The organism is Myxococcus sp. AM009 (genome assembly GCF_013372605.1).
GTDB lineage: Bacteria > Myxococcota > Myxococcia > Myxococcales > Myxococcaceae > Myxococcus > Myxococcus vastator.
The window spans coordinates 1-57,671 of sequence record NZ_JABXEP010000035.1 but is presented as its reverse complement, the minus strand read 5'-3'; the positions used below and the strand labels follow the sequence as shown (position 1 = coordinate 57,671).

General features: G+C 65.5%; 13 protein-coding genes (1 of these 13 running past the window's edge). 2 read left to right on the top strand and 11 right to left on the bottom strand.

Annotated features, from left to right (window positions below):
• From apbC to HV824_RS11625, 8 genes are all read right to left on the bottom strand, one after another.
• On the bottom strand, positions 1 to 785 hold the 5' portion of the coding sequence (gene apbC / locus HV824_RS11660) for an iron-sulfur cluster carrier protein ApbC (RefSeq protein ID WP_176421407.1). Its footprint begins 301 nt before the window's first position; 785 of the gene's 1,086 nt are visible here — the first part of the coding sequence; its start codon is at positions 783 to 785; its stop codon lies beyond the left edge, outside the window.
• A 377-nt stretch (positions 786 to 1,162) separates the two neighbouring features.
• Positions 1,163 to 1,621 carry a SitI3 family protein gene (locus HV824_RS11655; protein WP_176423294.1) on the bottom strand — a complete coding sequence of 153 codons (459 nt, stop codon included), beginning with the start codon at positions 1,619 to 1,621 and terminating at the stop codon, positions 1,163 to 1,165.
• Between the two features lie 8 nt (positions 1,622 to 1,629).
• A complete protein-coding gene (locus tag HV824_RS11650; protein WP_176423293.1) occupies positions 1,630 to 15,528 on the bottom strand; it encodes an RHS repeat-associated core domain-containing protein in 13,899 nt (4,632 codons plus the stop codon).
• 112 nt (positions 15,529 to 15,640) lie between these two features.
• Positions 15,641 to 19,774 (bottom strand): RHS repeat-associated core domain-containing protein, encoded by a 4,134-nt coding sequence (locus HV824_RS38205; RefSeq protein ID WP_176423292.1) that lies wholly within the window; start codon positions 19,772 to 19,774, stop codon positions 15,641 to 15,643.
• Positions 19,775 to 19,782: 8 nt separating this feature from the next.
• Positions 19,783 to 20,244, bottom strand: coding sequence for a hypothetical protein (locus HV824_RS11640; protein ID WP_176423291.1), 462 nt, complete (start codon positions 20,242 to 20,244; stop codon positions 19,783 to 19,785).
• On the bottom strand, positions 20,241 to 20,945 hold the full coding sequence (locus HV824_RS11635; RefSeq protein ID WP_176423290.1) for a peptidylprolyl isomerase: 705 nt from the start codon (positions 20,943 to 20,945) through the stop codon (positions 20,241 to 20,243). The genes HV824_RS11640 and HV824_RS11635 overlap by 4 nt, the downstream gene beginning before the upstream one ends.
• A 203-nt stretch (positions 20,946 to 21,148) precedes the next feature.
• Entirely contained in the window at positions 21,149 to 51,877 is a 30,729-nt protein-coding gene (locus HV824_RS11630; protein ID WP_176423289.1) for an Ig-like domain-containing protein, read from the bottom strand.
• 76 nt (positions 51,878 to 51,953) lie between these two features.
• On the bottom strand, positions 51,954 to 52,880 hold the full coding sequence (locus HV824_RS11625; protein WP_176423288.1) for a peptidylprolyl isomerase: 927 nt from the start codon (positions 52,878 to 52,880) through the stop codon (positions 51,954 to 51,956).
• A 154-nt stretch (positions 52,881 to 53,034) separates the two neighbouring features.
• On the opposite strand from HV824_RS11625, the gene HV824_RS11620 reads away from it, so the two are divergent.
• The gene (locus HV824_RS11620; RefSeq protein WP_176423287.1) at positions 53,035 to 54,021 is read left to right on the top strand and encodes a peptidylprolyl isomerase; all 987 of its coding nucleotides are present in this window, start codon (positions 53,035 to 53,037) and stop codon (positions 54,019 to 54,021) included.
• Positions 54,022 to 54,092: 71 nt separating this feature from the next.
• Here HV824_RS11620 and HV824_RS11615 read toward each other — a convergent pair whose 3' ends face one another.
• Positions 54,093 to 55,142, bottom strand: coding sequence for a lipid A deacylase LpxR family protein (locus tag HV824_RS11615; RefSeq protein ID WP_176423286.1), 1,050 nt, complete (start codon positions 55,140 to 55,142; stop codon positions 54,093 to 54,095).
• Positions 55,143 to 55,167: 25 nt separating this feature from the next.
• Entirely contained in the window at positions 55,168 to 56,985 is a 1,818-nt protein-coding gene (sppA, locus tag HV824_RS11610; RefSeq protein WP_176421405.1) for a signal peptide peptidase SppA, read from the bottom strand.
• Positions 56,986 to 57,063: 78 nt separating this feature from the next.
• On the opposite strand from sppA, the gene HV824_RS11605 reads away from it, so the two are divergent.
• Entirely contained in the window at positions 57,064 to 57,387 is a 324-nt protein-coding gene (locus HV824_RS11605; RefSeq protein ID WP_176421411.1) for a hypothetical protein, read from the top strand.
• A 19-nt stretch (positions 57,388 to 57,406) separates the two neighbouring features.
• Here HV824_RS11605 and HV824_RS11600 read toward each other — a convergent pair.
• A partial coding sequence (locus HV824_RS11600; protein WP_303623418.1) for an RNA 3'-terminal phosphate cyclase occupies positions 57,407 to 57,671 on the bottom strand: 265 nt, incomplete at its 5' end.

Here is a 57,671-nt window from a genome sequence, read left to right as displayed (position 1 = left end):
GGGATGTGGACCTTGTCGAACATCTGCTTGGCGCGGACCACGTCCGCGAGCGCCACGTCCTGCGGCGTGGTGACGAGCACGGCGCCCGCGGCCCGGATGGACTGGGACAGCGTGAGCGCGACGTCACCGGTGCCGGGGGGCAGGTCGAGGACGAGGTAGTCGAGCTCGCCCCAGTTCACGTCCCGGACGAGCTGCATCAGCGCGCCGTGGAGCATGGGGCCGCGCCAGATGAGCGCCTGGTCGGCCTCCACGAGGAAGCCGATGGACATGACCTTGAGGCCGTGGGCCTCCAGCGGGTTGAGCGACTTGCCGTCCGGGCTGACGGGGCGCTTGTCGCCCAGGCCGGTCATCAGGGGGACGGAGGGGCCGTAGAAGTCCGCGTCGAGCAGGCCCACCTTGGCGCCGTGCTGGGCCAGGGCGGTGGCGAGGTTGACGGCGACGGTGGACTTGCCCACCCCGCCCTTCCCCGCGCCGACGAGGATGATGTTCTTCACCTGGGGGAGGAGCGCGCCCGCGGGCATGCCTCCGCCAGCCGCGCGGACCTGGGCGCCCCACTCGATGTCGAAGGACTTGAGGCCGGGGACGGCCTTGAGGGCGGCCTCGGCGTCGGCCTGGATCTTCCCCTTCATGGGACAGGCAGGCGTGGTGAGCTCGATCTTGAGTTTCGCGGTGTCCCCGGAGACGCGGACGTCCTTCACCATTCCCGCCTTCACGAGGTCGATGTGAAGCTCGGGATCCATCACCTTCGACATCGCAGCGAGGATGTCGGCCTGGGTAACGCTCATCAGGACACCTGAAACCTTTTGGAAAACGGGCGGTTGTAAGCCGCCAGCGGGCGCGGAATCTGCCAGTCCAGGGGGGGCTGTCAACGTCGTTTAACGGGGCTGTACGCCCTGCGCACCCTGTAGGTGTCAGGCACGGCGGCCGATTGTCGGCCTGCTGAACGGGCCCATCAGGAGGGCTGGTGCGGGCACTGGCCAGAGGGATGATGGCTCGGTGCGCCGCTCGATTTCATCGTCGACGGAACGTCCTTCAAGCGCACTCTGCTGTGCCAGCACCCTCTCAATCAGCGTTGTGCTCGGTTGCACCGCGCATTCAACGCCGCTCAGCAGGTCAGTGGCCAGACGGCCCAACTGGCCATTTCTATGCGCGGTCTCTTACCCTACAAGGAAGGAAGCGTGCATATGGAAGGCTTGCGGCCAAACGATGACAGTACCCCATACTGCACAAATCCAGAAGAGGAGTTGACGCGCAACTCTCCTTCATTAACGACAAGCAGAACAGTATCGCCATTTGCAATCATTGCAACCCCACAAGAGAACACATCCGCTACGGCAACCGAGGCGACAGCCATCCCATTATACACTCTAGCCATGTCGGCTCCCTTGCCAATCCAGAATGAGACGTCAGTGTTTGCGACAATCCCAGTTGCCTCGCGCGACAACTCACGATCAAAGTCGCTCGCCGGAGCTGCCCAAATCTCAAACAACTCCCCGGAAATGCCCCAGGCGCCCTTGTTTTGAATGATATTGGGCGCCCCCCATCCGAGTGCATTGGCTACGACGCCAAGCACTTCCTGTGGGCTTGCTGAACCGCCAACGAGTAGCACATATCGCGCCATGGGAGTATCTACCTTTTTCCAGCAGAATAAACGTGATGGACAGTTCCAGATCGATCGATCACTATTACCTCCTTGAGGTTTGGCATTGGGTAGTCATTGAATTGCTTCCTTACTGCCCCTACGGAGGCTTTGCTGTTTTTGAGATTTAGCACAATTCGATTCGCCTGTTGCTGTTTGCCCTTTGGGTTGACCTTGCTCTCGTCAATCCAGCTCCACATGTTCCTAGGCTTATCCCCAAGCGGCGCGTAGTTGTCCCAGTGGAAGCCGTTGATCTTATAGTCAGGCCGCCTTTCGCTCGGTGATGTCGAGGGCTGGGCAAGCTGCTCAACCTGATATCCCTCGCGCGCAAGTACGTCGGCGCTTTCGTTCTCGGCAATGTCGGATAGGGAGTTCTCACGGCCCGTTCGGATTGTGGCGCGAGGGCCTGTCGGTTTGGCACTGCTATCCGGAGCTTGTGTCGGGAGCGTGCGATGGAGTTCCGGACCTTGCGTAAGCGTTAGCGGCTGACCGTGGGACTCGCCCATGCGTGCGTAAGACATCCAACGGTCTTGCGCCGCCTCCAGTCCCAATCGCGTAGTGCGAGCTCTCAGTTCCAAAGAGGCAGTTGCCCGGCTCCATGCTCCTTTGGCAGCTCGCCCTATGCCCTTTAGTAGGGCCTTTTCGCCCTGGAGGCCTATGCCTGCCTTGTCGGACCCAATCTCAGCGACATCTCTACATGCCTCCATGTCGCCCTGTGTGCATTGTGCGACGCTCAGTCCAAGGCCTGCCATGTCAACTGTCGTTTCAATGGCATATGCCTTCTCGGGATTGGCGGCAGCCCACGCAGCAAATCTGAGCGCTCCGGCACGAGCCACCCCTACGACGGGGCCCGAAGCCGCGATGAGACCACCATTCACCGTCAGATCATGCACTTCGCAAGCTTGCGACCCAGCGCCATCCTCTGCACACTTAAATGCGTTGTCCGAAATCGCCTGATACGCGTCATTTATCAGGCCGTCTGGCTCTCGGCCATCCGGGTCAGTGTATTTAAGCGGATTCCCATTGGCATACAGCCAAGGCTGCATCCCCGTGGGCATTCCAAGGTAGGCCCCCGCCCCTACGGGGTCCTCAGACAAGAACCGCCCTGTGTCCGCATCATACCAGCGCTGCTGGGCGTAGGTGAGCCCGGCCTCGGCGTCCCATGCGTGGCCCGTGTAGCCAATACTGGCTTGCGCAAACGTCGGACCCGTACCATTCCGGTACCCGCCCCAGGCGTTGAATTGGGAAGTGGTGAGGTCTCCGTCGGACTTAAGTCTACCTACCGCGCTCCCGAGCCCATCGTGCAAAATACGATCGCTGCCGGTAGCTACCACCAAGCCAGCCGCGCGCTGGTATAGCAGTGGCTCCATATCTGGCAGATGCTCCTCAATCAACGCACCTCCGCTCCATAAGTATCTTGTGACGTTGCCGTCACTTGAGCGAGAGCGCCTTAATCCTGCGTAATCATATGAATACGTGAGCGTTTGCTGCCAATCGCCATCCGTCAAATCCATTTCAACAAGTCTGCCAGCCGCATCAAAATACATCCAGCGAGAGAGCGCTCCTTTCACTTCGCGCACCACGCGTCCTGCGCGGTTTGCAAAATAACTCGTAACGACGATGTCCGTAGGTCCATCGCCAGGCAGTGGACCTAAGGCTTTTCTCCGAATCTCACGTAAAGAGCCGGGCGAATCAGAGGCGTCGTAGTGATATGTTAGGTGATTCTGTGGCTGAGTTGCCGCATCGAACGCCCCTTTCCCAAGGGGGCCTGTATATGCAGAGTCAGTCTTCTCCGCAAGTCTCGAACCATCGCTCGACAGACTATAGACAATGGCTTGTCCGTCTGGGTAGCGCACCCCTGTCAAGCGGTCAGCAGCATCGTACCCGTATTGCGTCGTCTCGACATTGACGGTCCCTTGTCTGACTGCAATTTCAGACAGTCTATTGTCGCGCTCGTCGTACTCATAGCTGAAGCGGAGTTGCGGCGAAGCTATTGGGCTGATGCAGTTCTCTGGAAGAGGTGCGTGCGTCACTGATTTGACTCTGCCGCGAGCGTCATAGCAGTATGATTGCTTGGATTCTGAGTTCCCCAGGGACAATAGGCGCTCGCCGCCAATCTCCCAGTCAACATCAAGAGTCCGCCCATCAGCCAAGACTACCGAATTCAGGCGCTGGAGGGCGTCAACTGTATATCGCGTGGTTCCCGCGTGGGATTGAAGTGATTTCAGTGCGCCGCTGTCGTGATACTCATAGACAACCGAGCTTGCGCTGTCGCCATCTGTCCAGAGGCGGTCGCGCAAGTCGTAGTCTAGCTTGCGTACGACTGAGTTACTGCCGCGGCGCTCAGTTATCTGGCGCAACTGATCAAGGCCATTAAAAAAATAATCAACTGATTCGATATCTTTAAATGTTCGCAGTGATCCTGAAGCGGTGCTTTGAGGAGGACCTGGCTTGAATATTTCGCGAACAGTTCGGCCGCGCCCATCGAAAAACCGTTCGAATCGCTCTCCCAGCGGATTCAGTACTTCAGCATTCCCGTTCAGCCAAAAGGTGCTCCAAGTAGACGTTCCGCGAGTTCGCGACCGCTCACGTCCGAGTGAGTCATACTTGAAGGATGAAGAAGGCGTGACGGATCCAGCCGGAGGCTGGATGCCTGCGAGGCGCCCGAAGGCGTCATAGGTGTACTCGAACGAGCCTATGTCAGCATTTGAAACCTGGAGCAATTCTCCGTTTGGCCCATGACTATAGTCCCATATGCTTGTTTCGGATTGCGAGTCGGCTGCGTGCCAGACCTGGGTGACATTTCCGGCATTGTCGTGTGCGGCATAACGGGTGCTCCGAAAGTCGTCGTCACGCCCATATTTCTCTGTTTCCAGCAGCCCTCGGGCATTGAAGGCCAGCATCCGGACACGCTGATCTGGAGTCGTAACGGACTTGGGCAGGCCATCCGCATAGTAGGTGTATGAGGTGAGTTCTGGGCCAAAGAGCTTGTCCTTGACCCGCCCGCTTGCCTCGTACGTCCACGTTCGTGCGGCAACATTGGCATCAAAGCCGAAGGGGACCTCCCACATTGATTTCCCGTCGGCATAGAAGTCCCATTGGTCCGTGCCGCCGCCCTGGGTGCGCTGAACAGCGTTACCGAGGCTGTCAAACTGTGTTGTTACAGTCCTGCCTCCTAGATTCGTCGTTCCCCAAACCCACGAATCAACGACAGTAGACTGTCGGGGGAGCCACTGTGTACTCGTCTCGTACCGGTATTCGCGACCCTGTGAAGACCACGCTTCAACTTCATTCCGTGTGCGGCCACGGTCATCAACGCCACTTGCCCCTTCCCGAGACACCTCAAACAGGGACTGGCCTTCCGCTGATTCGTGTCGCTTTACCCAGGTTCCGTCGTACCACGTACGAACAGTACGCGGCTCGTAATCCCCTTGCGCCCAAAGCTCCTCTTCCACCAGCCCGCGGGCGTTTCGAGTTTGGGTGACGATGGTGTCATGAGGGGCACGCTCCCTCTCTAGTCCACCACCGAGGTACTCATAGTTCCACTCAGCCAGCGCGCCAGCGGGGCTGCTTGGGGCCAACGCTTGGGTGCGACGCTCCAGCCGCCCCAGCGCGTCATAGTACATCTGCAACTCAGCGTTGCTCTGCGGCCCGACTTGCCTGCGAATACGGCCTTGCTCGTCATGGTAAAACTCAACCGTGCCAGTGGAGGGGACACTGGCCTTCAGGAGGTTGCCAGCCGCGTCATACTCCCACGTTGACTCTCGGCTGAACGTCGACGGATCGATGTACTTGACCTGCCTACCGAGCGTGTCATGGCTCCAGGAATGAACGGCCAGTTGCCCGTCCACGGTCTCCTGCATTGTTCGAACACGTCCGAGCGTGTCGAGAGTGTACGTCCTGACCTCCTGCCTATTCGAATCCTCGTCCCTGCCGTTCAGGTTCCTGGTCACGACAAGCGTCGTCGTCCCCGCGGACGAGTCGCTGTAGGCGCGCGTCTCAACCAGGGTTCTTGTTCCATGAACGGACTGAACTGTACGCTCGTGCCGCGTCATTCGTCCCATGACGTCGGCATATTCATACGTGTCTCGGAGGCCTGTCTCGTGGTCTTCCCGGAGCGTTACCCTCCCCGCCGCGTCGTACTCCGTTTGTGAATTGATGCCGCCATGGCTGTCCGCATGGCTGGCAACCCTTCGTTCGCGGCCAAGCGCGTCCACGGTCGACTCAAGAATATGGGGCCTTGGGATGGACCCGTCCTTGAGTGAGCCAAATGTCCGCTCGACTACGGCGCCTGATGCGTTCAAGACGACTGTTTCGACATCAGAGAATGAGCAATAGCCTGAACAGCCAGGGTCATTGAGCTTCGACTCATACTCCCAACGGACCGCGCGCCCCAGTGCGTCGTAACCGATACGCGTCCGCAGCCCGTTGCTATCGGTTTTCTCAACAACCTTGCCGTCTTCATCGAGCGAGTAGGTATAGGCAGAGACCGTTTCGACCTTCTCTCCGGTCAACCGTCCTGCTGAGTCATAGACGAGCTCATGGAGCTTCCCGCGTTCGTCCCGGAACGAGCGTAACTGGGTCCCCACGTATCCCGTGTAGTGAACCGTCGCCGGCTGGTTGTCCCGCCCGTAGCGAACGGTTTCTTCGCGCTTGAGCCCTTCCTGGGTCACTGTCTTCCGAATCTGTGTACGGCCCCAATGTCCAAGGGGAAGCGACTCCGTGACGGTCAGTTCATCGTCACCAAGCTCGTAGGCGTAACTCCACTCCTGAGGCGGCTGCCCTGGAACGGTTCGCGTAAGCGCTCGCCCGACCGCGTCATAGACCACATCCACCTGGGCCCCGGTGGTCTCATTGAACTCTGAGATCCGGTTACCCAGTCCGTCGTAGGTGTAGGCGACGGTGTACTGGAGCAATCCCCCAGTAGGCGTCTCGGTACCGTGAGCAGGGTGCGTCACGGTCACGAGCGTGGGGAGTCCAAGCGGCTGGGTGTCGTGCCCCGAGTAGGTCACCGTGTTCCCCGCCGAGTCCGTTCCTTCGACGACAACGCCGTCTGGGTCAGGGAACTGGGACGCAGTGAAAGCGATCCCAAAGGGCGTATCACTGATGGTGACGCCCATCGGATCACCCGCCTCCGACAGTGGCGTGGCTACAGCGGCTTGTTGAGTGCCACCCTTGAGCACAGACATGCTCGTTACGCGTCCAGTGACCTCGTGCCGGGATTGGACGGACCAAAGTTCGGTCGAGCTGCCTACACCTGGCACTGGGATGCTGTTCGGAGGCGACTGTTCGAGCAGCTTGCGATCGAGCTGCATCCGGCTGTTGTGGTCGTTCCGGATGCTCCGCCCGGAGGGAGACACCGAGACGTCCATCTGCACAGGGCCGCCCCGAGCATCACTGCCCCATGCCATCGTGCTGGGCCCCAAATCAGGGACGCGCACTGCGTTCGTGTTCCCATAGGCATTGAGCTGGAGTGTGACTTCGACACCATCCGGCCGGTGGATCTTTCGCATCGAGGAATCAGGCGCCACGATGCGCCAGCCCGGGCTGGGCATCCCCGTCCCATGGACCGATGTCACGACTTCGTGCAAATCCACATGCGCATAGGTGCCTTGCGCTGCTTCACGGCCGTACGTCGCTTGCCACTGGATTTTGCGGTCGCCCCCCATTGGCGGGCTCAAAAGGTACTTTGCCGTCTTGAGTTCATTTGAAGCGAGCCACAGCTTGTGCCCAGACAGTCCGGCAGGGAGTGGAAGGTACGTATACTCCCACGACTGCGTTGCATTCGAGCTCGTCCCCGGCGTTGCGCTGGGAAGCGGAGTGGACGTCCTCGTGACGCGAGTCAGGTTTCCGCGTGTGTCGTACCCGAAATCCAGGCTGTGCAAGACATTCTGGTCAGCGACAAGGACCAGTTCTACCGACTTCAGCAGCTTGAACCCTTGGTTTCGCGACAGGTTTCGCAGCCGGTAGGCGATGGCGGGATTCGCAACGTCAATCGCATCGTAGTCGAACTCGAGGCGCAGCTTGCCGGGCGAACGCTCCACGGTATCCAGGAGCGTGTCCTCCGCGCGGTAGGTCAGCTTCGTCCACCCCTCGTCGCCCACTCGACCCCGACCGTCATGGAACCTGTCGAGCAGCCAGCGTCGCCGCGTCTTCGGGGAGGAGCCACGCGCCAACGTTCCAAACTCGTAGACAAACCCATCAGGGGTCTTCACCTCCACGACGTTCAGGTCACCTCGCTTCACCAGCTTCACGTCCAAGCCATGTGAACGGTCGGTGGCGCAATCCGCCGCGGTGGCTGCCTCTTCGTCAATGGCACCGCACAACGGAACGTCATACGCCTGTCCCGCGAGTACGACGGTATAACGTCCAATCTTCTCCTCTTGGACATAGCCCTCGTAGCTGTGCGTCCACCCCACTCCCGAGGGCCCCACCCGACTGCTCTGGTTGTTGTAGGTGCGCGCGAAGCGGACCACCTCGGCCATTTGCGGGACGGAGAAGTCCTCGTGCTCGAAAGAGAGGTGCCCGTCGGCCACGTTGATGCCCTGAATGGTCGCTTGCCCCGGAGCTCGGGCATTGGCCCCCTCAAAACTGCCTCGAGGCCGCCCCAGCCGCTGGACGAGCCGGCGAGGCTCGGGAAGCTCAATCTCCTGGATCAGGTAGAATCGTGCCCCGGGATCGGGTGCACCTGGCATGGCGACCAGATGCGCGGGGATGGGGAGATGGAAGAACCGGGCCGCGTTGAGCCCCAGCTCGTCAAGCTGTTCGAGCTTCTGCTGCGCCGTCCCTGTTTCGCCTTGAATCTGGTAGGCGCCGTCGCCAAGCAGCGCTACGTCCGCTTGCTTGAGCAGGCTGTCCGCGGCGCAGTTTTCAGACGTGCAGACTTTCAAACGCCCCCGGTGAATGACACCCGGGTCGAGCGCAAACCGGGCAACGGCAGGCGTCGAAACGGGCCGGTCAAGCACCGCCTGACCTTCGTCATCGACTTCCACGGAGCGTTGCGCCGTGAAGGCGCTACCCGCCTTCAACAGGTCGACGCGAGGAGCCACCCCCATCAAGTTGAACCGATAGAGGACGTTCTCGGCGTTTCCGCTGAGGTACAGCTCCATGTACAGGATGTCATTCGCAGCGAGGACGTCGTCGATGAACTCGTTGTCGCACGAGCCGACCAACGCACCGTTGTCCAAGCTGATGTCGCACTCCACGCCATACTGGTCGCTGCCAAAGCGAACCACGTAGTCACCCGAAAGCGTTCCTGCGCGCCCGGGGGCGTCGGGCTCCAGGAGCGTCGCGAGAAACCGATACGAAAGGTCGTCTACGTTCGCCTCGGGCGAATCGCCCATGACGGGGCGCTGGCTCGCCCCGCCTTGAGCAACGACCTGGGGATTGGTGAGGTCCAGGACGCGGAACTCATGCTCCCGGTCCCGGTCGTAGCGCAGAACGCGGAACCCATCTGGATCAAGGCTGGAGTAGACGTTCTTCAGCCCAAGCGCGTGCTGGGGCATTCCAGGCAGGTGCGGTCCTGTGGGCTCTGTAAAGTCAGGCGGGCTGCTATTTCGCTCGTTGGGAGCCAGAACCCCGTCGCCGTCGAGGTCACGCGGGAACACCTCATGCCCAACGACGTGGAGGTAGTAGTTGGCGCGAGGCAAGCTACCCACGGTCATCTGCTGACCGCCAGCTCCGAGGATGCGCATCGCCGCCTGGAGCGCGGCGGAGCCTCGGCCTGGAACCACCCCGAACTGGGTCACCTCGGGTTGCTCCACGGCGGAGTTCGTGACGCGAACCACCCGGCCCGCGAGGGGCGGGACGCCAGCGGGCACGTCCTGGAGGTCCTGGCTCCGAAGGCATGCAGCCTGCTTGGTCGCGGAGGAAGCCGCACCTGGCCCATACTCCGAGCAGGTTTCGAGCAGCACTCCCGAGAGGCCAACGTCCCGCACGACATTCGGGGTGCAGTTCGGGTTTGAGCCTCCATCCAGCCCGGCAGAAGGTCCGCATGGGGATACGCCACCATTGACCCGGTCGGGCGGTAGCCCCGCATCCACCGGCGACGTGCGCACACCTCCGTCATCGCTACGCCACTCAACGGGGGCCATCGTCCGGACACGCCAATGGGTGTCCAGGTGCACGTAGGTGTCACGGGTCGTGGCCGCGCCGCCATGCCGGATGAGCGTCGGTGGCTGGTCCTGGCGGAGGCCACCGGCCTCGGCGCTTCGCCAGATCCGGACGTCGATCTCCGGAGGGAACAAGAACACCGGAGCGTCAATCCCAAGCTGTGCCACCGAGCACCGAGAGAGCTGCACGGTCTTCCCGAACTCCACGACCTGCAAAGGCCCGAGCTCGTCGTCCTGCGCACAGCGGCCTTCCGCATCCAGCTCCTTCTTGGAGATGGGCGGAACGGGCAGCCGCGTCATCCCGGTGTGGCCCGTCGCATGGTTGACCGCGACGACCACCAGCGGCTCTCCCGCTGCCAACCGGAGGAAGTTGGAGTGGTTGTCCCGACACTCTGTTTCGTAGAACGCGCGATCCGCGGCGCTCAGGTTGCTGGGAGCCGGAGCGCTCGGATCCTGGACGATGGCGGGATTGAGCTCCCGGCATCGGTCGCGAATGACGCGCTTGAAGGGCGTCGTGGGGCCCATGCGAACGCGCGCATAGTGACCTTGCGGGTCGTGCTGTCCTTGCGGCGTTGGCGCGCACTCCGCATCGGCCACGCCCACGGTGAACTGGGCGATGGGGCGGGTCAGGTCCTCCCCGCGGAAGAAATGAACTTCCGTCTGGGCAATGTCCTCACTGGCAATTGAAACGTAGGCACCCGCATCCGGGCTGTACTCGCTGGACGCGTTGGCCTCGCAGTCATGGCGCAGCGGACGGCCTTCACGGTCGACGAAGTGCAGCGCTCCGTGAAGCAGTCGCGCGTCAACCAGCAGGTCCGCGCGGGTCTGCATGCCCGAAGAGACGTTGAACGTCGCCGAGCACGTCGGATAGCTGGCCGTCACCATGGAGTGAACGACCGGCGCGCCCGTGACGGTGTCCCGTCCGATCATGGGCCGGGAACCAAGCGGCACATCGGCGCAGGCGATGCCCATCGAGCTGCCGGCGGGTACCGTGACGGGAATGCCGTATTCGCCTGTATCGCCGGTGAGGCCACTCATCGTCGGGCCAGGCCCCGTGACCGTGACGCGCAATCCCGGGAAGCGCACGACCGAATGCATCTCGACCGTGCCCGCGGTGGCTTGTTCATCCTTCGTGAAGACGAGGCGATAGAGGCCTGCCCTCGGGCCTCCATCCGCCTCCGTACCTCCATCGGAATCCGTTCCGCCGTCCGATTCCACCAGGGTCGCCTGGACGCGAAGGGTGTAGCTCCTCCGCTCGCTCCCCATCTGCCCGCCGAACGTGATCAGCGTGGTGCCGCGTGTCAGATCGACGTTGCCCGTCAGCGTGATTTCCGTCTGGTCCTCACTCTGGCTGCTTGCCGCCCAGACCTCGCCCGCGGGGGGGGCAATCTCAGCGCCACCTTCGACCTTCGCGGAGAGGAAGGCATCGAAACGCTCGCCCCTGGCGCCAGCGGAAATGCGCGTCACCTGCATCGACACGGGCAGGTGGTACGGGAAGGTCACCTGGCGAGGAACGGCGATGAGCTCCTGCGTGGCCTTCAGGAGCGCCACGTCGAGTTGCCGATCCTCCGGGGCACGAAGCGCTCCGACCACCGTCGCGGGCACCTGGTTCTGGATGGATTGATCCAGGCTGGAATAGACGTGGTTGCCATACATGTACTGCGCGTGCGCCGTGCCCAGGAGCGCGTCGAGCGCCTCTCGCCAAAGGGGCCCAAGTGGGCGCGATGGCAACAGGCCAGGGGGCAGCGCCCCTTGAATGCCACCGTCGCTGGCGGAGCTCCCCTGCCCGCCCATGTCCGCCAGGGCCCGCTTCACGATGTCATCCTGCGCCTCGGTGAGCGCCATGTAGCCGATGACTTCCACGGACCGGAGCTCCAGCGGCGTCTCCGTCCGGATGAACGCACCGTCCGAGGACACCCGAGCCAGCCCCATGCGCGCCAACGTGTGGTTGCGCGGCTCGTGTGCGAGCACTACGGCATAGCGGCCCGCAGCCATCTGCGTGACGTTGGGGAACTGCAGCAGCAGAGGCTTCTGGACGCGGAGCCCCGCCGGCCCGATCTGCCAGATGGCGGTGGGCGTTGAATGGCTCTCCAGCTTCATCGGGAGCGTGACGACCTCGAGACGCGTCGCCGTCAGAGTCCCCTGTGTCTTCCCATCTTCGAACAGCAGCGTCTCCGCGGCGTCATTGATGGGCCCATCCAGAGTCAGGCCCTCATGACGCGGCGAGAAGTCCACGTGCAGCGCCGTGGTGGTGTCCACGCGAACCGCGCTGTCGGTATCGACGGCGGTCAACGCGATGGGGACATCCACTGTCTCCTCTTCGGCGGTGAGGGTCAGCAGCCTTCGCACCGTGGGGAGAGGCCTCCCTTCCTGGGTCGTCCCGCCCTCGAAGCGCAGGACCTGCGGCCCCGACACCGAGGTGATGAGGGACCAGTTTCCGTCGGCGCCCGTGCGCACGGACTCCCCAGAGCTCTCCATCACCACGCGAGTCCCAGGGAGCGGCTGGAAGCTGTCGTCCATCACGAAGCCCCGCACACGCGTGAGGGGCCGGCGCACGCGGAGTTCACTCCGGAAGTCCGTCGCCTGCCCGGGCCCGATCTCCGCGGCCAGGTCTTCCACCTCGACCTGGAGCAGTTCGCTCTCGGGCAGCGGGGCGCGTGCGATGAACGTCGCGGTCTGGCCGCCTGGAGCAAGCGAATAGCCGCCCGGGAGCGGCGACCCCCGGTGAAGTACCCGGAAACCGGCGCGAACCGATTCGAGGGTGGCTGCCTTGTTGAACGACACGCTGATGAGCGCGTCCGTCTTGACGTCGAGAGCGCCTGTCTCCGGCTGAACGCCCGTGACGACCAGCGGCTCCGTGGCCGGATCCCGGAAGAACACCGTCACGGTGCTCCTCCCCGTGAACCCCTTCACGTCCGTCGCGGTCACCGGCAGGACGTTTTCGCCGAGCGACAGAGGAACGTCCGCGACATAGACTCCGGGGGACTCCTCGGCGGCCAGGCCCGTGCCAACGCGGACCTCGCTCAGTGCCGCGAACGCCACCACGCGGGCGCGGACTCGGACGATGGAGGCGGAGGCTTCGCTTCCGCTGACCGGCTCGAGCACGGTCACCCGCGGAGGGGCATTCTCCACGTTCAGCACGACCTCCCGCCGCGTCTGGTTGCCTGCCCGATCACTGGCAGCCACGCTCACGACGGTCTGCCCCATGGTCAGCGTCACGGGCATGCTGAAGCTTCCGCCCAGCACCGTCACGGGCACGCCTTGGACGGTGACGCCCGCCAGGTGGGTGTCGCCCACGGTTCCCTGAATCAGGTAAGGCGACTCGCTCACGGTGAGCGGGCTCGCGGCGGGGCGCGTCACCTCCAGCGACGGGGCGGTCCTGTCCACCTCGACGTCGCGAACCGTGCTCGCAGTGCGACCATCCGCGTCGGTCACCACGAGGTTCAGCGAGTGCTCCCCCTCTGGCAGCGTGAGTGACTGGCTGAAGCTGCGCACCGTTACCGTCGCGCTGACGCCATTGATCTTCACGTCAAGTGGGAGCGTGCCCCCTTCCACCTGCCCCACCACGGCCAGGGTGGCGCCTCCCACCACCGCGTCGGGCGAGGGCATATCCACACGAAGCACGGGCGCGGAAGAACCGGTGCCGGCGTCTGTGCCAGGCGTCCCCGAGTCCACCGGCGGCTCACCGCCTGCGTCGGAGCCGCTCCCGGCATCGGGCGGCGTCCCTGCGTCTCCTGTACCCCCATCCGGTTCGGGCACGACTCGCGTGACATCAATGGTGCTCTCCGTCCGAAGCCCATAGCCATCCATGGCCACGACGCGAAGCGTCTGCTGTCCCGGAGACAACTGCACGGTCCGGACAAACGCCCCATCCCCCGTGAGCGCCGCCAGCGCGCTCCCGACCACCACCGTCACGCTGTCCTCGGAATCCGCGACGGAGGCAGTGCCCCGCACCGTCACCGTGGGCTCTTCGGTCTGCAGGCCAGACGACGGCTCGGCCACCGTGAGCGTCGGCGCGACGCTGTTCGCGCGCACCTGGAGCGTGCGTGAATCGGAGAGGTTGATGGCATCCGTGACCAGGAGCTCCAGCGTGTTGCTCCCCTGCACCAGGGGGAAATCGACCTCGAAACCGCCGTCCGCCGCCACGCTGACGGGCGTACCGTTCAGGGTCAGCACCACGGGCGTCGTGTCCGTCGCCGTGCCACGGACCTTCACGGACTGGCCCCCGATGCGGGCACCCGCGGAGGGGCTGGTCACCACCAGTTGTGGCGGCGTGGAGTCCCTGAGAACGGTGACGGACACGACGCCCGAGTTCCCCGCCGCGTCCAGCGCGGTGACGACGAAGCGGTTCGCTCCTTCGGTCAGCGTCAACATACGCCGCCACAGGCCATCCTCGCCGCGAACCAGGTCCTGGCCACCGACCTTCACACTGGCCACGACATGGGCTTCCACAACGGAGGCGACCAGTTCCACCTGCGCTTCCTGGGTCACATGGCCCGCGGCAGGCGCTTGCACCGTCAGCGCCGGCGGCACCGAGTCAATCGTGAAGGCGCGCTCGACCTCCTCCACGTTGCCCGCCCGGTCGACGGCGCGCACGACGAGCACATGCGGACCTTCGGCGGAAACACTTCCTCCGCTCTCGAACGGCTGACCGTCCAGGGTGGCGGTCACCGTGTCCAGGTGGTCCTCCTCCACGGCGAACGTCAACACCACGGGACCGCGGAGATACTGGCCGTCCTGAGCCCCGCTGATGGAAATCACCGGCTTCTGGTCATCGAGCGTCACAGAGCGACAGGTGCGGCGGATGTTCCCGCACGCATCCCGAGCCGTCGTGACCAGCGCGTTCTGCCCAGGGAGCAGGGGAACCGCGGCGGTCCAGGTGCCCGACGTCAGCGTCGCGGCCACGCCATTGACCTCGACGCGCGTCGCATCCGCCCCCGCGGTGCCACTGGCCTCAAGCGGCGTACTCGCCGCCAGGGCGCCTTCCAAAGGCGACGTCAGCTCGAGCTGCGGCGCCACGGAGTCGACATCCACCACGCGGACGCGAACCCCGGAGCCCCTGCCTCCCGTCAGCTCCACTTTCAGCGTGTTCGCCGCCAGCAGCGGCACTTCGAGGACGTGCGGACGACCGGGCCCCTCCTCCGGTCGCAGACGTATGACGACGCGCCCGTTCAACATCACCTGCCCCGCGAGTGCTGCGCCCTCCTTCGTCTCCACGACGAGCACGCCTTGCGCGCCAGGGCCGGCCCCGTGGAAGCTTCGCGTCTCACGCGTTGGGATGCCGCGGCCTCGCTCGACTGTCAGGTCGAGCACCGCGCATGGAAGCTGCGACAGCTGGGCCACGGATGCCCGGGCGGTGCTCCCCCCCGTGGCGCGCAGCTCCAGTTGATTGGTCGTCCCCAGCCATACAGCGACAGCCTTTCGGCCCTCGCCGCTGCTGGCACTGACGACACGCTGGCCGTCCACCAGCACCTCGGCGCTTCCCGGAGCGCCCTGCCCCTGGCCGTCCCCATGCTGGAGCGCGAGCAGTCCCCATTCGCCAGCCCGCGCCGTGAAGGACACCACGCTCGGGGCGCCTGATGAGTCGATGGGGCCCGCCACCCAAGCCGCGGAGTGCTCTTCCGTCGCCACGGCCGAACAGAGGTCGGCGGGCGCCAGGTCGCCAGTCTCGAGCGCCGCGCGCATGACCTTGGCGGCGGTCTCCTCGGGGGGGCGTGACTCCTGAGAACATGCGGCGACCCAGAGCCCCATCGCCAGAACCTGCAGCAGCCGACTCATCCGACTTCCCTTCTGTGCACGACGCGCCCTGGCCCCGCCACTCCGAGCGAGGGCACTCCCCAGCAGCTGTGAATCGAAATCCATGGTGGTGCCTCGCCCCGCTCCCCTGCCGTTACGGACTCGCGGCTTCACGCTGCGAGCCCCCCTGCTCCACGGCCCGCTTCAGCTCCACCCCGTGCTGGGGATCCATCCCAAACGATGCGCCAGGCGCGGGATGGACATTCCAAGGGGGCGTGGCCTGCAAGCGAACCTGGTGGAAATTGGCCGCGCTCCGCGAGGCCTGCATTGGATTGTTGTGGGTAGCCACGTAGGGCGCGGCGCTGAGGCCCTGGACGGCGCTCCAGACGATGAATTCGGGATTCAAGACCCGAGGATCGGGCTGGAAGAAGCGCCCCACGCTCGGGTCGTAGGTCCGCTGGCCTTCTTCGAACAGGTCCGTCTCAGTGTCGTAGTACTGGCCCACTCTGCGTAGCGGTGTCCAGAACGGGGACGCGCCTGGCTCGAAGCGTCGGTACTCATAATTCTGAATGGCGACGCCCCGCCTTCGGGCGGCGACCGGACATGTGCAACCGACGGGCACTCCCGCGTCCGAGTCACACGCGGCGGCTTCGCAGGTCGCATTGGAGCGGAACTGGACGGCAATCTCCCCATCCGTGCCCTCGACCCAGTCACTCCAGACCATGCCGCGATTCGCGCCACTGTAGGGACCTGCGAGCTGGGCGCCCGTGCTTCCGTCCTTGAGCACGACGTAATCGTGGGATGCCTCGGTATCGATGAGGCTGAAAATCACGCGCTGCTGCACCTTGAGGGAGGCGCTTCGAACCGGTTGCTGGAGCCGGGTCAGCTCCTGGTCCAAGTCATCCGCATAGGGATTCGCCGAAGCCGCGTAGTGACTCACGCGGTTGACGTGGCCCATGGGGTCGTATTCGCCTGTCCCGGCGATGCGCCCGGAGTCATCCATCATCAGCACGGGCCGCCCGGCATGGTCCGAGACGATGAAATAGAGGCCGCACGCGGCGGCCTCGCCGTTGCGCGCACAGTCGGCGGAGGTATCCGAAAGGCGTGTCCACTGCGGAGTGAACTTGCCGCGCACCACGGCGACTGGCCTCCCGCCAAGCCACACGTAATCGTCTTCCACGAAGAAGTTGACGGGCGAGATGACCCGATCCCCTCCCCGGTCGGACAACAACTGGTCGCCCAGATCGTGGAAATACTCGTCACGCGCGCCGGTCGGATAGTCCTTGAGCCGACGCCGATGGAAGCCGTCGTAGAGGTACACGTAATACGAGGACGTCCACCCGACGCTCATGGAGCGCATGTGGCGATCACGCGTCCCATCCGCCGGATTCAGATTGAGATGCGCATGGTTGTCACCAGGCGTCATCCGGTGCGTGGCCTTCCGATTGACGTTGCCGTTGGGGTCGAAATAAAAGAAATCGGCGAACATCTGCCCGGGGCCCGCATACTCAATGAACAGATACTCGGGAGTGGATGCGCCGTAATACAGCGTCGAGTCAGTGTTTCCGTCTTCGGAGGAAGAGGTGCGGTTGCCTCGGCGGTCATAGACGTACGTTCTGGATGCGTAGGTTCCCCCCGTGGCGGCATGGTTCCCCGCGGGCCGGCTGGCGTGTGTCAGGCGCAGCGTCCGGTCATAGGTGAACTCCTCCGTCTGGGCCTGCTGCGAGTCCAGCACACAGGTGTCCATTCTCCGCACCTGGTCCGCTGTCCATGTGTAGGTCCTGCTGTAGATGTCCCCGGTTCCCGTCCCCGGGCTGCTGGAGCCCGTGGAGACCCGCAGCGCACGAAGGCGCCCCGTCAGGTCCGAGGCGGCGAGCGACGGAGGGACGTCCGCACAGGCGGCCTCTGATGAGGTGGGCGCCACGGAAGCGTCATCGCCCAGCATGTATTCCACCGAGCGGATGACGTCGTTCCGGACATGGTGCTGCTGATAGCCACGCAATCCGCCATAGGGCTCCCAGCGGACATCGCTGAGGACCCGGTGGGCTTGCCACACCGTTCCATCGTGGAGCGCCACCTCGACGGCGGAGACGCGGTCAGCGGCCGCCCCCACGCCATGAACGTAGGAGACCACCCTTCCGTGGGGATAGGTGATGGAGGCCAGGTTTCCATTCGGCGTGTAGCTGTAGTGTGTGTCCGGGTTGAGGTCGGGCCCCTGGCCGCATCCCGTGGCGTTGGCACGCACACGCAGCTCGCGGATGACCCGCCCCAGGTCGTCGTATTCGAACCACGTGCGTCCAAAGCTGTCATCTCGGAAGCGAAGACGACCCATGCTCTTGAGCTGCGTCGGGCAACCCGCGGGCGGCGTCTCGTCGTTGTCGTAGCCCAGCTTGTAGTGCGTGAACGCGAAGTCGGCATCCACGTAGACCGCTTGCGTCATCCGCAGCCGGGACAGGTGGTCATAGGTATAGAGCAGCGGAATGTTGAAGGTGCTGCTCATGTAGGGGGAGACCTCCGCGATCTTGTTCCCCTGTGCGTCATACGCGTAGCGCATGGCGCCGTTCATGTGCGGCGGTGCCGCCCCCACGAGGTTGCCGAAGTCGTCATAGGTGAAGGTGGTTGCCGGCTGGGTGCAGCCTTCGAAGGTGTCGCTGCCCAGGCATCCAGTTTTGATCGCGGCGACGTTGCCGTGCGCGTCATGCCGCAACAGCGTGCGCTGCCCCGTGCCGTCCACGGGAAATTCGTCCACGTGGATGAGTCGGTTGGCCCGGTCATAGGACAACGCGCTGCACGCGGGCGATACAGGACGGCCATCTCCACCGACGGCGCACCACGAAGGAGGCGCGTTCATCGCATGGCCAACCCCCGTCAGGTTGTCCGCGCCGTCATAGGAGCGTGCTGCCGTGTAACTGCCGGGGCCAATGCCCCACTGCTCATGCGTGGGACGGAGGTGTGCATCGGCGGCGAAGGAACGCACCCGCCGGGCCACGCCCGGCGCATCCAGGAACCGCTCCTCTTTGAGGGAGCCATCTGGCCAGTACGTGTACGTGACTTTCTCAGTCCAGACGGCGCCGGAGTTGTCCGCCGCCCGGGCCTTCCATTGGAGCGTGTCTGTCAGCGTGCCACCGCTGCAAGCCGCTGTCGGTGTTCCCGCGCGGTAGCAGTACACCTCGAAGTTCCCTTCGGGTCGTTGCATCCACGCAAGGTGCCCGGCGTCGTGGCCGTAGCGGGTCACCACGTCCACCTGCCCCGATGTGTGCACCGTCTGGGCCAGCAACCGGTTGCCTTCCCAGGTGAAAGCCGTGGTGACACCGCTGGGGGCGATACGTTCGGTGACGTTTCCGTACACGTCGTAGCCGTTGTAGCGCGTATCGACAGGAGTGCTCGTCGGGCCCGCGGGGAAGCGGGCAACGCGCATCAGGCGATTCCTGCGGAAGGCGGTCGTGTCGGAGTCAGCCCAGTAGAAATTCTGGGTGAGTGGATAGCTGGTGCCCGCCGGGCAGTCCGTCGCGGCCTCGCTCTCCACCCAGCAGGGGCCATGGGTTTCGAGCACCCTGCCGAGCGGATCCGGGCTTGTCTCTCCCGTGCGCTGAACGAAGTAGAATGTGCCAATCCAGCGCTTCTGCGCGGTCCAGACGGCCGTCTGCCGATCCATCACTCGCGTCCATCCTGAGCGGATGGTGGCGACAAGGCGGCCTGACGCATTGTACCGGTGGTCGGTCCGCGCCTTTTCCCCTGCGCTCCCGAAGACACTGGCCTTCTCGGAAGATGCCAACTGCTGCTGCCCACCCGGACCGTAGCTGTAGGTGAAGTGCTCTGTTTCGAGCGCCCCCGTGCCCTCCATGTCCTGCGCGCCGTGAAGAACGGACGTCCTTTCCACCGCCTCGGCGGGCGCGCCGGGCTCGGTGGCAGGGGCATGCACGTAGACTTCCCAGGCATCCCGCTTGTTCTTGACGGCCCGCTCGTAAGCGGGAGCGCTCTCAGTGGCGCACGCCCACTCATGACGGACACTGCCCGGACTACAGGCGCCCGCCACGTCACAGGCGTCCACCGTCTGATAGACGCGAGGGACGCCGCCTGCCTCGGCTTGAGGCAGGGACGTGTAGGTCCTGGAGAAGGCCACCGGTGTATCCTGACCATTGCCTCGGCCCGCGGACGGCTCGGCCACGGTTTGTGACCACGGCTCGACGCCGCAGCAGTCGCTACCCGGCAGGCACAGGGCCTGCGCCCGGGCGCCTCCAGGCAGCATCAGGCCAAGCGCACCGACCAGCGAAATGGCTGTACTCACGAGCGGCTTCATCGAGGCTCCGCGACAGCGCCTGTCCAGCCTTCGGGCGGCATGCACACCTGGCCTCCGGCGGAAGGGTGAATCTGAATGCAGCGCCATTCCTTCGGACAGGCCTCGTCTTCGAGGCACTGCTGGCTGCAGAAGTAGTCCTGGTCGAGCCGGGGCCCAGCACGGAGACAAAGCCGGGAGACGCAGTCGGATTCACCGCCCGCCGCGCAGCGCTCCCCGAGCGCCTTGGTGCGCTGCTTTGCCTGCGTGAACTGATGGTCCGCCAGCACCGCGTTGGAGGCTTCAGGCTGAGCTGTCGGCGCGGCGCGTTCCACCGCGGCTTTTTCGCTGCATCCGACGGCACAGAAGAGCAGCACGCCTGCACAAGCAAGCTGGACTGTAAGCCGTCGCTGCGTGCCCAGCCCCCGTCCCCTAAGCGCCACCCCGGCAAGCCGTGAGGCGTTCGTCGCGATGGAAATCATTGGCGCTCACCCCGGCTTGGCGCGCCTTCTTCGGCTGTTCCCGCGTCGGGCGGCGTCATGGCCTCCGGGAAACGCTTCACGGAGATCTGGCTTTCCAGGTCCGCCATCAAGCGCATCTCCGCCTCGCGCCGGGCGTCTGCCGCAAGGCGCCCTCGCACCTCATCAAACGAAGGGATCACGGTCTCCACGGGCGCGAGTGCCTGCACCAGGTGGATGCCATACGGTGTCTCGAAGGGCTTGCTCAACTCATCCTTCTTCAATGCCGCCGCGGCCTCGAAGAACGACGGATGAACCTGCCCTTCCTGGACGATGCCCATATCCGCGGAGTGCTCGGTGGCGGCCTCACCTTGGCCCGCCTCGCGCGCCACGGCGTCGAAGTCCTCTCCTCCACTGATGCGGGCATAGAAGACGTTGGCGCGATCCCGCGCCCGGCGCCGCACTGCGACATCCGCGTCGGCGGCAAACCGCACGATGATGTGGCGCACATGAATCTGGCGCCGGCCCAAGGCGTCCTTTGAGGCTTCGAAACGAGCTCGAAGGGTGGACTCGCTCGTGGCGTCCTTGAGTTCGTGCTGCAGCAGCGCCTGCGCCAGCACCTCACGGCGAGCCGCTACGAGCCGAGCACGGACGTCCTCTCGGTCATCGAATCCCAGGGAGATGGCACGCTCTGCCAACCGGGTACGGCCGATGAGTGCGTCCAACTGGACCTCGGCCGTCTCATCGCCAGGCGCCCGCCGGGAAGAGAACAGCTCGAGGTCCGACCGGCGGAGCGCTGTATTTCCTACTTCAGCGACGACGTCCGCGTCACGGCAGCCCGACGCAACCGTCAGAAATAGAACAGCCATGAACAGCGTGCAGGCCGCCCAGTGGGGCGCGCGGGCGCCCCGTGTCATTGAAGTACAATTCATGGCAATGGCAGGTTGATGTTCTGGGACTGAAGGCGCGAGTCGGACGTCACGGTAACGGTGCCGGTAACGACGAGGGAATCAGGCGTTGCTACTGAGGCGCCGCCGCTCACCGTGAAGTTTTTGAATGTCTGGACGCCTTCAGGCGTACCAAACAACGGCGTCGGCGGCACTCTATGGGCTTCGGGAACCCGACCATTGTTGTCGAAGATGATGTCGCCATAGGTTTCCTGGTGAGCCTTGAGGAATACCGTTCCTGCGCCAGCACTGTAGGAACTTGCGGAGACATTGCCCCAGGCAAACGAACTCGTGGTCGCGTCAAAATAGACCGCGACCCGACCTCCTCCGCCTCGGTTTGTTCCTCCATTGGCGGAGATTTTCCCGGTTCCAGAAAGCGTTCCGACATCCACCCAGATACTCCCGCCTGCCCCCTCATGAGCGCTTGTTCCGGTACCTTTACCGGTTGCCAACAGAGAGCCATTCAGCTGCAGACTTCCTGCCGTCAAATGCAACGCACCGCCACCATTCCCACCAAGCTGAGTAGTCGTTCCGCCCGACCCGCCGGCGCCAAACGTTGCTGGAGTTGCGTAGTCGCCATAGGCCGCCACCGCGAAGCCAGGCGGCGAACTGGAGTTGCGTCCGAATCCGCCGTGACTTCCTCCAACCATCGTCAAGCCTGTCGAAACATTGCCAAAGGTCAAGCCCGAACCATTGTTGTCGTTCCCAGGTTGCCACCCCCCAAGGTATCCCTGGCCACTCACATCAATGGTTGATTCAGCTCCTACCTCGACCATCCCACTGACAATCAACTCAAGAGGTAGAGGAATTCCGTCGACTGAGCGCTGCTGCTTCAGGTCGGCCCGACTCCCGATCAGACGCAAGCTGGCCAACTCAATTGGCGCCCCGCCGACAACACTCAACGTGGAACGGTATGTGTTTCCACTGATCTCAACATCAATGCCGGCGGGAAACGCCCACGGTCTGCGCAACTCCATGCGGCTGCCACCAGAAATGCGGAGTTCGCCCATACTTCCTTGGAGGGACTCCTGGAAGACCGCGCTTGACCGTCCATCGAGGTCCAATTGTGCAAGCGACATTGGCTCAACAACCTCAATGTACGCGTAGCCGCGTACAGTCAGGCGGTCCAACTCTCCCCCCTCAATACGTGTCGCCTTGACGTAGGCTTCGTCGGGGTCCGCGTCGCCAGTCTTCCGCACGAGGAGTTCCCCATGCTCCTGCTGTGTGCTTTTCAGGAACAAGGTCCCTGTTCCAGCGTAATGTCCCCTTATGTCGATATTGTTCCAGTCAAAGGTGCTCGTTACCGCGTCGTAGAACACCGCCACGCGACCACCGCCGCCGCCGCGGGTACTGCTGGAGCCCCTTCCCACTGCCTCGACAGCACCGGTTCCTGTAAACGCGCCGACTTCAATACGAACCGCTCCGCCAGCTCCACCATAACCGCCAGCGCTCGATCCGGTCTCGGAGTTGGCAAAGATATCTCCATCCAAACTCAGGCTAGCGGCCTTTAGCAGCACCACCCCGCCGCCATTCCCGCCGACCACCGTATTGGTTGCCCCGCCTGAGCCCCCAGCCCCGGGATCAGAGGGGTCTCTATAATCACCATACGTATCAACAGGAACGCCATCCTCAAGCTGAACGCTGAGTCGGCCGAAGCCGCCATGACTGCCGGCTGCCAAATCGGGCCCCGTAGACTCATTGTCCTTGGTCCGACCAAAGATCGCAGTATTCTCTTCTCGCCAACCTCCAAGATAGCCCTTTCCACTGACATCGATCTTGCTCAAGCCATCCACTCGCACCTCATTGTCGATGGATAGATCGAGAACATTGGTGCCTGAGATGCCTTGGGGGCTGTGAGTGAGAACGGCGCCGTTAAGAACGTATAGGCTGCGGAAAGCATGCGCCCCATCGATGCGCAAGATCGTGTTCCCGCTTATGACGATATCTTGATTTTCGAAGCGCAGGTCGTCTGCGGCAATCACTTCTGTGATATCCGATGGATACTGTGGCTGGAGAACAGAGACGTCCTGATGTGCTTCAAAGAAGAAACCCTGCCGATCTTGGGCCGCCAGGGAGACGCGGACCCGCCCTGGAGATGAAGGAGTGAAGTTCTGCTTCAATAGATTGCCTGAAATGGGCTGGAGAATTCGACTCCCTACCAACTGGCCGTCAATTCGAAACTCCGCCCACTCCAAGGGGTTGTGCTCATCCGTGACAACTCCCGACAGTTCAATAGATTCACCAACGCCCATGTACTCGACATGGCGCAACGTGATTGTCGGAGGCAGATTGGGCATGACAGTTGTCACCCGCTCAGTCTGCCCGACGCGGCCTCGCAAATCTGTCGCAATAGCGCGGAATACAACTTCAGAACGTGAGCTCAAATCGGGAAGCGTGTACGAAACCGTGACCGACGAAGTTGCGCCTGAACCGATTTCAACCCCATCTGCATATAGCTTGATTTCCGACAAATCGCCGTCCGAGTCGTAAGCAACAGCGCGGACAGGAACGACTTCTCGTTCATAGCCACTGGCTGCGGGATAGTTATATGAGAGTGATACCGTCGGAGCCATCCCGTCGGGCACGACAACGTAGTTCCGCGAGGCCGACGTTTGTCGTCCCATCAGGTCAACGGCCGTCGCAGTCAGCGTGACTGACTGGCCAACTGAGTCTTCAGGCAAGAGCAAATCATACTCAACCTCCGCTTTCGCATTTCGCTCAGAGGAGGTGGCAACCAGCGCCCCACCGACGCTCAGTTCCATCCATGCGATGCCGTCATCTGTTGATGATATCTTGATGTTGTTTACATATGGTCCAGCACGAACCGCCATGGGAAAGCCGGTAGGCGCTTGCGGTGCTTGCGAATCACCTCGGAGGGTGATCGTCCTGAATGCCTCCGCAGTGCGGCCCGCACCATCCGTCAAGAGCAGGGTCAGGGGGAGTTGCACTTCCGTGTCTACGACGGGCAATCGGAACTCCCCACGGAAGCTCGTCAGCGACGTGGGCGACGACTCAAGCGTGCCGAGATACGTCGTCCCCAATCGAGCCACAATGCTGACGGGAGTGCTGGCTCCCGATGTAAAAGCGACAACGCTGAGTACACTCCCCGAGTAGAACGTGCTGTTGCCCGGACTGCTGATTCCTACACTTGGAACGGTGGTCGACGGGGGCAATACATTCAGACGCAGCGGCGGGGAAAGCGCTTCTGCCCCGCCCGCCGAGCGGATACGGAATTGAACGGTATGTTGCTGCCCACCAACCAGGTCACTGGGAATCGTCCAGCGGGCTCGCATGCTGGATTCATCCAAGGTGACGACAGGCTGGTTGTTCACGACCAACTCGAGATCATCTACGCCAATGCCGCTGGCAACGGCGGAGAGCGCGAGCTCTGTCCCTGACTCAAGCGCAAGCGGGCTGAGCGGTGAGTGGATTCGAACGGACGGAGTGCCCTTCGTGGGAGTGGCATACGCCCTCAAGATTGCGCCGCCGCCAGCTTCGCCGGCGTCCGCAACGAGGATTCGCCCAGCACTGAGCATGGCGTCACGGGCATCAGTTGCTTCCAGATGAGCCAGTCGCTCCGCGGATTGGCCTTCAGGGAAATGCCAGACTTCTACGCCGGCCTGCCCCTCACTGACGATTGCCATCCGCCCTGCCAGGCGGATACGACGAACGCCTCCCAAAGTGGGAACAGTACCAATCAGCTCTGGTGCCTCATTCTCGCGCAGTGTGTAGACAGAGAGCGAGGCCGACCCGCCGATGACGCCCAGTGGTCCATCGACCGCGACCGCGGTGCTCGGTGTGGCAATCGTCGCGGAGCGCAATAGGTGCCCAGAGGGAGTGACATCCACGACGGCAACCCCACTGGCCCCCATGGCAACCAGCGCTCGCCGCTCGTCTCCAGAAATACCCAGGGCAGCACTCCCCAACTGCAATGAGTCTCCACCTGTTACCACTGGCCATCTAATTGATTTTACGGCACCCGCGGAAACAGCCCAGATTCGTGCTGGAGAGACGGCGAATTGATCCACGCTCCCCAATATCTGCTGAACCTGCTGAGTCCTGCTGTCATATGAAAGTACGCCACTCGTGTTCTCCCGATTGACGCTCAAGGTGCTGCCATTCAACACGAGAACATCGCGACCGACTGCCTCGACTTGTAGCGTGTTCGTCCCCGAAATGCGCTGCCCGTTGGAGGTCGGGGTCGGACTGCTTGTCAGGTCCACGGATTGAACGCCAAGCGAACTCGCCGCAACCAATGCCCCGTTTCGAAACGGCGTCAGCCCCAAGGGAGGGTAACCAATACTCAACTCCCCGGCCGCTACCCCCATCTCAGGCGTTGGCAGGCTCATGACGCGGACACCCAATGGCCCCGTCGACAGGAGCATGCCGCCACTCACAAGGACATTGTTCGCTTCCAGTTCAATGCGACTGACAACTCTGGGGCTGGTGGGGTCGCGATAATCCACGATGCGGAGGATGCCGTCAGAGCTTGCGACATAGGCAATCCCTCGGACGACATCGATCGCGCGAACTCCGGCAGGGATTGAAATGGCGGGCAACTCGATTCGCGCCATGCCCTGCGTCCGCATCCAGGCCCGCAGCGTGCTGTCGGTGCCTACGACTGCCAGGTCGCCATCTGCCTGCGCAGCGAGAACGATTTCCGGTGATACTGGAAAGGCAGCTGCATTAATATCGCCATTTTCGGCGGCGATAGGCACGAGCACTGAAGATGGTCCACTGATGACCACGGGTCCATCAGTGCTTGAGCCTAGGACGCGAGTGTAAAGGGAGGTGGCGCCAATTGGAGGGTCGATTGGACTGGCTGGAACGCTTACGTCAAATCTATGCAGCCTGTAATGACCGTTGGGCATCGACTCTGAAGCATGAAGCAGCCCGGTGTAGGCCACACCTGTGTACATACCCGCCATCCTGGCCACTACCCTCGGTTCGGATGGCGCGCTTACATCCACCAGCCAGAGTCCTGACTCTCCGAGTGCAAGCGCGACGATCGAGCCAAAGGCTGCCACTGACAAGGGGGGGGCAGGTGTTTCCAGCGCACCGACCGGTTCAAGCCTCGGGTGCCCGGTATCGAATGAAAACCGCCCCACCCAAAGCCCAGCCGCGGTCGTTACGAAAATCCTATTGCCCAGCAGCGCCAAATGCGTTGCACCCTCCAGCGGCACCTGGTCGACATCTACCGGCCTGGACACAGGCGCGACAAGCCGGGTTGCTGAAACAGTGCTCATCTGCCCCGCGCCATCCTCCGCCCTCGCGTTCAACGTCAACTCGGTGCCTGGCGGCATGTGGACGGGAATTTCATAGCGAAGCGCCAAGCCACCGCGCGCCAGGACCACGCCAGCCGCCGACAGTTCGAGCGTCACGCGCTCAAGGGCGACGTTGTCCGTCGCCACGACAGTCGCAAGCAGCTCGCTGCCCGCCGCGACAGTCTCACCCGCTGGATCCGTCTTGATGACACTGAGAGCGGGCGGAATCCCATCCACAATGATATTGAGCGTGAGCGCCTCGGGGTCGGACTCCCGCCCCGCGGCGTCGCGGGCCACGGCGGTCACCGTTACAGTCCGAGCACCTCCGCCAAACGGAATCCGGACTGGCACCTGGACGTACGAACCAGAAGCGTGCACTGCCTCCTGCCCGTCAACCATGAGACGAATGCTGTCGCCCGCGACGGCGGTGGCGACCGCAGCCTCGATTGTCACGAACGTGCCTTCGTAGATTGCCCCCGATTCACTCAGGACCCGCCGCAACAGACTCACCACCGGGGCTTGTCCGCCCTCGCCGTCCCGCACCAACACGGTCCGAGTCAGTGGCGGCCCTCGTGTCCCCTGGGCATCCAGCGCGACAAACGTCATCTGCAACGACGTAGCGCTTCCTGCAGGGACTTCAGGGGCTTGGAGTTCTCCCGCGAGCCGCGGCGCCGACAGGACGACCGGTGTGCCGCCAGCCAGGGAGACCTCCACCTGTGCAACCTGGGCTGGATGCGCGGGGAGTACCGCGACGGGGAAGAAAGCCCCTTCGACGACCTCCGAGGGGGCGCTCACGTCTGCGAGCGCCGGTCCAGCCGACGGTTCAGGCTCAGTGAGTGTCACCGTCCGCTCAACCCGGACCTGCCGACCCGCCAGATCTTGCACAACCAGCGCCACCGTACAGGAGGTTCCCGTGGCGGGCAGATCAACCCACGGTGGCAGTTGGGAGTCGCGCGTATCCACGGGCACACCGTTGACGGATACCTCGGCCAGGAAGCCATTCAGCGGCAGCACGTCGTCCGACACCATCGCGTCCAAGGCGACACGCGTCCCACGAACCGCCGAGGCGGACAGTTGCAAGGCGACCTGCGGGGTCGCGGGCCCCCGAATGACGGCCTGGCGAAGCAGCCCACGAGGCGTGCCGCTCACCAGCGCACCCGGAATCAATGCGGTAGGGCCTTTCGCGTCCGGATACAGGCCAGCCCCCATGGGCGCTCCCCGCACATCAACAATGCGGGCGCCAGCCGCGGTTCCCACGACCAGCAGCTCGCCAAATGCCGCAGCATTCAGTGCTTGCGAGCCCAGCGCGACATCGCCACGCGGCAGCAACTGTGCCTGCGCCGGCCCCGACTCGACCAAGGCGAAGCAGCGAACCCGATCGCCGGCCACGCAGACGCCGCCATCCGCCAGGGCAGCGGTCGCGGTGAAGCTTCCTTCGCCGAGGGCCGATCGAGCCAGCTCTCGCGGTGCGTTCACCCATGCGACATCAACCGCGACGACCACCGTCGCCGTGCTTGCGAATAGCGTTGAGCCCTGGGTGTCCAGAGACGTAACGGGCCCCAGGCTCAGCCGGCCCAGCCACGCCCCGTCAGCATGGAGCAGTTCAACTCCCAGGTCGTTCGCGACAGCAAGCCAGCTCTGTGCGCCGTCCAGAGCGGACGGCGCACGAACAAGCGGCGTAGACGCCTGCGCGCTGGGTTCCAGATCCGGAAGCGTGAAGCGTTCCAGCGAGCCCGCGCCCTTGTGTCGAACGGCGACCACGACCTCGTTACCCGTGAAAACGGCGCCTACTGGCGTCCCAGAGATGCTGCGAACCGCGACTCTCGCACCGGAGTGACGCGAGCGCAGCTCAAGCTCTCCTCCCCCGCCGCTATCCGACCGAACAACCAGCACCGAATCCGCCCGGGAAACCAAGGCCACTGGCTCCCAGAAGTCCTCCGCGTCCTCAACAACCACGGGCTGGCCTTGGGTCAGCACCGCCAGGGACCCTTGGCGCATTTCAGCGTCGGACGCTCCGCCGGGCGCAGTGACGGCCGCGCGCGTCACCACCAGGGCACCCTCGGGGCCCTCAGGAAGTCGCGAGGTTCCCGAGAGCCCGCCTGCAGTTCGTTTCACGAGAAGGTTGGCCTCTCCGACTTGAACGGACAGCTCAGGGCTTATACCCGCGTCCGACGCAACGGAAAGCGCTAGCGTCGAGCCACCCAGAAGCAGCTCGCCATTCGGCTCCTGCGCCATGGCAACGTCCACGCTCGACTGACCGTCATCCACGATTGTTACCGCCTGTCGTGCAAGCAAACTGGATTCGCCGGCCTCGTCGGTGACCTGAGCAGTCAGCTCCAACGGAGCGGTTCCACCATCAAGCACCGGCGCAATGAACTCGGTGTGCCATGGCGCATGGGTCAGCAAACGCTCTTCGGTGCCCGCGGTGATGCGGACAGAGGCCACGGCTCCCGCCGCAATCGGCGTCACCTCCACACCGAAGGGCCGGCCTTCCGGCAGCAGCGTGCCCGCATCGGGAGATTTCAGCGCCACATACGGGCGGAGAGTGGATGGCTCCACGGAGAACGAAGCGGTGGCTTCACCTTCATTCTCCCGCGTGTCACGCGCGACGGCCCGAACCACGTGCGGTTGTGCCGTTGTGACGACGGGCGCTTGCCAAGTCACGCGCCAGGGCGCGCTCCGGGCCACGCCCACCGAGGTCTCATTGACGAAGAACTCGACCTCAGCGACACCATTCGCATCCGAGGCTATCGCCTCGAGCGCCAGCGTCGCTCCGGACACCACGCGCCCTCCCTCCATGGGCGTCCGCACGAGCACGGTCGGAGGTGTCGCGTCCCGCGTCACTGTCAACGTCCGCGGAGCCGACGCGGTGATCTGGCCTTTGTTGTCCGTGGCATACGCGGTCAGGACCCGTTGCTGACTGGGCGCGCTCCCCTGGACTCCGCCCAGGGGAATCTCACGCGTCAAGGTCGCTGTCGTCGCGGTCAAGCCGCTGAGCTTCGCCCAGGGGATTCCATCCAGGTGGAGTTCGACCGCGGTCACCACGGAGTTGTCGACCGCGGAGACGACCACGGTCTCCGTGGCACCTTCCTCACGAGTCGCGTCGGCAACAGGTTGCTGGATCGTGACGGACGGCGGGGAATCCTCGACAACCTGAATCTGCACATCCCATGGCAGACTGGTATTTCCGCTCGAATCCGTTGCGGTCGCCGTCAAAAGCTGCATCGTGCCCACGGCAGTCGGTAGCCAGTTGTACGAATAGGTGCCTCCCGAGCCGCCGGTGAGCGGCACACCGTTCACGCTCAGCGTCGTCGTGACCGCCTGATTGCTGTCATCCGAGGCCGCGACCTGGAACGACCAGGTAACGCCCGCCGCGAACGCATCATCCGTCAACACCACGGCGCCCCCCGCCCGTCGGAGTTGGAGCGTCGGCTTCACGGTGTCAACCGTGCGGAAGTTCTTCCGGAAGGTGCTTGCGACATTGCCGGCGACGTCCATCACTCCCAATGCCGTGAGGGCGTAGGGCGTCGTGGACGTAAGCGCTTCGGCGGGCGTGAAACGAAGTGTCCGCCCGTCCAGCAGCAACTCGGACGCGCCCGGTACCGGGACTTCCGAGGAATGGCGAAGCAGGCGAAGTTGACTCGCGCTCTCCGTCGACAGGGGTTCGTCGAAGCGCACGTCAAATATTGCCGCCAACGGCACGTTCAGAAGGCCAATGGTGTCAAGGGGCTCGACGTGCTCCACCACCGGTGCCCGGACGTCACCTCGATAAACCGCGTTCGTGACGTTCAGGGGAGCAGCCCCAGGCTGCGTGAGCGTGAGCGCCAGATGACGGATGTCCCCCTCCGGAACGAGCGCCTCCACGCCTGTTGAAGTGAAGCCCCGGGTCTCCGCGCAGACGCCATCGAACCGGACCTCGATGCCTCGATGGAAGCCCGATCCCACGATGCGAACCCAGCCACCCGCGACGTCCACTGCACGCGGAGTCACCTCCACGAAGCTCATGGGCGCGACGTACAAGAACGGCGACGCGGCGGTGGCTTCCGCACCGTCCGCGCGAATCACGCGAACCACCGCTGGGCCCGCGGCACCGGCCGGAGGAAGCGTCACGGTCAGGGTAGCTTCCTGGGCATCGCCAATCCGAGGCGCCTCCTCCCCGCCAATCATCACGACGGTCGAGGCATTGAACCCGATGCCCGACAACACCACGGGAACGCCACCTGCCACGGGGCCGCTGGCCGGAAGCATCGTATCGACGCGGAGCGAAACCGGCGCCCCTCCTGCCCGGAGGCCGTAGCTCCAAGGTGCCAGCAGGTGGCTGCCATGGACAGACGGCACTGGCACCAGCTCCAGTCTCGCCTCATAGATGCGCGAGGGGTCCAGCGCCGTTGAAGGAATGAACGCGAGCGACGTCGCAGCGGGATCCGCAACTCCGGGAACCTGCAAGGCGCCATCCCAGAGTTGAAGTGATGAACCCGCTGCAATCGCGGCGGGTGAGTCCGTGGCCAGGGAGACGGTCACGCTGCCATTGATCGCAATGGCTTCGCCGGGCAGCGGCGACAGTGAAGCAACGGTCGGATACGGCAACTCCAGCGCGCGCAGGGAGTTGCTGACGCTGACCACCGCCACACCATTGACGATGGTGGCGCCAGAAACACTGCTCCCCGTGAGCGCGAAGCTGCGTTCGGTCAGCGACTGCGTCGTGTCCAGCCACGAGACGCGGTTTCCGTTGACAGCCAGCAGCCACGGCCCGCTCAGCATCAGCGACTTCGAGGACCCGCCCGACGGATCCAACGCATAGGCCAATACGCGTGGCTCCGACGGATCCGTGACGTCGAACAAGTGCAGCGCTCCACCCGCGGAGGCCGCCACCCTGCGGCCTTCCCTCGTCAACGCGCCCATGGGCGTTCCCAGGTCGGGAATGGCGTTCAGGAGTGGAAGCGTGCTGCCCTCGGTGCTGCGAATCTCCAGCCGAGAGCCGCTCACGCCATCTTCGATGAGGACCAGGAGCGCCTCATCCACCACATCCAGGTCGATGACCGAGCCCGTTCCCAGGAACGTGCGGGCCACCACCACGTAGGCTCCATCAACCGGTGCGAGCAGCGCCAGCTCATTGCCACCCGCCACCGCCACGTAAGCGCCAGCGCCACCCGCCGCCACGGCCTTCAAGGCAAACGGGGTCGACGGCGCCAGTTGCACGCGCTCCAGCTCCACCGGACTGCACGGCGCGTGCGGCGCAGGGCTGCACACGGCTTCGGAGACACGGTAGCGGACCACCTCGGTCCTTCCGGCCAGGAAGAGCTCCGTCCCATGGAGGGCCATGTCCACGGGGTCGCTGACGCCCTCGACCTGCCCCACCACGCTCGGACTCCCGGCCACGCTGAAGTCCACCACCGTCAGCACGTCATCCCGCGCGGCAAACACGCGATGTCCGTGCCTGGCAATCACGGCGCCCATGTTGTCGAGACGCGCGCGCTCCACGAGGGTGAAGGTGAAGCCACCATCCAAGGTTGCCTGCTGGGGCGGAACGCCTGGCGTCAGCACCGTCAGGGCCACGCGTCCCGTCACGTTGTCGGGAACCTCGACGAGCAGTGCGCCAGCATCATCCATCACCACCGAACGTGCGGGCACCGTGTCGAAGTGCACCTGTGAGCCAGGGAAGAGCCCCGCCCCCGTCACCTTCACCACGGCGCGACTGCCAAACGGCGCATGTCGCGGCTGCACATCGGCCAGGGCCGGGGACTCCAGATACCGGTAGGCCCCCAGCAGCAGGTGCGACAAACCGCCAGGGTTGGTGACCTCGACCGCGGCCGCCCCCGGCTGCCCTGCCGGCACCGTCACGCGAATCCTCCGGCCATCCGAGGACACCTCCTTCACTGGCGCGGGCACGCCGCCCATCGTCACGAGGCAGCCGCTCAGGAATCCGCTCCCGAGCACCTCCACCTCATTTCCACCCGCGGCAAGGCCATAGGCAGGCGACACGGACGCAATCTCCGGCCGCTCCTGTGACGCATCGCGGCTGGTCCGGAAGCGAACGCGCCCAGGCACTCCCAACGTCGCGCCCCGAAGGTCCCTGAGGTCCGCGCCAATCCGCAGCTCGTAGGCCGTGTCCAGGGCCAATGGCACATAGGGTGTCAGCTCCACCTGCCCGCCCTGCGCATCCACGCGAACCCGCCGCGCCACGGGAACGGCTTCTTCGTCAGTACGGTGGACCAGCGTCACCTCACCGGCGCTTGCTTCGTCCGGGAGCGCGGTCAGCAAGACCTGGACGACCGCGCCCGGAGGCACCACCTCTCCGTCGCCTGGCACGGTTCCGCGAATGTCGAGCGTGTCCAGCTCCACCGACGCCAGGGCGCCCGCGAGCGGAAGGTTGGCGTCCGCGGCATCGCTCACGGGGAGCTCCACGGGCGTACCGTTCTTGTCGAGGAACAGCGTCCCCACGAGCAGGTAGCGGCCCATGAAGGCCAGCGTGCGTGCGTCACCAAACACCGTCGCTCGGCCCAGTTGGACGGGCGCGACGCCCTCCAGGACGGAGTACCGCAACACCTTCCCACCGCCCGCGGCAACGTAGGCCACGCCGCCCGCGACGCGTGTCTGCTCGGCGGACGCCCAATCCCCCACCGGCCCGTCCACCAACAGGGTCCCCGCGGGCGTGGGGTTGTTTACGTCCGTCAAATCATAGATGGCGACCTGCTTTGCCTTCCCGAGCGAAAGGAACGCCCGAGTCCCCTCCGCGGTGATGTGCACCGCGGGGGCGGACAGGTGGGCCGATCCATGGGACGTCAGGTTGCCCGTCCTGGCATCCAGCACGTACAGCACGGGGGCACCAGGAGACGCGCTGGAGACGAGCAGATGTGGCCCATGGAGCGCCAGCGCGCTCACGCCGCCTGGAATCGCACGCGTTCCGAGATGGAGCGGCCGGCGAGTCCCGTCGGCCAGGTCGAAGACCTGCACACCCGCCGTATCGCCCACGAAGAGCAATGTGCCGCCGATGGCGATATCCGCCGCGGCACCACTGACTTGGAGCTGCGGGTACGCCTCCTCGATCTCCGCCGGGGTCGAGACATCCACGATGCGCACGCCGCCCGACCCTGCCGCGACGTAGACGGTATCGCCTCGCTTCAGGACTCGATGGCTGCCCCCTTCCCCGGGGAAGTCGAGTTCGCTGATGACGGTGACGTGCGTCGGGTCACTGAGATTGGCGAGCAGCAGGCCGCCCTTCGGCGTCTTCCGATTCGCCTGAAGCGGCGCTCCACCCGCCACGTCATGGACATCAACGACCGCACCCAGCGCCGCATAGGCGACCCCGGAGTCGATGATCACGTCCCGCACGGGCGCGGTCGACAGACGCGCCACGGCCCCTGAGCCGTAGAGGAATGAAGCAGGCAGCGACGAAACATCGGTGCCTGCCTGTACGGACACGTCGACCATTCCGCCGGGATGAGGCGGAGCGACAGCCTCCGCGCTCTCCGCGCTCAGCACACGCACGTCGAATGAATTCGTCCCACCAAAGGACACCTGCATTCCCGGCGCAAAGCCTCGTCCTTGGAGCCGAACCCTCGTTCCGCCCTGCTGCGGAGCCCGTCCCGGCGTGAGGCTGAGCAGCGTCAACGGCTCGCGATACACGAAGCCGCCCATCCTCCGGGCGAACAGGCCACTCGGGTCGATGACTTCCACGGTCGCGGGACCGGCTACTGGGAGGCCGTTGACCTCGATGGCAGGAGGAACCTGGAGCGTCATGGACAGGCCATCCTCACCCAACGTGGCGGCTGCGACCTGCCCACCGACGCGAACCGTGGTGTCCTCCCTGAAGCCGCTGCCTGCGAGCAACGCCTGCGTAGACTGGTCGGCACGGCCAGAGGCAGGGACCAGGGTCGAGATGACGGGCTGCATGGCATCCGTGTCCACGACATGGAACGTGCCGGAGAACGCCACCGCCTGGGGGAGCAGGTTGAAGGACACCAGTCCATTCAGAGACACCGTGACTTCGTCATTCGGCGCGAACAGCTCGCTCGGCGTGAAGATGACCGACGAGCCCCTCACGGCGTACTCGACGTGCCAGGTCCCCTCGACGGTGCTCACGTCACCAGCGCGGACGCGTGACACCGTCGCCGTCTCCGGCGTGAGCGACGACCGAAGCACCGGGAGCGTGAAGTCCACCTTCACGTGTGTGTCCGGCATCGCATGCCCCCCTGGTGCGGGCGTCATCCCGACGGGAAGCAGCTCGTTCGGGGGAATGGATTGCACCGTACGCTCCCCCCCGGTCGCCACGAAGAGCGTGCCGGCCGCCCAGCCGAGGCCCGTCGACGCCGAACCCAGGTCGGTGTCCTGAATCAGCGCGGGCATTGCTGGGTTGGAGAGGTCGTACACATACAGGCGACGTCCCACCGTCACATAGGCACGAGCGCCTCGAACCACGACGCGGCTGCGGACGAGCGCCTCGTAGGAGGTCACTGAGGCGTCGACCAGGATGCGCCCCAGGCGCACGCCCTCACGGTCGTAGATGGACAGGGAGAGACCATCGCCTTGTGGGCCCACCACGTTCGACGTCAGCGCGAACAGGCGCTCCGGTCCCAGCTCCAGCGCCAGGGCATCCGCATCAAGCGACACCGTTCTGGAAACCAGCATCGCAGGCGAGCTGGCATCGAATACCTGGACGTAGCCGGCGGCCACCGAGGGGTCCACGGTTGCGACGAACGCATCGGTGCCTTCGATTCGCACCGCCGTCGCCCACCCTGAACCCGCGCCGCCCTGCGCCGTCGCGACCTGGCGCATGAGCACCGGCGCATCCGAGCGCGTCACGTCCACCACCGCGAGTCCCGCCACGTCATTGGCCAGCAGCGCCAAGGCTCCATCCACGTCCAGGTCTCGCACGGGAGAATGGGTGGTCAGGCCCCCCAGCCGAAGCGGACGCTCTTCCAGACGGACATCGAAAATCTCGAGGCCCGACTGGCCTGATGTGGAGACACCAACGTAGAGCGTGTTCCCCACCAGCTCCAGCGCCGATGCAACGCGCGGCGGGAATCCGGGCAGGTCCATTCCCACGCCGATCGGCAAGTCATAGGAGAACGTCCCGACCGGAACGCCAGGACACGGCGTCTGCGGTGCATCGTCGCAAGGCGGGACGAGCTCAACGGACTCGATTCCCGCACCGGTCGCCTCCGGAGTGGTGAACTCCAGCGAAGACAGATCGAGGATGTCCACGTCGACCGCAGCCTTGTTGCCCACACGAACCGTGGTCCCCGGAGCTACCGCGCGGGCGGACATCGAGACGCGAACCCGCGTGTGTCCCTCCACCGGACCATGGTTCGGGCTGAGGGTGACCTGGCCGGGCAGCGGTTCGAGCGCCAACAACGCCGCGGGGAAATACGCCTCAGGGAGCCCTTCATCCACCACCCAGAGATCCACGGGGCCCGCGGTCAGCGGCGGGAGCGTGAACCGCAGCTCGCTGTCAGTGCGAGACGTAATGGACGCCACCTGATTGGCGGAGAGCTTCACGGTGCTCACGCCCAGGAGCCCACTTCCGCTCAGGGTCACCTCCTGTCCCCCTGCTGTGGAGACCGTCGAAGGTGACACCGTGTCGATAACCGGTTGGCGGGCGTTGGCCTTGCCAGTGACGAACGTCGTTCTCAGCGGGATCAACAACCCGCCCGCGCGCTGATCCGTGACCGCCGTATCCACCTCCAGGTGGTACGTGCTCTCGGGAAGCAGAGGCGCCTCGAGTGACGCCACGATGGCGAAGTCGAGCTGTCCCGGAATGTCGCGCACGCTCAAGGTCAGGGGCACCAGCGCGCCATCAGGTCCCCTCAAGCGAACCGTGCCGCTCGTGACGGTGGACTCGGCGATCGGCCGGTTCATCTGGACCACGAGCTGCGGCAGGCTGGGTGGCACGCGCTCACCCCGCGCAGGGCTGTAGCCCGTCACCAGCATGAATGGCGTTTCCAGCTCCGTCAGTTGCTGTCTTCCCGCGAGCAGCAGGCGATCTCCCACCGTGAGGGAGTCGAACGCGGTCTCGGTGTTGCCGCCACTCAACAGGTGCGGATCACGTGGATCAGACACGTCCACCAGCACGACACCGCCCTCATTGGCGGCCACGAACAGCACGTCACCCACGAGCCGCAAACGCTGCGGCTGGCCCGGGGTGTTGGAGAGCGTCGAGTCGAACTTAATCTGGGTGACGTACTGGGGTGACGCGGGGTTGCTCACGTCCACGAACGTGAGGCCGAACTCGGCCGAGGCGACAATGGCAACGCCGTCATGCACGACGACGTCCGTGAGATTGCCTTCGATGGCAATCGACCCGACGACCTGGGCATCAGCGCCCGCGGAGCTGTAGATGTGGAGCCGGTTGTTCTTCGGCAGGGCCTCGCGGTCCTTGTAGGCCGTGCGCTGACCGTAATCGAGCGAGTGGTCCGGCAGCGGAGGCATCGGCTGGGATGCGTCGCACTTCACGTACAAGACGCCTTGGTGGTCGCCCGTGACCACGTAGAGCCGCCCGTTCTTCACGGTGGCGCCGTAGGGCTGGAAGTCTTCGCCCCCTCCCACCTGGGAGACCAACAGCGGGTCTTCGGGATGTCGCGCGTCCACCAGCAGCACACTGCCCTTCGCCCCGATCTGTGGCTGAACAGGCAGACAGAAGCTGGGAGGCGGAACGTCTGGGTCTCCCTGCAGACCATTGGCGAGCACCCAGGCGCCCACGGGCGTAGGCACCACCCGCGAGGCCATGAGCTCATTGGCGGTGCCCAGCTTGGCTCGGCCCAGGAGCTTGAGGCTTTCGAGCGTGCCGTCCGGCTGCTGTTGCGTCGTGCCGCGGCCGTCGAGGACGGCCAGTCCGCTTCGCCCGTTGGCGACGTAGAGCGTGTCGCCAGAAATCGCCACGTCGAGCGAGTCCGGCATCAGCTCGACATCTGGCAAGGGCGTGCCCCGCGGCAACCGGCCCTGGAGCACGGCGACCAACCGGTCAATCTGCGCGTCGTCCTCGCGGTTCGAGTTCACCACCTGGGCCCCTGCTGCCCGTGGCCTCGTGGCGAGCTGCACGTCGAACGCCGCCATGCGGTAGGACTGGGGCACGGTGCCCCCACCCGTGAGCGTCCCCAGGTAGGCCTGTTCGAACTTGTTTCCGCTGATCGCGGAGCCTCCCGCAGAATAGATGAAGTACGGAGACAGCGGACTGCGGGTCAGCGCGCCCGGCCGAACCGACAGCGCCTTCTCCTCGCCGAGGAACGGCAGGCCGTAGCCCACGCGCTCTGGCGCCGCGCCGCGGTCAACTCCGTCTGGCGCGACGACGACGACGGGTGCGTCACCAAACGACCCCGGTCCCGCCACGGCGCGCATCCGGGTCAACGAGAGCACCTGCACCTGGGTCGCAAGGATCCCCCGCACCCGCACCTGGGTAGAGCCCAGCGGATGTGCCCAATCAGGGAGGAACCCTTCTCCCTCGATGTCCACGGTGCTGCCTCCGCGCGGGTTCAAGAACCGAGGGGTCGCGCTCTCGACATACAGGGGCAGCGTGTACAGGTAGCCGCCCTCACGGCGCGCGCTCAGCCCCGTAGCCACGTTGCGCACCACCACGTCCGCCAGGCCCGGAGCCCCCGCGGGAACATTCACGGTGATTCGTGATGACGAGCTCGCCAGGACAGCAGCGCGGACACCTCCGATGTACACCTCGGCCGATTCATCGAAGTCAAAGCCGAGCAGCTCGCTGATGCCACCGCCCGACACCGGCCCGACTCGAGGAACCAGCTGGGAAATGCGCGGCGCCGCGCCTTCCGCGGCTGCACTCCAGAAGTCCACGAAGAACGGCGCGACAAGCGGATGCCCCGCGGTGCTCTCGAGCGTCTCGCTGAGCGTCAACCGCAAGGGAACATCGGCGGGCAGGGGCTCCTTCAATCGGAACACGATGGTGCTGCGCGCATCCTCGGTCGTTCCCGCTTCCTTATCCCCATCCACGACGACGCCACCGGCAGTGAGCTGAAGCGCGGAATCAACGGTCGTCGAGTCCACCGAGGTGGAAAGCGTTACCGTGATCGCGCTGAGATTCAGTGGCACCACATCACCGGGTGAGACGCTGGCGCTGACCACGGAAAGCTCGGTGCCTTGACCGAAGTCCAGGGACCACCCACCGCCTTCGGCGCGCTGGCGCAAGCTGACCACGCGTCCGCCCGGCGTCACCGCCGCGGCAAGCGTGCTGCCCGCGTGTGCCCCCGTCACATGGCGCAACAAGAGGGGCGCTCCGGGGGTGCTGATGTCCACGATCGCCACGCCCGCGGTGCCCGCTGACACGTAGGCCAGGTCTCCCACCAGGCGCACGTCGGTAGCGAAGCCGTGGACGTCAATCGAACTCACCTGGGTGGGTGCGTCCGGGTTGCTCACATCCACCAGCACCAGCCCCGCAGAACCCGCCGCCACGGCCGCGAGCGTGCCGCGCAGCCGCACGCGTTGGACGTTCAGGTCGAGCTCCCCGCGGACCGTCAGCGGGCCCTCGACGGACAGCGTTCGTAGCTTCCCACCGGACACGGTCCCCGCCGTGGTGCGGGTGCCCACACCCGCCACGGCCAGCCCGCCCTCCAGGGCGATGGCCTGGGCACCAGGCTCGGACACGTACTCCCGAATGGGGAACGGCGCGTGGGTGATGTCGAAGGTGTGGAAGCCCGCGTTTGCCGCGGCAGCCAGCAGCCGGTCTCCACGGGCATCCACGTCATAGACTCCCGCCCCTGCAATACTCCTCTCGGTGACGAGCAAAGGCTCAGCCGGATTCGAAATGTCGAACTCGTAGATGGCGCCCGCGTCAACACTGCCGTCTTCATCGACACCGCTGGCGAAGAGCCGGTCTCCCTCCGCCCCCGGATAGGACACCGCCCAGAGGTCGCCCGCGCCCAACGTCCCGATGATGCGGTCGTCGCCACCGATGCCGTCCTCATCCACCAGCTCGTCCTGGCGCTCCGGCGGGATGGCGATGCCTTCGCCCGCATTCGGGCCGCGCGTATACACGCCCGACATGTCCACGACATGCAGGCCGTTGCTCCCCACCACATAGGCATAGGAGCCAATCACCACGGCATCACGCAGCGTGCCGTTGAGCGCCACTGACGCGCCCGTGGGCTGATCATAGGTGAAGGCGTCCTGAAGGGTTCGGGTCGTCCCATCCGGGTTCTGAACCGTCACATCCGCGGCCCCCGCAACACCGTTCGGCGTGTAGACCTCCAGCCGGTTGAGGCCCAGGACCCGCACGAACTGGCCCTCGACACCGTTGAATCGAACCACGACCGGCTCGGTGACAGAGAATCCATGGCCTTCGATGAGCACACGTGTGCCACCTGACATGGGGCCACGCGCGGGCGCGACACTCGTCAGCGCCAGCTCCCGTGTGTAGAGGAAGGCCCCTGGAAGGATGACGGACACGCCCGCGGTGCTCGTCAACTCGAGCGTCGCGGCGCCTTCCGTCCCGGCGGGCGTCAGCATCGACACCGCCGTCCCATCCTCGGAGACATCGATTTGGGTGGCAGGCTTACCGTTGAAGACGACCTGCATCCCCTCAGAGAAGCCGCTGCCCTCAATGGTCAGCTCCGTGCCCCCTTCGACAGGTCCCTCCCGCACGGAAAGGCCTGAGACACTCATCCTGACGGCATCGCGCGCACCAGCCGTCGTGAATTCCAGGACATAGGTCCCCGGCATCACCGCGCCGGTGCCAGCCCCCCCTTCGACGACCTCGCGAATGCCCTTCACCACCAGGCGGTAGCGCTTCGTCAGCCCCAGCTCGCCGCTATGAGAAATCACCAGCTCGGTTCCGGAAGCGCCGACCGTCCCCGTGACATCCTCGCCCTCAGCCGAGCCGTTGAGTTCGTACAGTCGGGCAGAATTGACCCCTGATTCCCCCAGGGCGACGGGGACGTTGAACGTCAGCCGCACGGACTCCGTGGGACGCACATCCTCTTCGCCATTCGCGGGTGTGCTGGACACCACGACCGGGAAGGGCAACTGGACGACGGCGAGGCCATCATTCGCCTGGTTCCGATGGGTGGCGGAAATGGATGCCACGGCCACGTCCCCGTCAATGTCGACGTCGGAGAGGTTCGTCGCCGGGAACAGGTCGATGGCGTCAATCCCGCGCGGCGCCGCCATGTTGGAGGCGTCCACGAACTGCAGTGATGCGGGACTGCCCACCGTCCCCATGGGTGAGGTGATGGCCGCGGCCACGTGCGGATGGGCTGCACCACCCACGAAGAGGCCTGACCGCATGAGCGGAGGCACCACGGCGTGGACATAGGGCCGTGAGGACGGCACGAGCGATACGGTCCGCAGTGAGCGCGACGCAGCAAGGGCCTGAGGACCCCGGATGGCCATCTCACCAAAGTCTCCTGACAGTTCGCCTACGGCCGAGAAGCCAGGCGTCGCGAGATCCACGAGCAGCGTGCTCGACAAGCTTCCTCGCGTGGCGTGCAACAAGGCATGACGGCCGGCCGCCGCGACCTTCGTCACCGATACCGGTCCGAAGACGCCCGCCATCAGATAGTTCTCCTTCGAGCCCAGCAGCAACGGCCGATCCGGGTTCGAGATCGAGAACACCTGAACGCCGGCATCCCCCGCCGCCACCAACGCCAGGTCTCCAACGAGCGCCACGGCGTGCGCCGTCCCAGGGAACGACACGGGCGGCAGAGAGGTGGGGGCGTTCGGGTGCGTCAAGTCGAACACCATCAGGGCGCCTTCCCCCTCACCCGCCACGTCTACATGCGGCAGCTCACTGCCGTTGGCCACCACGTAGGCACGCTTCCCACGCACCGCCAGGTCCACGGGCTGGTACGGCGGTTGGATGGAGACGCCCCCCATCACCGAAGCATCGGCTGGCTCCGAGACGTCGACCGCACCGAGCCCGCCACGGATGCTCCGGGTCAACAGTTCCGTGGGCGACTTCGCCGCGGTGTAGACCTGCGCCGCAGACAACACCCAAGCGGTCTTGTCCTGAAGTGCCACGGCCACTGGCGCCCCCCGCGACAAGACATGGGCGGGCTGCGTGTCTCCGTGTACCTGAGGGCTGTGGCGCCCGATGACGCGCGAAACGGCCAGGCGGCTATAGAGGAACGCCCCCGCGGTGTACGCGCGCTGGCCGTCAGGGTTCGTCACCACCACGTCCGCGGGCCCAAAGGTGCCCTCGGGGGTCACCGCCTCCAGGAGGCCCGGCGCGAGCACTCGGACCTGTGTGGCGGGGATGCCGTTGAACGTCACGGTCGCGTCGCGCTGGAAGCCCGCGCCAGAAACCTCCACATGCGTGCCACCGGCGACTGGACCTGAGGCGGGCGCGACGAATGAGACCTGCAACATGGGCAGGTACACGAAGCCCCCAACGAGGACCCCTTCTCCCCCATCCGGATTCACCACCGTCACGAGCGCCGGACCTTCACTCCGAGCGGGCGTCACGACGGTGATGCGCTTGTGGTCTTCGCAAACCTCCACCACCCGAGCCTCGGCGCCAGCGAAGTACACCCGGGCCCCCTGAGCGAAGTGGTCTCCGTGAACCGTCACTTGTGTGCCACCCTCGAGTGGCCCGGCGGATGGCGACACCTGGGAGATTGCGGGAGGAGTCCCCGCGGTTGCCCGCGTCTTGAAACTCGCGACGAAGGGCTCGGCCAATGCCGCTCCATTGACGTCCTTGACAGCCGTCGTCACCGTGACGAAGTACCTCGCGGACACCGTCAGCGGGTCTGTCGGTGTCAGTGTCACGGTCCGTCCATCGGCTTCGAGCGCGGCGGGAATCAAGCGCCCCAGCAGGGCATCGCCTTCTCGGAGCATCACGGACTGCTCCGTCACGTGCCCCGAAGACGGTGGCGTGGAGAACTCGATGGCCACGGGGGCATTCACGGCGACCTGCGCCGCGCCGTCCTCCGGGCGCATTCCAGTCACCGAGAGGCGCCTCGGGAGGAAGGCCGCTCCGCCCGTCTGGCCGAAACTGGCCACGGGGACGCCGGAGATGACCGCAACGTCGCCTGCCTTCGGCAGATTGGCCTTCATGGGCCGGAGTGCCACGGTGCCATCCGCGCGCAACGTCGATGCCGACAACAGTCCCTTGGCCGGCTGGCCGTTCACATCCACCAAGGAGGCGGCCACCACCGCCAGGTTTCCACTCACTGCCACGTCCGAAAGTCCCGTCGCGAAGAGGGACTCCCGTTCCGACCGGTGCGAGAGGAGTGAGCGAACCAGCGGTTCGCTGGGACGCGTCAGGTCCACGACCGCCAGCGTCGCGGCGGCGTCACGGCAGGCCACGTATGCACGCGTGCCTTGCGCCACGACTCGCACGGCTTCACCCGGCAACGCGATGAATCCGACTTCCTTCATCCCGGGCGAGCGGAGGTCATGCACCCGCAGACCCGCCGGGCCCCCCGCCACCAGGAGCAGGTCTCCATGAACCGTGACGTCGAGGGCAGGCCCTTCCGTGGGAAGTGAGCTCAGCCGGATCGGCGCGGCCCGGACGCCAATGTCGACCACGGCGACGCCTTCGTCACCATTGGCGACGAAGGCGAGGTGCCCCGCGACGGCCACGCCATGAATGTTCTCACCAGGCAGGTCAACGGTGCCAAGGCGCAGGGGCAACACGGCCGGTACGCCCGACACGTCAATCAGGGTGAGCTGTGGCGGATGCGGCACCGCTCCACCCACTGCAGTGGGCCGGGCCGTGGCCACCACGGCGAGCCCTTGCACCAATGCGGCGGCACGCGGTGGACCGTCCACGAAGGCGAGCCCCAGATTCGTCGCCGTGCCTTGGTCCACCTGGGTGATGGCGACCTGATGGTTTGATTCCCGGACGGAGCCAATCAGCAGACGCCGCTCGGGCCCCGCCCGTAGGAACGACTGCGTCCCCAGTTGATGGAAGGGGTCGAACTCGAAGGCCGGCGCCATGCCGATCTCGACCTTTTCGGATGCCGATTCCCCGCGGTTGCCCGTCGGGTCTTCCGCGGCGGCGCGGAACTCCAGCACGTCCCCTGCCTGCCCCGAGGGGACGGACCACTCCACGCCATACAGAGGGCGATTGGCGGGTCCTCCCGAGGAGACCGTGGTCAACCCCACGACGCCCCCGTCGAGGATGAACTCCACCTTGGCGATGGACGCGTTGTCGGAGGCCCCGGCGGTCAACGCCATCGTGGTGCCCTCCGTCACGACGTCATGACCCGGGGGATCCACGAGTTCGACTTCGGGAGCGACCGTGTCGCGTACGGTACCCAGGTGCACGGGCGCGGACTGGGCCTCCTGGTCCGCGGAGTCAACCGCCACCGCCGTGAGCACCAGCGTCCGGTTTCCACTTCCCAGTTCTGGATGGAAGGTGGTGGTGAAGACGGTGGGCTTGCCGGCGATTCCGGCGGGCGCCAGGGCGGTTCCGACACTCTTCCCGTCCACGAAGAAGTGGACGGCCTTCACGGGCCCTTCGAGGTCCGTGGCATCTGCCTCCACTCGCACCGGTGTGCTTTCGAAAATCGCACTCCCGGCGAAAGGCCGGGTGATGGCCACCGTGGGCGGCTGATCTCTCTGGACCGAAGCGGAAACCGGGTTGCTCCACCGCTCCTGGCCCGCGACGTCGACCGCGCGGGCGCGGAACACCAGGGTCGGAAGGGGCTCACTCCCAACCAGTCGTTCGGGCGTGTAGATGAACTCAAAGGGCAACTGATTGCGCCGCCCCACTTCGACCTCGGCCTCCCCCGGACGCGTGACGAAGAAGCTCACGCTGGCGACCGCGACGTCATCCGACGCCTCCGCCACCAGGGAGGAGGGACGGCCGGCCACCATCTGGGCAACGGGCCTGAGCTCAACCTCTGGAAGCTCGTCTTGCACCACGCCCACCGACACCGAGGCGGACGACACGTTGCCGGACGTATCCGTGGCCGTTGCGTTGATGGCCACGGCCTGTCCCGCCTGGTCTGGAGGCACGCGATACGAGAAGGCGTAAGGCGGCGCGGGCATGGTGGCGTGGAAGTCCCCGTTGAGCGCGAAGTCCACGCGAACGACGCCGACGTTGTCGTCCGCGTCCACCTCGACGCGAAGCACCTGCCCAGCCGTGATTTCCGACTGGTTGGCGGGCGTCCGGAAGGACACCTCCGGCGGCGACGTGTCGGCCTGGACCGCGACCTGCACCGCCGGGGCCAGGGCCTCCTTGCCCGTCGTGTCCCGGGCGGTGGCCCTCAGCGTCAGCGTGCGCCCCGCCGAGCCATAAGGCAGGGGGACGCGGAAGCGGTGCGGCGCGGTCGTGCTGGCGAAGCGCAGCGTGCCTCCGATCCCTCCCTCCACCGTTGCTTCGACCGAGGCGATGCCCACATCGTCCTGGGCGGCCACCACGAAGGCAAAGTCCCTGCCTTCCGTCAGCGTGACACCTTCCCGTGGCTCGGCGATCGCAACGGTGGGAGCCCGGTCGTCCACGACAGGCAGCCGAACCACCTGGCTGCGGACCTCGTGGTTGAACGAGTCCCGCGCCACCGCTTGCAGCTCAAGGGCGTCCCCGCCTTCGGGAACGTCGACCTGGAACACGAAGGGCGGCGCCCGAAGCACCTGCTCCATCATCACGCCGTTGACCCGCAACTGGACGCTCGTCACGGCGACGTCGTCTTCCGCCGATACCGTGACGGTCACCGCGCTGTGCTCCACGACAGGACTGCCATCCACTGGAGAGAGCAGCGACACCGCGGGCTCGCGGTCCCGAACCACGTCCACCAACTGAAGCGCCAAGGCGTCTTCATTGGAGTTGCCCGCGGAGTCACGTACGCGGACGGCGATGAGGTAAGGCGCGGAATCTCCCGCACCCAGTTCACTCAGCCGAGGAACAGTGAACTCCGCGCGCACCACGGGGCTCGAATACGAATAGCCCTCCATTTCACCGGCGGAGTCCGTGGAGAAGCCGCCGGCGCTCCGAATGACGTGGAGCTGGTTCAACGTAGGCCCGACGAGGATCTCGAGCTCCTCGACAAAGACGTTGTCGATGCCAACGGCCTCGACGACGACCGCGCTCCCTTCAACCAGATCCGCGCCCAACGAGGGCCGGAGGACGATGGCCTGGGGCGCCACCACATCCGCTACCACGCGGACGACGTGTTCCCGTAGCGTGTCATGGCCTTCGAAGTCCGTGGCCACGGCACGCACGGTGATTTCAGTGTCCGGGCGGCTGGGATCCAACGCCACGAATCCAGGAGGAAGCCGGATGTTGCCTCGGAACTCCTTGACCTTCGACAGGTCCTGCTGGAAGGACATTGGCAGGTAGGTGATGGCAGCCCGGAGCGCCGGGTCGTACGCCTGAGGCAGACTTCCTTCCGAGCCATCCGGCGGCGCCGCGCTGATGGCCTTCGACTCGCTTTGGGAGACGGTCAGCGCCGACTGCCCATTGACGAAATATTCGACCCGGGCCACGCCCGTGTCATCGGCGGCCACGGTGGAGAGCACCAGGGAGACGCTGCCTTCCGTGAGCGTTGCGCCGGGGGCAGGCGTAGCAATGGCCAGCGAGGGCGACTCCGGACGCTTCCACTCAATCACCACACGGTGGGTCGTCTGCGCGCCAAGGGAGTCCGTGGCGGTCACCTGGAAGAGCGAGGGCGCCCCGTCGGCCATGACAGGCGACGTGAAGGTGACAGAGTCGGAGAAGGTACGCGTCCCCACGGACAGCGACTCTGACAGGAGCGTGCCCCCGGCGTGTGTCACGACGACGCTCGCCAAGGAGACGTCGTCCTCGGCGCTGATCTGAATCCTATGGGGCACGCCCTGAAGCAGCCGGACATACCCGCTTCGAAGTTCCGTCTCGGAGATGACCTGCTGTCGCCCGTCGGTCAGGTCGTACCGCAGCTGGGACAACGAGACCTCCGGGCTGCTGTCTCGATGAACTTCGAGATAGAGCGGCTGCGACACGGAAGCATTGCCGGCGAGATCCTCGGCAATGGCCATCAACTGGATTGGCGCACCCTCCGTGGGCGCCGGAATGCTGATGGGGAAGTTGGCATCACGCAGGCCCCGGCCTTCGAGGAGTCCTCTTCGGACCCCATCCACCAGCAGCTCGATCCGGCGGACGTCCACCTCATCCGTGGCTCGCACCTGGACCGTGAAGGGCACTCCCGCCACGAGCGAGGTGTTGGCTGTCGGGGCGGTGATCTGGACCTGTGGCCCCTTCGTATCGGTCAGGGCCGTGACCTCCTGCCCTGCCACGGTCACCGCGCCAGCGCGATCACGCGCCACCACGCTGAGACGCACGGGGCTCGGATGCCAGCCAGCCGGTAGTCGGAAGTCGGTCTGCGCGGGGGTCCGCTTGCCGGGCTGGACGGTCATTGCGAAGGGCTGCACCGTCAGCCGCTCGCCGGAGGCGTAGGCCCGGACCTGCGCGAAGGAGCCCTCGTATCGAATCCCTAATGTCGAAATCGCGGACGCGGCTTCCGTCCCCGTCTCCGGCAGGAACGACACCTGGACGTCCTCGACGCGCACTTCCGCGGGGAACGTCAGGTCGACTTGATGGGAGGCCTCACTCAAATCCACCTGCCGCAGCCCGCCCGGGTGCCTGGACAGGAAGTCCTGGACGAAGGGGCTTTGCTCCATGCCGGGGGCCACCGTGAACACATAGCGAACCACGGCGCGGAGGCCCGCCGCCGCGGTTGGATCGGCACGGAGGACGAGGTGCTGGGGATCCCCGCTCACGACGCCCGTCGTGGGGGATTCGACCTCCAGCGCGGTGGGTCCGGCCTCGAGCGCGAAGACCTGGTTCTGGCCGAACTCCAACCGGACCTTGGCGCCGTGCATGTTCCCACTGGCTCCGGGGGTGGGCAGCAAGAAGCGCCCGTCCTCCGAAACGCTCACGGGCTCGCGAGTGGTGGCCAGCAGCCAGGCCGCGTCGATACCCGTATCCTCTTCAACCTCCACCTGGAGGGTCTGCTTCGCTTCCTCGACGAGCCCACCACCGCTCGAGGGTTGCACCCAACGCACCACCGCTGGGGCATCCGTGACCAGCTCGCAGCTCACGCTCGCATGGGTGGTGCGGCCCGCCGTGTCCGTTGCTTCCGCCTTGGCGGTGTAGCTCCGGGAGCCAAACGAACCCAGCTCGGGCAGGGTCAGGTCCCAGGTCCGCGTGACGCGCGTCGATGGCACGAAGGCGTCCACGGTCAGCGGTATTCCATCCGCGTGCGCGGAGAAGGACTGGACCGCGCCATCATCCGTCACGTCGGCGTAGAGCTTGATTTGAGCCCCAGCCACACAGGACGTGTCCGATGGAGTGCCCTGGAACTTCAGCGTCACCCGGGGAGCTTCGCTGTCCTGGGCCTCGACGATTTCAAGCGCCAGCTCCGACGTAGGGGTGGCGTTGCCCGCCGGGTCGAAGGCCCGCGCCCTGAGCGTATACAGTCCCTGGCTGACACCCTGGAGCTTGAGCGTGCCCTCGAAGCTCGCGAGGAAGCGCCGGTTGACCAGGATTTCTCCCGGCGCAATCGGATTGGGAACGCGAGTCTCCTCGTAGCGCGCATCCTTGGCAGTGAGCGTGGCCGCGCCGCTGGGAAGCGGCACCAGCTTCCCGTCTTGCGCGACGAGTTCGGTCTCGACTCGCGCCACACGGACGTCGTCCTCGACCGCAACGCGCATCCCGAGCGCACCATTCAGCCGAACCGTCAGCCGGGCACCTGTGGCGGGTGGCGCGGGCGCAAGCAGGTCGGCTGTTGGTGATTCGGTGTCGGGCCGCACCGTGAGGTGCACCTCGGCCTTCTGCGTCTGTCCCGAGGTGTCCCTCGCCTCCACCCCCACGGTTGGCGGCGCTCCGCTGCTGACGATGGGGGCCCAGACGGTAAAGAACTGCTGGGCAGTGAGCGGCAGCTGTGGGCCTGTTTCGGGGAGGTCGCCCTGACGTTGCCCCCCGGAGAGCCCCACCATCGCCACGATACCGTCGTCATCACCTACGGTCGCGGCGATGCGAACGTCCTCACCTTCCTTGTAGAAGGTTCCTGCAGCGGGCGAGGTCACCGTCACCACAGGGGGCTGGTCCTCCACGACCGAGACCTCGAGCTCCCGTTCAGCTGTGTGGCCCGAGGAGTCCGTGGCCACCGCACGAAGGCTCAGCTTCTCCCCTGCCAGGTTCGCGCCGACAGGAACGGTCCAATGAAACACCTCGTACAGGCCATCCTTGTCCCGCTGGGTCACCACGCCAAGGCTGTGGGGCGCGAACAACTCCACGTGCTCGACCTTCACATCGTCAGCGGCGGCGACCTCCACGGACAGTGTCCACCCCGCGAAGATGGGTGCTCCTGGCAGCGGCTTTCGGAACGTCACCATCGGCTTGCGGCTGTCCGGCACGACGACGAGCGGGCGTGACGCCGTCGCCACTTCGAACCGGTCCGACGCCCTGGCCTCCAACGTCACCGTGCGCGGAGCGCCCGTGACCTCGAAGGAGAAACGGAAGGGCGCAACGGTGTCCGTCCCCTTCGACTCGCCGTCCAAGAACAGCTCCACCGAATTCACGCCCACGTCGTCCGTGGCGAGCACTTCGACATGGATGAGGGAGCCCACCGTGGCCTCGGATGGGGTCGACTGTGCGAACGACACCTCAGGCGCCGCGTCCGCCTTTGTGTGGATGGTGATTGAGGGGGACACGCCCACGTTGTTCGAGGCGTCATAAGCCTTGGCGCTCAGGAGGTGCGTGGGCGCTGCCTGCAACTGCGCCGCGGTGAGGATGGTGTGGGTGACGAAAGAACCTCGTACCCCTCCATTCGTTCCGGGCGCGGTGTCCGTGAAGATGACTCCGCCGTCCAGGAGGATCTCCACCTTCGAGACGGAGACATCGTCGAGTCCCGCCACCGTGAGGAGGAGGTCTTGCGTCCTGGGGACCGACACTGCGTCCTTCGGGACGACAAAGGACACCGCTGGAGGCTGCGTGTCCGGGACAGCGGAGATATTCACCTGGGTCCGGGTCGTGTTTCCCGCGGCGTCACGCGCCTCCGCGGCAACGGTCAGTCCGGTCGAGGTCGTCACCGAAGGCAGGGTGTAGGCAGCCTCGTAGGGCGCGTTGGTGGAGATGCCGACCGCCACGTTCCCCACCGACCACCGGACCTCGACTGGGTCGGAGGTGTCATCCGTTACGCGCGCGGTCAGGCGGACGCGGCTTCCGCCCACCAGGACGGAGGACTCGGCTGGCGACAAGATGGAGACCTGCGGGGAAGCATTGGCCTTGGCCGTGACGTTGAACAGCCGCGACACCTGCTGTCCCGCGCTGTCTGTCGCCGTCAGTTCGAGCCGCCGGAGCCGGCCCACATCCGCGGTGACAGGTGTCCACGTCAGGTTGAAGCGCTCGCTCCCGGCGGCGGCGCCGCCCAGGCCTCCCCGCGCGACGCGAACGGCATCGACGGTGGTGCCATCAACGCGCAGCGACACCTGCGTGCCAAAGGCCAGCGCGTCGTCACTGACGCTGCCGCTGACCCGAAAAGGCGTCCCAGCCACCGCGTCCGCGGTGGCGCTCCGGGGCTGCTCCACGGTCACCAACGGCGGCGCATCCGCGACCACCCGGACCAGCAGCGTGTCGGACCGGACCAGCGCGCCGCCCCGGTCCAGGGCTTCCATCCGAAGCGCCAGGCTGGACCCCGCGGTGTCACGGCGCGGCGTGAAGCTGAGCTCCCAGAGGGGCACCAGGATGACCTCTCCCGTCGTGGGATGATTTCGGACCTCGACGCGAGGGAGGTCAACAGAGCCCGCGAAGACATCGTCGACGTAGTACCGCACGACCTGGAAGTCCTCGGTCGAGAGTCCCCCACCCATCCAGGCGCCGCTCGTGACGCGGAGCACCTGGGGCAGTCCCTGGACGAGCAGCGCTCCGGGGGTGGGCAGCTCGACGACCACCGGCTGGGTGCTGGGCGCGGGAACACCCGCGACGCGCACCTTGACTGACGTGGCCTCGGTGCGTTGGCCGCCGCTGTCGACGACCGCCGCGGACAGCGTGAGCGTCGCGCCGCCGTAAGGAGGCGCCTGGATCCGCGTTGAGTAGGGCGCTTCCATGTCGCGGCCCGCGGGCACGCCGTTGATGAGGAATTCAACGTAGGACACCGCGAGGTCGTCCGTTGCGGTCGCGTGGAAATCAAAGGACGTACCCGCTGTCACCGTGGACGGAGCCGCTACTCGAATCGTGGGGACGCCGTCGCTCACCGTGACATCGATGTATGCGTTGAAGGCGTCATGGACCGCGCGGACGCGCGCAACACCGGGCCGCAGGCCGGTCACCCTTCCGTCCCCTCCGACGGCCGCCACGTCGGGAGCGTCGGACGACCAGGTGGTGCCCGCGCCTCCTGACGTGAGGTCCACACGCCGCTCGCCGCCGGGCGAGGTCGCATCCGACAGCACGCCCTCCAGGCGCAGCGCGAGGGTCCCCCCAACACGCTCCACCACGGGTTGCAGCGGGAGCACCTGCACGCCGACGAGGTCCGCGTCCGAATCAACGACGACCTCAGCCTCCTCACTCACGCCCGCGAAGGTCGCGGTGAGCACGGCCGTTCCATCATTCCGCGCCTGGACCACGCCTTCCGCCGAGACGACGAAGACGGAGGTGTCCGACGATTCGTATTGGACCCCCTGAAATGAGCCACTCAGGTTGACGTCGCCCGCGAGCGCGAACTGTCCTGTCACCTGCACGGGCGCCGAGGTGCCATATCCCCCCGAGAGCAGCAGGGGTGAAGGGCTCAGCGAGAGCCCCACGAGCGGATCGAACGCGCGCCCGCTGGTGAACTCCACGGCCGACGTGTTCACCACGCGCCCATACGGGTCATGGACCGCGACGTCGACCACCACCACACCATCCGCGGGGACCTGGACCCCAGCGAGCAGCGGAACGATGAAGTCGACCTGACTGGAGGCCTGCTCTCGTGGTCGCGCCGTCAACCGGCGCACGCTGGCGAAGGCCACAGATTCCGCATCGCTGAGACTTCCGTGCACCCGCCGCAGTGCCTCCACCGAGGCCCCCACGAGCGTCAGCTCGGCATGGGACACAGGACCTTGCGCCCCCACAGTCACCACGAGATGCGTCAGGTCCTGGCTCGCATTGACGCGCACAGCGCCCGTGGGCAGCACTGGGGGCTCATGGGTCAAGTCATACCGGACCGCGAGAGGAGTGCCCGTTCCCTCCGTCGCGGGAGCTGCTTCGATCTCCACCACGGCGTCGGCGGGAAGCGCGCCGCGAAGGGGCACCCGCACATGGAATGGCACTGCGCCCGCGAGGTCTTGGTTGACCACCACGTCGCGGACATCCACAAAAGTCCCCGCCGATGCGGACGTGGCTTTCACCGCGACCCGGAGCTGGCGAACGTCCCCTTCGACCGACATGCCCAGGTCGACGGCACTCACGCCAGGCCTCAGCGGCGTCAACGGAAAGACGGTTGCCACGCGCGCTTGCGCGTGAGCGGTCCCCGTGACTACGAGTCCGGCCACGAGCGCGAACAGCGCCAGTCCCCGCTTCAGGTCATCCAGGAGCACAGCTCCCCCTCTAATCCGACGAAGCCCACCCGCGGCGCGTCGCTGCCACGAGCCCACGACCACCACCCCGAATACGTCAGTGCTGGGACACCGTATCGGCGCCCGCTGACGGTGAAGCGCCTTGCTCTGGCAACTCGACCGAGGCCTCCGCACGCAACCGCGCCAACACCTGCTCAAAGACACGCCGCTGGGCCATGGGTGCCATCTGCCCCAGCACTGCCTCGCGAACTTCTTCAAAGGGCGGCACACGCGGGGCCTGACGTTCCAGGAGCACCAGGATGACAGCCCCAGCCGAATCGTCGATCACGGGCGTCACCTCGCCTTGCCGAGTCAGCGCCCATGCCGCCTTTTCCAAGGCCGCGCTACCGAACTCACCGCGAGAAAGCAGCCCCAGTTCCCCACCACGCGTCCGCTCCGGCCCCTCGCCTGCCGCCGCGACCTTCGCAACGGGCTCCCCCGCGATGATGCGCCGGCGCAAGGCGTCCGCACGTTGCCGGGCCTCCGTCCGTGCCGCACGAGGACTGCCCGGAGAGACCGACACCAGGATTCGGGCCATCCGAAGGCGCTCCGGCTGCGCGAAACGCTCGAGGTTCGCCTGATAGTGCGCCCGAGCCTCCGCGTCCGAGGGCGCACCAACGGTCTTTTCCTCCTGCGCCAACATCGCCTGGATGGTCAGCCGCTCTTCCAATTCGCGAACCTGACGGCGGATTTCCGAATCCTGGGTCAACCCGCGCCGCTCGGCTTCGAGCGCCAGCAGTCGCTTGTCGACCATCGCGCGGATGAACTCTTCGCGCCCCGTTCCCTGCTCGAAGCGCGCTCGCAGGTTGGGCGGTAGCCGTTGACTTTCGCGAAGAAGCTCTTCTCGGGTGACCGTACCGCCCTTGAAGCGAGCGACGACGTTCGCAGCTGGCCCGGCTGGAGCCGGCGCGGACCGCTCGCACGCCGGTGCGCCAAGCAGGCTGAAGAGACAGATCCACTTCCACAGCGCCTGCTGGCGTTTCATCGTGCTTTCGTACCCGCTATTTCGTCCAACTGGCGATTTACTCTATACGTGAGAAAGATCGCAAGGCAGTTGTCCGGTAGCGGATAGTTGACATTCAATTGCACTGGATTCGGACAAAAGTCCGCTGGGTGCAGTCTTCAGGGTGGAGTGCTCGATGGTCAGGCAGTTTCGGTGGGTAGGAACGGCCTCGCTGGCCGTATCTTTGACGCTGGGTGTGGGTGGGTGCGATCGAGGAAAGCCAGCAAGCCCTCAGAAAAGTGAAGGACCTGTCGTTGCAGTTGTCGGCGACGGCAACATCACGCAGCAAGAATTCGAAGCCAAGCTTGCCGAGCAGCCAGCCTTCGTCCGCACCCGTTATGCCTCTCAAGAGAAGAAGAGAGAGTTCCTGGACAACCTTGTTCGGTTTGAACTGCTAGTCCAGGAAGCCAGACGACGTGGCATGGATTCAGATCCCGAAGTCCTTGCCATGCTCGAAAAAGTCATGGTTCAGCGGCTGGTCAAGGCACACACGGAGTCTAGCGAAGATGCGACTGTGAGCGATGAGAGAGCTCACGCTTACTACGAGGCGAACCTTGCTGAGTTCGTCAAGCCAGCACGGGTCCGCGTCAGTCAACTGCTCCTGAAAGCCCCTCGGGGCAGTCCAGAGCGAGCGAAAGCACTTGCACAGGCAACACGACTTTCCGAAGATATACAGCGCGGGGGGAGCGTACAGCAAGCCTTCGATGCGGCTGTCCGGACGCATTCCCAGGACACCACCACCCAGGCGCAGGGTGGCGACCTCGGGTTCCGCACGCGAGACGAATTGAGCGCCTCCGGAGGCGCTACCCTCGCGGATGCCGCATTCACGCTCAAGGCCGTCGGGCAGCTTTCGTCCCCTATCGAGACGGATGCCGGCGTTCACCTGCTCATGCTGCAAGCCCGCCAGGTGGGGATCGAGCAGAAGTTCGACCAGGTGAAGGGTCGTATCGTTCAGCGGCTGGATTCGGAGCGCCGGGCCAAGGCACTCGACACGCTCGTCCAGTCATTGCGAGATAAAACGAAGGTAGAGATCAAGGAAGACGTTCTGACGGGGGTGAACCCCGAGGCGTTGGGGACCTCCACTCTGGCGGCGCCCAAGGAAAGCGAAGCACGCCGTCCCTGACGAGGAGGCACAGCCGATAGTTGACGGCACTCGCGCCGGACTCACTGTGTGAGTCACTCACCACCCAGACTTCAGTGCAAGTACGACAACTGAATCTGGGTGAATCGGTGCCCTGACAGGAGCGGGTTGGGCGGGTCGGCCAGTTCCTGGGAGCGGAAGACCATGCCCAGGCCGAACTGGAACCCGCCCGTGCGGAAGGCCGCGCCGAACTCGCTGTCCCCGACGATGGGCGCCTTCCGGACGCTGAGGCTCGGCCGGAAGAGCGTGCCATCCAGGAACAGGTTCCTCGCCACCACCCTCACCTGCCCCCGGGCGTACAGGTAGGCCTCCCAGGCGCGCTCGTCCCGGATGGCCATCAGCTTCGAGGCGTCCTCCCCCGGCGCCCGCTGCGCCTCCAGCGCCTTGACCACGGACGGCATGATGGGCGCCAGACCATACGGCCGGGCCAGATAGCCCACACGGACCGTCCCTCCCAGGCTCGCGTTCACGAACACCGTGCCCAGCATCGCCCCGGCGGACCACGTCACGTCCACCACGGGGCTCCAGAGCAGCGGCTGCTCGCGAAGCGCGGAGAAGTGGAACGCCGGTTCCGTCGGAAGCTGCTTCTCCCAACCCACCGGAATCCTTGCCACCGTGTGCCCGAAGAGGTTGTTCAACGCCCGGTGCAGCCCCCGCTGCGTCTGCGCCGCCCCGGACGCCGGGCCCGTGACGCCCACCGTGGCCTGGAGCGTCAGCCTCGACGAGTCCGCGGGCGCCCTCCCCGCATAGAGGTGCTGGAAGAGGATGCCGCCGTGCAGCCAGCCTCCGTAGGGCCGGTCGTTCGGGTCCGGGAACACCTCCTGCTCCGGCGAGGGAACAATCCGGCTGGGCGTGTACATGTTCTGCGCCAGCGTGCCACCACACAGGTACCGGTGCTGCACCCCGCCCGGCAGCCCGAGCGTCCGCGCCAACCCTCGGCACCCGTCGTACTCCCCGAAGTGCTCGACGCGGACGCCGTTCGTGTAGAGCCGGTCGCTCTTGGCGAGCACGTCATTCTCGAAGTGGAGGCTCGTGACGAACGGCAGCTTCGTCTCCGCCTGGGCCAGACAGGATGCGGTCAGCAACGCGAGTGCCGTCAGCATCCCTCCAGTCTACCGCTCGCGCCCGTCAGCCCCCGAATGGCCACTGGTCATCAGGCAACACTCTACCCACCACGTCGGCCACCCCGAAGCGCGCGCTGTCTTCAAACGCCTCCGCGCCACCCAGCCCATTCAGGCTCAACGCCGTGGGGCACAGCGCATACGTCTGTGCATGGGACGCCCCCATCAATAGCTTCAACACATTCACCCGCTGCTTGGGCGCGCCATAGGTCATGATCTCGAACCGCTCCGCCGCAGGCGCCTTCGCCAGCGACAGCGCGTAGCGGCAGGCCTCCTCGAAGCCCCCGACCTGATCCACCAGCCCCACGGTCTTGCCGCGCACGCCCGAGTACACACGGCCCTCCGCCAACTGGTGAATCTCCTCCTTCGTCCGCCCCCGCCCCTTCGCGACGATGTCGAGGAACGCCTGGTACATCTCCTCGACTTCCGCCTCCAGCGTCGCCTCCTCTTCCGGCGTGAAGCCCCGCGAGAACGAGAGCATGGCGGCGTTCCGCCCTCGGACGAGCACCGTCTTGTGCACCCCGAGCTTCTCCATCAGCCCGGACACGTCGAACTTGCCAGCGAAGACGCCAATCGAGCCCACCATGGCGTGCGGCGCGGACCAGATCTCCTTCGCGCCCACCGCCACCATGTACCCCGCGCTGGCGCACACCCGGTCCATGTACGCGATGACGGGCTTCTTCCGCGCCACCCGCTGCACCGCCTCCAGCATCTGCTCCGACGCCATCGGCGTCCCGCCTGGACTGCTGATGTAGACGACCACCGCCTTGGAGCGCTTGTCCCGCCCCGCCGCGCGCAGCGCCTTCACCACCGTCTCCGCGTTCGCCATCTTCCCGCTGCCCCCCTTGCCCGGGATGATGATTCCCGACACGGGCACCACCGCGACGCGCGGGTTCCGCCGCAGCCGCTTCCACCGCACCGGCGGGAATGGAACCGTGGACAGGTACGTCGCCATCGGCTCCAGCTCCGTCTCCTCCTCCCCGTCCCCCGGCTTCACCAGCCCCAGGTGCGCGGGGAGGTTCGCCTCGCTCACCAGCGCGTCCACCAGCCCCGCGTCCAGCGCCCGGCGAGCACTGAAGGGCCCCTGGTCAATCAGCGCCCTGACCTCCTCCGGCGCCTTCCTCCGCCCTCGCGCCACCACGTCCACCAGGTCCGCATAGCGCTCATCCAGGAACGACTCCACCGTCCGCGTCTGGATGTCCGAAACGGCGGGCCGAGTGAAGAGCTCCGGCGCCGTCTTGTAGTCCCCGCGCCGGACGAACTGCGGCCGGATGCCCACGCGCGACAAGCCCTCGCCCAGGGCGGTGGCCTCGGCGGCGTAGCCCACCAGCTCCACGCGGCCCATGGGGGGCAGGAGCACCTCGTCCGCCGCGCACAGGAGGGCATACCCCTCGTTGTCCACGTGGACCGCCCAGCCCACCACCCGCTTCTTCTGGGCCCGGAAGGCCGTCAGCACCGCCACCAGCGCATCCCGCTTCGCCGCAGGCACGGCCAGGTCCTCCACCTCCAGGAGGATGCCCTTCACCCGGCCGTCCTTCGCCAGGAGCTCCAACGACTCGCGCAGGCGCTCCACGGACGTGACATCCGCGGGCTCGGGTCGGCTTCCCCCCAGCTGCAACCGGCGGCGGCGGCGCTCGCGGTACGGCGGGTCCCCCGTCAGCCGGAAGCGGACGTAGGCGGGCCGGTGGCTGGCGGCCATCATCCGGAAGGGGGCGCCCAGCAGGGAGACCAGGAGGAGGTACAGGTTGGCGAGGACGATGAAGGGCAGGCGCAGCATGGCGTCCGGAGTGGAGATGTGGGTCTCCGGCCCGTAATGGACGCTCACTCGGGGCGCAAGCCCTGTTCAGTCCTTCCGTTGGGTCGTGATAGCCTCCCCGGCCATATGCGATACCTCGTTCCCCGGATGCTCCTCGTCCTCGCGCTCAGCTCGGGTGGTGCCGCGCTGGCCCAACCTCGCAAGCAGGTCCAGGAGTTCCAGGCCCCCCGCGAGATGACCGCCGAGGAGCGTGAGGCGGCCAAGCAGCGCGCCATGGGCAACAACCTCAACTCCTACGGCAAGGACGTCCAGCTCAAGCAGAAGCCGATTCCGTGGATGGCCGTGGGCCTCGCGGGGCTCGTGTTCGTGGTCGCCGTGCCCTTCGGCCTCCGCGCCTACCGGAACACGTCCAAGACCATCGCCGGGCAGAACACCTTCGGCTCCAACCGCGGCGACGACGAAGCCGCCTGAGCCGCCTTCGGCCCGGACGTCAGACGGGCCGGACCTCCACCGAACCTCCCGCCTCCACCGTGACGCGCACGGGAAGGAAGCGCTCCACGACGCGGGCGTGGGTGGTGAGGTGGTCGGTGATTCGCGCCGCCGTGAAGCGCGTGGTGCCCGGTGACGCCGGCCCCAGGCGCCCGGCGGCCAGCAGCGCGGCGGGCAGGAGGATCTGATCGGCGAGGTGCTCGTCGAGCGCCCCACCCGTCTCCATGAACCGCGCCAGCGCCTCCCCGCCCTCGCGCCCCACGTCC

Excerpts from the sequence above, each read along its gene's own strand:
- HV824_RS11655 (WP_176423294.1), bottom strand. The coding sequence starts at position 1,621 with ATGGCGCGATATGTGCTACTCGTTGGCGGTTCAGCAAGCCCACAGGAA.
- HV824_RS11650 (WP_176423293.1), bottom strand. The coding sequence starts at position 15,528 with ATGAGTCGGCTGCTGCAGGTTCTGGCGATGGGGCTCTGGGTCGCCGCA.
- HV824_RS11640 (WP_176423291.1), bottom strand. The coding sequence starts at position 20,244 with ATGATTTCCATCGCGACGAACGCCTCACGGCTTGCCGGGGTGGCGCTT.
- HV824_RS11625 (WP_176423288.1), bottom strand. The coding sequence starts at position 52,880 with ATGAAACGCCAGCAGGCGCTGTGGAAGTGGATCTGTCTCTTCAGCCTG.
- HV824_RS11620 (WP_176423287.1), top strand. The coding sequence starts at position 53,035 with ATGGTCAGGCAGTTTCGGTGGGTAGGAACGGCCTCGCTGGCCGTATCT.
- HV824_RS11615 (WP_176423286.1), bottom strand. The coding sequence starts at position 55,142 with ATGCTGACGGCACTCGCGTTGCTGACCGCATCCTGTCTGGCCCAGGCG.
- HV824_RS11605 (WP_176421411.1), top strand. The coding sequence starts at position 57,064 with ATGCTCCTCGTCCTCGCGCTCAGCTCGGGTGGTGCCGCGCTGGCCCAA.